This window comes from Aliivibrio sp. SR45-2 (assembly GCF_963890165.1).
GTDB classification, from domain to species: Bacteria; Pseudomonadota; Gammaproteobacteria; order Enterobacterales; family Vibrionaceae; genus Aliivibrio; species Aliivibrio salmonicida.
This window is the reverse complement of sequence record NZ_CAWPRC010000110.1, coordinates 1-57,671: the sequence shown is the minus strand read 5'-3', so window position 1 is coordinate 57,671 and position 57,671 is coordinate 1. Positions and strand designations below refer to the sequence as shown.

Here is a 57,671-nt window from a genome sequence, read left to right as displayed (position 1 = left end):
AGTTTTTAGCGATTGATACTAATACTCAAACTAATGGTGATAAGAAAGTATCTCAATCGACCACCCTTGATATTGAAGTCACGGACTTAATCGTCAACAGCCATGACGGAAAAACATTACTCGGACCTATCAGTTTTCATTTACACGAAAGCTCTCAAACCGCATTGGTTGGTCCAAGTGGCGCAGGGAAAACAAGTTTAATCAATGCACTTCTTGGATTTTTACCTTACCAAGGCAGTATCAAGATAAATGGTATTGAGCTATCTAAGTTAAACAAAAAAGAATGGTACCAAGAAATAAACTGGGTTGGACAGAATCCAACATTAGTACATGGAACCATTGAAGAGAATATTACGCTTGGTAAGCAAAGCATATCTAAAGAACAATTAGACTCGGTAAGTAAGCAGGCTTTTGCTAATGAGTTTATTGATGAATTAGGTTATCAACACCAAATATCTGATCGATCTGGTGGCTTATCTGTTGGTCAAGCTCAGCGTTTAGCATTAGCTCGAGCTTTGTTACAACAAGGACGCCTGTGGATCTTAGATGAACCAACAGCCAGTCTTGATGCAAAGAGTGAACAACTTGTAATGCAAAGCTTAAGTTTAGCAACTCAAGGCTTAACGACTTTAATGATCACCCATCGCTTAGATCAACTTTATGCAATGGACACGATTTTAGTCATGGATAAAGGCCAAGTTGTTCAATCAGGTTCATTTGATGAAATTAAAGACTCTGGTTTATTTGCAACCATGCTTGCAGCTAAACAACCGAAGCAAGGTGATCTTGATGCGTGATTTACTCCCTTACATAAAACTATATAAAAAACATTGGTTTGGACTAACGTTAGGCATGCTACTCAGCTTTGCTACGTTATTTGCTTCCATTGGCTTGTTAACCGTATCTGGTTGGTTTATTTCCGCATCAGCGGTTGCCGGATTAACCATTGCGCGTGAAACGTTTAACTATATGCTTCCTTCTGGAGCAGTACGTGGTTTCTCTATTGGTAGAACCGCTGGTCGTTGGGGAGAACGCGTCGTTAGCCATAATGCAACCTTCAAATTATTGACTGAACTTCGTATTTTCTTCTTTAAAAAGTTAATCCCATTGATCCCCGGTCGATTCTCTAAGCTACGTGACGCCGATTTATTGAATCGTCTTGTGGCTGATGTTGATGCAATGGATCATGTTTATCTACGCCTAATCAGTCCTATTATTGTTGGCACATTAGGCATTATTGGATTAACGGCTTTTCTTGCTTGGTTTGATGTCACTATTGGATTAACGCTTGGAGCTATCTTATTTTCATTATTATTAATTTGGCCTACGTTATTTTATAAGCTCGGAAAAAAGAACGGTGCCGAGCTAACTCATAACAAAGCCACATTAAGAATTAAAACATTAGACTGGCTACAAGGTAATGCAGAATTACGTATTTTTGGTGCTGAAGAGCAATATCAACAACGTATTCTCGATGCTCAAGTCGCTCTATTATCAAATCAACGCCACATGGCAACGCTTACTGGCTTAGCGAATGGATTACTATTACTTGCTAATGGTTGGACGCTACTGTTAATGCTTTGGATATCGGCGGATGGCATTGCGGGAATGACCCCTGACCCAATGGTGGCAATGGTCGCTTTTGCTACGATGGCCAGCTTTGAATTATTAATGCCTATTGCCGGAGCCTTTCAATATTTAGGCCAAACGTTAAGTTCTGCTCGTCGATTAAATGAAATCATCACAGCCACACCTGATACTATTTTTGATGAAAATGGCGTTAGCCAAGCAGTAAAAGGAAATCTAACGATTTCAGATGTTAGCTATCAATATATGGATGCAGAAACGGATGCAATTAAACATATTTCATTAGATTTACTTGCCGGGCAAAAAATGGCAATCGTAGGGCAGACAGGCTCAGGTAAATCGACATTATTACAACTGCTAACCCGTCAATGGGATCCTAAATCAGGAGTAATCTCTATTGATGGTGTTCAATTGCCGAAATGGAAGGAATCAAGTTTACGTAACGCCATGTCCGTGGTTAGTCAGCGAGTTGATATTCTAAATGGTTCATTACGTGACAATCTATTGCTTGCAAATGATACTGCCACTGACGATGAATTAACTCAGGTACTCAATAAAGTTGGTTTAGGCGATTTAGTATCAAATGAAGGACTGAGTGCTTGGTTAGGTGACGGAGGCCGTCAATTGTCAGGGGGTGAACGCCGTCGTATTGGTATTGCACGCGCGCTATTGCATGATGCCCCTATTGTGCTGCTTGATGAACCAACAGAAGGCCTTGACCAAAAAACAGAACAACAAATCATGACCGTGTTAAATGACCACATAAAACAAAAAACCGTTGTCTTCATTACTCACCGTCTAGTGAACTTAGAAAACATGGATCAAATTTGTTTAATGGACCATGGCGAAGTGATAGAACAAGGGACTCATGAAAGTTTACTTTCACTTAAGGGTGCTTATCATCAATTATGGCAACGTTTTTAATCGTCAGTTCTTCAGAATAGACAATTAAAAACACCAATAAAAAAGCCGATACTATAAATACAGTATCGGCTTTTTTATTTATCAGTAATTACGCGTATTTTGCTTCAAATGCTTTCATAAAATCAACAAGTGCCTGAACACCTTCTAATGGCATTGCATTATAAATAGAAGCGCGCATACCACCGACGACTCGATGGCCTTTTAATGCTTTTAACCCAGCGTCATCTGCTAATGTCAAAAACTGAGCATCCAAGTCTGAGTTTGCTAATTGAAAGGGCACATTCATTAACGAACGATTATTTGTATGTACGTCATTGCGATAAAAATCAGATTCGTCGATATACTCATACAATGCAGCGGCTTTCTTACGATTGTGCGCTTCCATCGCTTCAATGCCGCCATTCGCTTTTAACCATTTAAAAACTAAACCAGCTAAATACCAAGCGTATGTTGGTGGCGTATTAAACATTGATTCTTGGGTTGCTAAAACACCATAATTTAATACGCTTGGTAATGATTGCGCCGCTAAATCTAAAAGATCATCGCGAACAATCACAATCGTTAATCCGGCAGGACCAATATTTTTTTGAGCTCCCGCATAAATAACACCGTATTTAGAAATATCAATTTGACGAGATAAAATAGTCGAAGACATATCAGCAACAATTGGCTTATCTGTTATTGGTAAATCATTAATCTCAATGCCATCAATGGTTTCATTTGGGCAAAAATGAACATAAGCAGCATCATCACTTAACAGCCACTGCGATGCAGGGATGACAGCGCGTTTACCATCACAATCGGTAATTGCCTCAATCACATTAGGCTCACAATACTTATTGGCTTCCATGACAGCACTTTGTGCCCAATAGCCAGCATCGACATAATCCGCTTTTGTTTTGTCACCTAATAGATTAAGTGGTACTGCTGCAAATTGAGCACGCGCACCACCTTGGCAAAAAAGGACTTTATAATTATCAGGAATAGCCAACAAATCACGTAAGTCTTGCTCAGACTCTTGCGCAACTTTAATGAACTCTTTGCTACGGTGGCTGATCTCCATAACAGAAATGCCTAAACCGTTCCAATTCACCAATTCCTTTTGAGCTTGGGCTAGAACGTCTACTGGCAGCATTGCTGGACCAGCACAAAAGTTAAATACTTTTTCCATGTTTCTCAAAGGCTCCTGCTATTTAATATTAAATAAGATTTGTTAAATCACTCTATAGAAATTAATACCACCTTTTCTCTTACAAATAAATCAGAAAGTGATCTAATTCACTAAATAACCGCCATAATTAAATAGAGATAAAAAAATAGCCCACCGAAGTGAGCTATTGTGTCTTTCAATTAATGACGATTAACGTAAATAACTTAACAAACCAAGAAGCATAAACAATGGCATTTTTTGACCATTTAATAGCTCAATTTGACCATCTGCAATGGTTGCCGCCAGACGGTAATTATCACCCTCTTCAACTGCAAATTCGTTAATCAACAATTCATCCATTTGCATACGCAGTTCAGGTGTATCATCAACCAATTTCTTAGCGATAACTAACTCTGCATTGCCTTTTAGTGTTTGAACCAGTTGATCCGCATTTTGCGATGCTCTTGCTGTACCAGCAGGTAAATTTAGTAATACCTTACTTTCGACCTTACTGCCTAACACATCAGCACTAAATTCATTAATATTGATGCTGAAGCCTTTAGCAGCAAGTAAATCAAACGAAAGCATCAATTGTTGAATTTTTTCAGGTGTAAGTTCTTGATCTTGTAATAATGGAACTAATTTAATCAGTGCGTCGTAATTCAAGTCATCAAAACTGATATTAAATACGCCATTTTTTAGCGTTCCAGCATCAGTCGTTACTTCACCTAATTTTAGAATATTGGTAGAACTTAATGAATTATCAGCAGGAAGATCTTTTACTTCAGCTAATTCATTTGAACTACTATAAGTCACATTATTCACGACATTATGAATATTACTTTCAATATCATTGATCGTCATTTTATCGATAGCCACATTAGCATCACCAATAAAAATATCATCTAGATATTTACCTTCACTTTTACCAGAAACATTATCAATCAGCATATCTGATTGATTTTCTAAACGTAATTCAGTTTTAGGTAGACTATATTGCAGTGAAAATTCACCTTCAGGATGAATAGTCGCTGAAATTTTACTTGCCGCTAAATACAGTTTCTCAACGCCTTGAGCTTTTAAATCCGCATTAACAAAATTAGTATCTTGACTTGTCAATTCTAGATCTGTCTTCCCAGTCAACTGGCTGTTTGTTGTCAGCGTCAAACCTTTTATAAATTCAGAAGACGCCGCTTCTCCAGTCACCGTTGATGTTGATGAAATAGAGAATAACCCGTGGTCTATTTCATGATTAACAATAATTTCACTTGGATAACCCGCGTGTTCTAATTCAGCAATTAAGCCTTTATCGGTCACATACACTCGGCTTTGAGCTTGTGAACTTAAATAACCACGGTCATAAGAAATATTTTCTATTTTAATAACAGAATTGTCATAAGAGGCAATGCCATCTTTAAATATAGCTTCACCAATTTTTCCTGTCGCAAACGGCCAACAAGCAACAATCGCAATAGCACCACCAATGGCAGCATACTTTCTTAGTTCATTCATTTAATTATCCATTTTTTAACGATTTCAACCAGTTTACCTAACTCATCGAACGCAATACAGTCATATTTAATCCAATTTCTTACCGCATTAAAAATTATTATTCCCAACTAATCATAATTAACCAATTAATTTAAACGCCTTGGCTCAAATTTTGCTTGTATTTATCCCTATAAATATACGTAAATTTTTTGGCGCTGTGCTGTTATTCCAATTTTATACATTCTATCTGGCAAAAATACCTATTTCTGTTAGTATTTAAACCATATTTTTGTTAATAGCACTCAATTTGATAGGTTTCAAATATCATGATTCGTAAGACACTTTTAGCATCAAGCCTTATGTTTGTTTCTGCAACATCTATGGCTGCAGATAATGACCCAAACAATGCCATTATGAGCAACTTCAGTTATGACTATGTTGAAGCTCGCATTGGTTTTAGCCCATCAACATTTGGTGCAGGCTTTAGTAAATCAATTCACCCAAATGCTCACGCAATTGCAACTATCGATTCTGAATTAGATGGCGATTACGACTTAGCGGCAGGCCTTGGCTTTCATGCTCCAGTAAATAACTGGGCTGACATTACAGGTGAAATGCTTTTACGTGTTGTTGATGATAATCACAACTACAAAAACGATACAGGCATGGAACTAAACCTTGGCGTTCGTCAATGGTTAGGTCCACAGCTAGAAGTCGGCGGAAAAGTAGGTTACCTGTCAATTGATGATAAAGATGACACTTTATTCTCAGTTTACGGTCGTTTCCACTCTACCGAGCTATTCTCTATTGGTGCAGAAGGTCGATTCAATGGCTTATATGGCGATCAATTGATGCTTACAGCACGCTTTAAATACTAAATTTTAGTCTCTTGAATAAACTGGCCTAGCTCATTTATTCAAGCATAAAAAAACCTCGTTATTCTTTCTATTTAAAAATAAAGAATAGCGAGGTTTTTTTTATGTTGTTTTTATTAAACCTGTTGTAACAACGATTTTTTCATTGGCTCTTGCAATAATGTCCAATGAACACCTTTCTCTGCACCAGCAAACTTCCAAAGCAGCTTTACATCAACATCACCGCCATACGTCGTATTTACTTTCTTAAAGACATCTACAGCGCCAATTTCTAGAAAAGAATCAACATCAGGCACTCCTGATTTTTTAACCATTCTTTCTAGTGTTAATTGCATATTTGGTAAGTCACGTAATCGACGACTTTCTTTTGATTTTTTAAACTCTCTCTCTATACGAGAAGTTTCCATTGTCTCTTCAATAATAGAAAGAAGTAATGCCGGTTGGTTTTCAAACAATTCACTAACTTCAAAATAGTTAACCGTTGCGATGGTCGTTTTCTTCACATGTTTAAAGCGCTCACAGCCTAAAGCTGTAAACCGGGCATCAACATTCCCACCACCGCGAACATATAAATGCCCATCAGTAACAAGTGAAAACATTGCATCTTCTGTAAACAAGCCTACGCCGCCAAACATAGAACGTTTATTGAATTTACCCAGTTTTTTTACAAAGTTAAAAAAGCGCTCTTCCAAATGATTCATTTCAGATCTCCTTGATCTTGAATTACTAACCCCGTCCAGTCAAAAAGTTGACACCAAGCAAGTGCATAATAAACGTACAATCATTGTTGTTCTATAATATTTATAATAAGTTCTGAATTTATAACGTGTTTTCTAATAGTGATCACAAGACTTTCTGTTAGTTTATGAAACGAAACAAGTTATTTTTCAGATTAATGTCACAGTATACTCTCATAATTTTATAAGTTATTACGTTGATGAATATCACAAGTTACATAACTAGCGTCAATAAACCGTGTCTTATTTCTGATCTCATAATAACTTTTATAGCCTAAATGTGAGTAAATGCTCTTTTATTCTGTCATTTGTTAGGAAACGATCTCACTTTCTCCTCCTTCATCTTTAGATAACATCAAAATACTGTATGATTTATCTATTATTTAATTATATGAATTAAGAATGAACCATCTATCGTTTTTCTGGCTTTCTCACAATAAAGAAAAGGCGCTGGCCTCTCTAAGAACTGAGTTTAGTCAGTTAGCTGCTGATACTATAGCTTCGGGGAACATCCAACTTCCTCCTATCCCTGATGTCGTACTAAAAATACAAAAGCTATGTACGCTAGAAGGTACCGTAATAAAAGAAGTCTCTGACACACTATTAGAAGACCCAAGCCTTACCGCTATTGTCATTAGAATGGCCAATTCTGTTGTTTTTAATCGACGAAATATCACTTGCACCGATGTACTAACCGCCGTGTCTCGTTTAGGCATTTTCCGAGTACGTGATATTGTTACCGCTCAAGCGATAGAACAACTCAAACACTCCACCGATTTAAGCAAAGAATGTAATTCACTATTAAGAAAAAGTGCGGCCCAATCTCGTGAATTTGCGGCAGTAATGACGATGGTCTGCCAAGAAATCATTAATGAAAGCCAAGATGGCAATTTTTCTTATTTAGAACCAGAAAAAGCATTACTGACGGGATTACTTGCCGATATAGGCCTTTTTTGTTTAGTAAACGAATATTACGATTATCTTGAAAAAGGGAATTACCTTGATCTCGATATTGCCATGTACATTTTTGACAAAGAATGTAATGACACTAGCTACCATATTTTAAATCACTGGCAATTTGATGTGGATTTTTTATCGGTAGCAACGAATATAAAGAAAGGAACTAAAACAGATTACTCCATCAATTATTTGGACATTGCCCGTATTGCAAACCATCTATTATTGTTTAGAAATAACGATGACGCGATTGATGAACACGATGTGGAAATTACACTTGAAGGTGCAGAAGCCCTTTATACGTTAAGTAATCTTACAAATATGCAGTTCAAAGACAGAATCAAAGAGACATTAAGAAGCAGTGGCTTGTAATAAATTTACACAATCGATAACATTTGATTGCTCAACTATTTAAGCCTTGATATTCTCAAGGCCTCTTCATGGACTGAGTAAAATTTATTATGCTTTCTGGAATGTTATTTGTATTTTTGCCACTATTATTTGGGTATTTAATCCCTCTTCATAAAAAAAAGCCACTTGAGCATATAAATACGGCAACAAGTCACTTAGTTACCATTATTCTTGCTTTAATGGGGCTAAGCTTAGCCGCGTTGGATAATCTCGCTCAGAACCTTAATCAAATTATGATTATCGCCACCACCTTCTTCATTGCTATCAGTGCATGCAATTTGGCAATATTACCGGTAATGGATAAGCTTTTCCCACTAAATTCCGAAGGCAATAAAAACTCACTTCCTCTTTTCAAAATGATTTTAGAGTCGGCTAAGTTACTGCTTGCTGTCGCTGGCGGACTTATCGTAGGCCTACTTAGTGGTATCGACTTATCTTGGGTTGAAAATGCCAGTGAACTCATTTTGTTGCTCTTACTTTTTCTGATTGGTATCCAACTGCGTAATAGTGGTTTATCTCTACGCCAAATCTTATTAAATAAACACGGAATGATTATTGCGGCCGTCATTATGGCAACCTCATTAGTTGGCGGAATTATTGCGGCCTTGTTTCTAGATATTCCACTTCAGCATGGGTTAGCAATGGCATCAGGATTTGGTTGGTATTCTCTTGCTGGTATCCTAATGGGGGATGCACTTGGTCCTGTTTATGGTGGTGCTTCTTTTCTTAATGAATTGATGCGCGAACTCGTCGCTTTAATCATGATACCTATATTGATTCATCGTTACCCCGTTACCTCTATCGGCTATGCAGGGGCAACCGCAATGGACTTTACTCTACCCGTAATACAAAATTGCGGTGGTATTCGGTGCGTACCAATTGCCATTGTTAGTGGCTTTATTCTTAGCTTATCCGTTCCTTTTCTAATGCTATTTTTTGTTTCTTTATAAGAGTTCAGTGGGAAACATCACACTGTGAGTCGTTTACATTGCAATTCATTACGTGATGCCTACAATCGGCAAAGAATAACTAACCAATAACGATTCATTTTGAAGGATTTATAATGAAAATCGCAGCCCTGATTTTACCGTTAACGTTACTAGCCACCTCTGTACAAGCAGCTGATACGCAATGTTTAAGTGATAAATACAGCCAGTATGTTGATGCTTCATTATCTTGGTACAAAGAACTGATTACGATCACAGTAAAAAAAGATCCTAATTTAGAAAGCGTTGGTAATTGGTTTTTAGAAGGGCGTCAGCATCACTTTGAATTAAATAGAGCTGCGGTTGATTATTACTTGAAAAATGATCCTTCAAAAGTGAAAACAAATCAGTCGATAGAATCATGGCTGCAACTTAATCAAAATGACGTGAAAGTGCTTGCAAGTAGTGATGATGCATTAGGAAAAATAGCGAAAGTAACCTTCGATGATCGCCAAGCTCAGCCTCATAAACAAAATTATGAATTACGTTCTGCATTTGCGGATATTTTAAGTCATCCAAAAGCGATTCAAACACCGCTTAATGAATACAATCAAAAGATCACTAATATCGGTGCGATTACGTGCAAATAAAGTTGTTCAATTTATCAGCAACTATTGTTAATGAACTCATTTTTCGCACAACAATCTAGAAACTGGCACAATTTAAACAAGACATTTTTGTCATTTTGTTCTAAATTGTGCCTTTTAGTCTCTAGCAAAGAGTGTATTTTCTTTGCCTTTCAATCACCAACAGAATAGAACAGATACCATGGTAACAGACAACAAAACGGCAGATGCCAACCTAGAAAGTATGCTGCGAATTTTTACTGTTCCGGAAGCGCCCGATTCGACACTTGGTAAAATAGAACAAGAACTCTCTCAAAATCTAAATCAGTTTTTAAGAGAGCATATTGTTGCCGAAGAAAAGCCATTAACGGAAATTGAAAAAGACTTTACTGACTCGTCAATGCCAGAATATCCAACGTATGTTTCTGAGCATACCGAGCATTTATTAGAGACCGTTGTTTCACAGTCCGTTCATACTTCAGCGCCAAGCTTCATTGGTCACATGACATCCGCATTGCCTTATTTCTTAATGCCACTGTCAAAGATCATGATTGCGTTAAACCAAAACTTGGTGAAAATTGAAACCTCTAAAGCCTTCACTCCATTAGAACGTCAAGTTTTAGGTATGTTACATCGATTGATCTACGGTCAAGAAAGCGCATTTTATGAACGTTGGATGCACAGTGCTGACCACTCATTAGGCGCTTTTTGTTCTGGCGGGACAATTGCAAACATTACGGCGTTATGGGTAGCACGAAATCGCTTATTACAACCAGAAGGCCATTTTAAAGGAATTGCTCAAGAAGGGTTGTTTGCGGCTTTAACGCATTACAAATACAGTGGTTTAGCTATTTTTGTTTCAGAACGTGGTCATTACTCTGTAAAAAAAGCCGCTGATGTACTTGGTATCGGTCAGGATAGCGTTATTCCAGTCAAGACTGATAACAATAATCGCATTTGTCTGCATGATCTTAAGCTAAAGATGGATCAAGCCAAAGAGAAAAACATTAAGCCATTAGCCATCATAGGCGTTGCAGGTACAACAGAAACTGGCACTATCGATCCATTACGAGCTTTAGCTGAAGTAGCAAAACAAGTAAATTGCCATTTCCACGTTGATGCCGCTTGGGGCGGAGCGACCTTAATGTCGAACCAATACCGTTATTTACTTGATGGCATCGATTTAGCGGATTCAGTCACCATTGACGCACATAAGCAACTTTATGTTCCTATGGGTGCAGGCATGGTCATATTTAAAGACCCAGAATTGATGTCTTCTATTCAACATCATGCCGAGTATATTTTACGAAAAGGCTCAAAAGATTTAGGCAGACACACATTAGAAGGCTCTCGAAGTGGTATGGCAATGCTGCTTTATTCTTGTTTTAATGTAATCAGTCGACCTGGCTATGAATTATTGATCAATCAAAGCATTGAGAAAGCAAAATATTTTGCTGAAATTATTGATCAACAAGACGATTTTGAAGTTATTACTCAGCCTGAGCTTTGTTTATTAACCTATCGATATATTCCAAAGAATGTAACGCGAGCACTTACAAAGGCAAATTCTGAGCAAACTATTGAGATTTATGAGCACCTAGATGAACTGACTAAGTTTATTCAAAAAACTCAACGAGAAACCGGAAAATCATTTGTATCTCGAACTCGACTAACACCTGAAGCGTATCAAAATATGCCGACCATCGTATTTCGAGTCGTTTTAGCCAATCCGTTAACCACCAAAGAGATCCTTCACTCTGTATTAATTGAGCAGAGAGAAATCGCACAAAAAAGCGAAATATCACTCCCACAATTGACGAAATTGGCTGATTCTATTTTAAAATAAAGACATTATTGGGTTATATAAGTTGTTTTAATTTTGTAAAACAACTTATGTAACCTGTAATTCATTTCCTTAAACTCTGAAAATAAACCACATAATCAAACTTAATTCCTGCCCTTTCTCCACTTTTAAACAAAATCACTTCCCAAAATGAAAGTTTTTTTAGAGATCTGTCAAACTATTGTTATAAAAAAACAAACTAGCTGACCAATAATTAGAGGCTCTCTCTACAAACGTATATACTTAGGCTATAAAAATAATACTTATATTTTATAATCTTAACCAGAGCATATCGCTTGAGTCTATTCTTGTTAAGGTTATACCCTATTACGCACTGAACGTAGAAGAATACATATGAATACCATTGAAAAAATACAAAATAATCTAGATAACTTTAGTAAATCAGAACGTAAAGTTGCTGAAGTTATAATGGCATCACCACAAACTGCAATTCATTCAAGTATCGCAACCTTAGCTAAAATGGCCGATGTTAGTGAGCCTACGGTTAACCGTTTTTGTCGCCGTCTTGATACTAAAGGGTTTCCTGATTTTAAACTTCACCTTGCTCAAAGTTTGGCAAACGGCACACCTTATGTGAATCGCAATGTTGAAGAGCATGATGGACCAGATGCGTATACTCATAAGATTTTTGAATCGACAATGGCATGCCTTGATGTTGCTAAAAACAGTCTTGATCCAATGCAAATTAACCGTGCTGTAGATTTGTTAACTCAAGCAAAGAAAATTTCATTCTTTGGCTTAGGCGCTTCAGCATCCGTTGCTCATGATGCCATGAATAAATTCTTCCGTTTTAACATTCCAATCACTTGCTTTGATGACATTGTAATGCAACGCATGAGCTGTATTAATAGTACAGAAAATGATGTCGTTGTTCTTATTTCTCATACTGGTCGTACAAAGAGCTTGGTAGAAATCGCAGAGCTGGCAAGATCAAATGGTGCAACCGTTATCGCCATTACTGCGAAAGAATCGCCATTAGAAAAAATGTCTTCTCTAGCGATTTGTTTAGACGTTCCTGAAGACACTGACGTTTATATGCCAATGGCCAGCCGTGTAGTGCAAATGACGGTCATTGATGTTCTAGCTACTGGCTTTACACTCCGCCGCGGTGCAGGATTTAGAGATAATTTAAAACGCGTTAAAGAAGCACTTAAAGACTCACGCTTTGAAAAAGAAAACCACTATTAAGTCTTTTTGAATTTACTTCATCTCAATAAAACAAAGCTAATGTAATGATACATTAGCTTTATTATTTCTATAAAATCAATATCCTACTACTTCCCCTCTGCTTAAACCCTACTTTAACGAACCAAACAACTCAATAGGTTTTACCTATTAACCAAAGAGGTAAAACCATCTTTACTTTGTTCATATCAACAGGCATAGTATAGATATTGAGTGCAAGTATTACGCATCTTATTATTATTTTGGAGAAAGCTATGTTTGTTGTTATTTTTGGTCGCCCTGGTTGTCCATTCTGTGTTCGCGCTAAAGAACATGCAGAAACACTAAAAGCAAAACGCGAAGACTTTAACTACCGCTACGTTGATATTCACGCAGAAGGTATTTCAAAAGCAGACCTAGAAAAAACAGTGGGTAAGCCAGTTGATACTGTTCCACAAATTTTTATCGACCAAGATCACATTGGCGGTTGCACAGAATTTGAAGCGTATGCTAAAGAAAACTTAGGTCTTTTTGATTAATCTATAGCCTGTGCCGATGTATTTAAAATCACTGCTCTTTAGCAGTGATTTTTTTTCATTTTATTTATAAATATGGTTATACATTCGCCATTTTTAAGTTAGACTTGCATCACACTTTCCCCTTCCATATTTCAGGCAAAATACAGTGAACATTGATGTTGCGACCTTGTTATCGCAAAACGATATCTTACTTTTATTCGTTGTTCTCGCTCTAGGCTTATTTATAGCTAAAGTTAAAATCGGTAGCTTCCAGTTAGGCAGTTCTATCGGTGTTCTTATCACTGCCCTCTTTATGGGTAGTCTCGGATATACCTTCACCGCAGATTCACTCAATATTGGCTTTATGCTATTTATTTTTTGTGTTGGTATTGAGGCTGGTCCAAACTTCTTCGGTATCTTCCTTCGTGATGGTAAGCACTACTTATTACTTGTATTAGTCGTGTTAATTTCAGCAATTTCCCTTAGTTTCTTGACTGGTTATTACTTTAATCTCGATTATGGCCTATCGACAGGAATGATGGCTGGAGCATTAACAGCAACGCCGGTATTGGTTGGTGCAAAAGATGCCTTAAATTCTGGTTTAGCCGTACTCCCTGAAGGTGTTGATTTCAGTAAAGTAATGGATAATCTCAGTGTCGGTTATGCCTTCTCGTATTTGATTGGCTTAACCAGCTTAATTTTATTGGCTCGATTACTACCACAATTGCAGAAGCAAAACCTACAAGACAGTGCGATGCAAATAGCTCAAGAACGTGGGATAGGTAGCGCAGGACAAAGAAAAGTCTATTTACCAATCATTCGAGCATATCGTGTAGGCCAAGAGCTTATTGACTGGACTGATGGAAAAAACTTACGTGAACTTGGCATCCACCGTCAAACTGGTTGTCATATCGAGCGTATTCGTCGTAACGGTATTCTGGCGAATCCAGATGGTGATTATATCCTACAACAAGGAGATGAAATTGCGCTTGTGGGTTACCCTGATAGCCATGCTCGTCTGGATTCAAGCTTTAGAAACGGTAAAGAAGTATTTGACCGTAACTTGCTTGATTTACGTATTGCCGAGGAAGAGATTGTTGTAAAAAATGACAACATCGCAGGTAAGCGTTTATCCGAATTAAACTTATCTGAATATGGCTGCTTCTTGAACCGTGTAGTACGAGCTCAAATTGAAATGCCAATTGAACACGATATTGTCTTAGCGAAAGGAGACATCCTTCAAGTCAGTGGCGAGAAAAGCAAGGTTCACCATATTGCGGATAAAATTGGTTTCATCTCAATCCACAGTCAGGTATCCGATTTATTAGCTTTCTGTAGCTTCTTTATTCTTGGCATTATGTTTGGCATGATCACGATGAGCTTTGGCCAAGTAACCTTTGGACTAGGCAATGCAGTCGGCTTATTGATCTCAGGCATCACCCTAGGCTTTTTAAGAGCCAACCACCCAACCTTTGGTTACGTGCCTCAAGGCGCACTTAATATGACCAAAAACCTAGGGCTTTTAGTCTTTATGGTAGGGATTGGACTGAGTGCCGGTGGCAACATTATTGAATATTTCTCGGAAGATGGTCTTAAGGTATTAGCGGCTGCACTTATTGTGAGTGTGATTCCGGTGATCCTTGCTTATCTTGTTGGTGCTTATATTTTAAAAATGAACCGTGCACTATTAATCGGAGCGATTATTGGCGCTCGAACTTGTGGTCCTGCGATGGATGTAGTGAATGAACATGCCCGCAGTACGATTCCTGCACTTGGTTATGCTGGTACTTATGCCATTGCCAATATCTTAATGACCGTTGCTGGTACTATTATGATTTTGTTAGCCTAAATTAGCTTATCTTTCATTTGCTTCTGCTTTAGATGAGAAGTAATAAAAAACCCCAGAATGATAATTCACTCTGGGGTTTTATTTTGTCTTCTATTTACTAATGGTAACAAGCAAGAATGATAAAATGCTTATTGGCGTTAGTATTAGATATCAGCAACATCAAACTCAACAAGAGGGTTTACGTCAGCGTCGTAATCAACACCATCAACGCCAAAACCAAACAGTTTTAAGAACTCTTCTTTGTACTCAACATAATCGGTTAAGTCCTTTAGGTTCTCAGTTGTCACTTGAGGCCATAACTCACGGCAATGCTTCTGGATATCTTCACGAAGTTCCCAGTCATCTAAACGCAGACGGTTTTGATCATCCACTTCAGGTGCTGAACCATCTTCTCTGTATAAACGTTGGCTGAACATACGTAGGATTTGCTCTTGGCATCCTTCATGAACACCCTCTTCACGCATCTTCTTAAATACCATAGCGATATAAAGAGGCATAACAGGAATCGCAGAACTTGCTTGAGTTACTACCGACTTAAGGACTGCTACGTTTGCAGTACCGCCAGTTGCAGATAGTTTCTCGTTTAGCGCTGTCGCTGCACGATCTAAATCCATCTTAGCTTTACCTAACGCACCATCCCAGTAGATAGGCCATGTTAGCTCGGTACCGATGTAGCTATAAGCAACGGTCTTACAACCATCAGCCAGAACGCCCGCATCAGATAATGCGCTCATCCATAATTCCCAATCTTCACCACCCATTACGGTAATAGTGTCTTGGATCTCTTGCTCTGTTGCTGGTTCTACAGACGCTTCAATAATTGCATCTTTATTTGTATCAACCGCTGTTGCTGTATACGTATTACCAATTGGCTTTAGTGAAGAACGAATCACCTCACCTGTTTCTGGCATTTTACGTACAGGTGATGCAAGAGAGTAAACCACCATATCAATCTGACCTAAGTCTTCTTTGATTAGATCGATGGTTTTTTGTTTTGCTTCATTAGAGAAAGCATCACCATTCAGACTTTTAGAATAAAGGCCTTCTTCTTTTGCAAACTTATCGAACGCTGCTGAGTTATACCAGCCTGCAGTGCCTGTTTTTTTCTCTGTCGCTGCTTTTTCAAAGAAAACACCGATAGTTGACGCACCGCCACCAAATGCTGCAGTGATGCGAGAAGAAAGACCATAGCCACTTGAAGAACCAACAACCAATACACGTTTTGGTGCATTAGCAATTGGGCCTTGTGCTTTAGTCAGGGCAATTTGTTCTTTCACGTTGTGCTCACAACCAACAGGGTGAGTGGTTGTACAAATGAATCCACGAATTCTAGGTTTGATGATCATGTTCAACTTTCCTTTTAATAATTACCTTCTAGGATAAAAGGTTCTTATCCAGTTCGCATCCCATTTATGACAATTTTTGTCAAAATAGTGAGTGGTTGGATGTGTGAGATTACTTTTAAAGTAAAAAAATGGAATTATCTTCACTTTTTATGAACTATCTAAAAAAAGTGAAGTCTGATGTTATGTTCATAATTCCACTGCTTTTTCTTGATATATTCAAGTAACCCGTTATCTCGCTAATTCTTTAGCATGTAGGTAGCGGGTTTTTCTTTATATGCTAAAAAATATCGATAAAAAAATTATATTTAAATTAAATTGAACTAACAGGTTAATGCCCAGTCTGAATATATACCCGTTGATGATACGTTAAGAAATTTAGCAGGCCGCCAGATTTAATATCATCAGCTACATAGCTTTTTCATAATTCCTTATATTCCCTTTGCCCAATCTATTTGTTTGGGCTTTTTTTTGCCTATTATTTAGGAAAAGCGAATTTTCATTTAAAAAAATACCCCGCCTAAGCGAGGTATTTTATGCATTCATTTAAAATAAATTTCTTATGCTGCTTTTTTAGGTAGGCTAATGTGCAGTAAAATATAACCAACAACTGCCGCTAGGGTTGATCCCATTAAGATGCCTAATCGAGCTAATTTATCAAATTCAGGGTTCGCACCACCAAATGCCAGTGATGAGATAAAGATCGACATTGTAAAACCGATACCACAAAGAACTGAAACCGCGAATATGTGCTTCATGTTAACTCCAGCAGGCAACTTAGCAATACCTGATTTCACAGCAACATAACTAAAGCTAAAGATACCTAATGGCTTACCTAAGAACAGACCTAACGCGACACCCAGTGGCAGCGTTGTCGTCAAGCTATCTAATGACACACCATCTAATGAAATACCTGCGTTCGCGAATGCAAACAACGGTAAAATACCAAAAGCAACATATGGATGAAGTGCATGTTCCATGTGTTTTAGAGGTGAACGCTCGCCTTTTTTACCTTTTAAAGGAATAGCAAAGCCTAATACCACACCCGCTAACGTCGCATGAACTCCAGATTGTAAAACACTAACCCACAGAATAAAGCCAACTAATAAATACCAACGTATTTTAGATACATGCTTTGAATTTAGTAGGAATAAAATCCCCGTCATTACAAAGCCAATCACAAGTGCTAAGACTGATAAATCACTGGTATAGAAGAAAGCAATAATTACAACAACACCGAGGTCATCGATGATTGCAAGTGCCAGTAAAAAGACTTTTAAGCTTACAGGTACTCGGTTACCAAGTAATGCCATGATACCTAAAGCAAAAGCAATATCAGTGGCAGCAGGAATAGCCCAACCAGATAACGCTTCTGGATCACCCATATTAAACGCAACATAAACCAATGCAGGAGCAAGCATGCCACCAACAGCAGCAATTGCAGGGAAGATAGCCGTTTCTTTTGATTTAAGAGCGCCTTCAAGAAGTTCTCTTTTAACTTCAAGACCTATCAATAAGAAGAAAACGGCCATTAGACCATCATTGATCCAATGTGATACCGACATGCCACCAAGATAAGTATGTAAAAATGTATCGTACATTGGCGCAAAAGAAGAGTTTGCAATAATCATCGCAATTGCAGCTGCAATCACTAAAAGAATCCCACCGGCAGATTCTAATTTGAAAAAATTCTTAATAACATCACTCATGAGATGCCCTTTTTATAATTATAGTTTATTGAAAAACGAATAGTGAAAGTCTACCCGTTGCTTAATATCAATAATAATCGCTTGTTCAGAGCATAAACATCGGAAAAACCGAAGTATTCACGCTTATACAAAGTATTAGCCGTATTATTTATTCAATTAATAACCGGTTAATTGCATAAATCCGGTCACTTCGTGAGAACCGGATGTCGTAATCGGTCCTTGCCAATAAGGTATTAACGTATTTAACCATTGTTCATCCCTGACTACTTGAGTCGTTAAATTTATATCGTATTTAGGAATATTAATTATCCATTGTAAAGGTAACTTACGTCCATCCTTCAATTGTCTTGCTGGTAATGTTTGGAAGTTAATCTCATTAGACGTTAAAGGAACATGGCTACCATTTTTGTATAATAACGAACCATAACGGTAAGGTTCTTGGTCTTGATGACGGTATTGAATAACCAGTAACTTGCTGTCTTTATTTAAATTAATAATAAACCAATCCCAACCTTGTTGGTTTTCATCCAATAAACCACTTCCCCATTCATGCTCAAGTATGCCTTTTCCAACAAATGAATAGACTTTATTATCAAGCGTTACATTACCTCGCACCGCAAGAAATGGGGCCATATATTCATAAGACGCAATCGGCATTAAATCGTCTTTTTTAGAATACCCTTGTTCGCCAAGCGGAATCACAGGTCCTTCCTGATTAATCGATAATTTAATTGAAAAATCTTTAGCGCCTGCAGTGACAACTGCAGGAAATGGCGTTCGACCTAAGCTTCGCCACTGCCAATCATCAATCCACACTCGATAAGGCCGCTGACTGATGCCTGCTTGCCCTATTCCACCTCTTGCGACTCTCTCTCCTACCCATTTACCATCTTCAGTCGTCACTACGACTTTAGCAATATACAGTTTAGGATCTAACCAGCCTTTCGTCTCTCTATCATCGCTTGATATACGAAAAATCGTCCATTGAATTCCGATGGTATCACCCGTGCTGCTAATACCATTAACTGTCATCATCCATTGTTCATGCTGAAAATTAGGGTGCTCTCGGTAATCTTTTGGGAAAGCTAAAGGATACCCAGGCAAAACAGGGTTAAAATACGCATTATTTGACTCGGCAAAAATCGTATTAATTTCATTCTTACCTCCTTCATCCACTTCATGCCAATTTATGTAATAAGCAGCAGAAAAAGAAAATACAACGATAAGAATAAACAGTGACACCTTTAGGCTGGTTTTTTTCTCTTTATTCATCGCCATTATAAAGACTCTCTTAAAGACGTAATCGCTTGTCGTCTAGTCACTCGCCATACCGTTGCCGAACCTGCAACCGTTAGAGCAAGCAAAGCCCATCCAAAAGTAGCTAAATATTCCATAGGGAAATAATTAATTTCCATCGTCCAACCAAATGCATATTTCATTACGATATCAATAAGTAATTGAGATAAGAGAATGCCAAGAGGCAACGCAATTAAAATCGTCAACAATCCAATAGCCAATAATTGCAATCCACCGAGCATAATGAGTTCTTTGCCTGAAAGGCCCAAGCAACGTAACAGCGCCGTTTGCCGCTGACGAGAGGTTTCCCCGACTAAAGTCGCAAAAAACAGACCAAACACAGCAATAACTAACGTTAAATTACCTAAGGTTCCCGTTACAATAAAAGTCCGATCAAACACCTTCATCGCTTGTGTTTGAATATTGTTATTATCAACGACTTGTTCGACTGGTAATCTATATTTTTTAAGCACTCGTCCAATCAATTGAGTTCGTTTGCTTTCATCAGTAAGCACAACACCAATACCGGTGGTTCCTTGCCCACCAAAGGCCTTTAGCCAAGCATTGTGCGTAAGCATTAACTGGTTGTACTGATTTCCATAATCATAATAAACCCCAGATATTTGCCAATTGTCACCAACCGGAGCCGGTAGATCCAAGTAATCTCCCGGTTTTAAATCCCATTTCAGAGCCATTGATTCACTAATCAACAGACTGCGAGAGTGGTGTAATGAATCCCAATATTCAGGAATGGCCACTTTCATGGTTAATGCCTTTTTCTCACCAGGCGATGAACCTGTACTTAAAATCTCTAAATTGCCATATTCGGTTTGATAATCAATTTTCCATTGACGCCATACTTCTTCAACTTCTGGTTGTTTCTCTAGCCAATAAGTAATTCGACTCGCAGAAGCCTTACTCGGTTGTATATAAATATCGGCAGCTAAGCGTTGTTCAAGCCAATCGTTAGTCGTTGCCCTAAAGCTACCCACCATCGTTTCAACACCAATATTAGACGCAAGGGCTAACATAAATGCCATCGCAGCGACGCCTCGATAACTTAAACTTGCTGACGAATCGGCAAAAAACCATCGCGCTTTAGGCGACGGTAATTTGTAAGAAAGCCAATCAAATAATTTTAAAATAATAAATGGAGTAAATAATCCAACCCCCACCATTAAGAAACCAATAAGAATAAATCCATGCTCATGGCTATGAGGCAATAAATGAATTAAATACGCTGCAACACAAAATACGCAGGCAATAATGGCCTGAACTTCAAATTCTTTCCCTGCAAAACGAACCAATGATAAACGAGCAGTTAATCGAATAGGTTCAATACTAAGCAAGCGATATAACGGCCAACCACACGCTAAAATACAGCCCAGAATCGCCATCCATAAACTTTGATAACTCCAGCTCCAACTCCACGTAATTAGCAAATCAACATCCGCGTTGTAGAGTGAATATAAGCTATTAGAAACCGTAGGCATTAACTCATTAGCAAGCAATACCCCAAAGAAATTACCGCTTAACCAACCAATAAGTACCCACAACATCACCTCGGCACTCATCGCAAATATCAACTCTTTTGTTGATACGCCAATTTGTCTTAATGTTCCAACTAAAGGCTGACGTTGAATAAAAGAAAGCGACATCGCTTGGTAAAAAATAAATAAACCAACGACAAAAGAAAGCATACCCATCGCAAATAAGTTGGTATGAAATGCTTTTGTTAATGCGGTTAAACCAGATTCTTTATGTGTATCGAGCTGCAACCCTCTTGGTAGCATTCGTTCTAATCTATCGGCTTCTTTTTCGGACATTTCACCGCACAGTAAAACATCAAAACCTGCCTTATGACCCAGCATTCGAGTTAATGAAATATCAGAAAAAAGTCGAGAACCAGAGAGTCGATTAAATTTATCAACGATGACAGGACCAAGATTAGCTTGATTTTCAAGTTCAATATAATCGCCATCATTTAAGCGAAAATAAGACGCTAAAGGTTGGCTAATAAGAACAGGAAACGGCGGACGCATTAATGACAACAAATTCTCATTGCTTGCTACGCTATTTTTTGAAATCTGCATTAACGCGACAGGATCAATACCAACCAACGAGATATCAATATCATTGGTTGTTTCTAAATGCTGAGTTTGAACCGGCATACAGGAGGTGTAGCCCGCTCGACGTAAATTAATATAGAACGCTTGAGGAATCGTGATGTTTTCTTGAATAGAGCGAATACGATTAGGAAAAGGATTAGAAAAGAGTTTCTCGCCTTCGCTATAGCTTATCTTTGCATGGTGATTAATGGCTAATACACCCACAAGAAGTGATACGCCAAGTGTTAAACCAAGCCACACTAAAAATATTTGTAATGGGTGGCGACGGTAGTGCCCTAAAAGTGCCCTAACTACCGGAAATGACATCTAATTTTCCTCCTTGCAGTTTAATAAGCCCATCCATATGATTCGCTACTTTTTCACTGTGAGTAACCAATAATAAAGTGCAATGAAGATCGCGAGAAAGACGAGTAAGCAATCGCATTACTGCTTCGGCATTTTTTTCATCTAAACTGCCCGTAGGTTCATCGGCAAGTAATAACTTTGGTTCCATATACAATGCACGAGCGATCGCGGCTCGCTGTTGCTGTCCACCAGAGACTTCTTCAGGGTATCGACCTAAAAGCGGCATTAAATCTAACGCTGAGATAATTTGACGCCACAAAGCATCATCATCACGCAGCCCTTTTAATTGACGACAAAAACGAATATTATCCGCAACACTTAAGGTAGGAAGAAGATTAAATTGCTGAAAAATAAGCCCTATATTATTGCGTCGATAAGACGTTCTAGAACTTTGTTTTGGAGAGTGCATTGAAAAGCCAGCAATATCGATCTCGCCACTGTCAGCGCTATCAAGTCCGGCAATCAAATTTAGGAGGGTACTTTTACCTGAGCCACTTTCGCCCATTAAAGCAATTTGAGCGCCTTGCTCGATTGTTAACTCTGCTCCTTGAAGAATTGGATGAAACTCACCACCATCCACATACCCTTTATTCAGGTTTGTCAGCTTTAACATGTACCCTCTCAGAAGATTATTTGTGATATCCGTAACAGAATTTACAGCAAAACCCTTCTTTCATAAAGCCTTTTGTATATCTACTTCATATATAAAGAAAAAATCTATATTTCATTACGCATCCACCAAATTTCTAATCCATTTTTTCGATTTCATTCGATGGATGGATCCAAACCATTTTACAATTTCTTCAACCACAAATAACGCATAAACGTATTCAGGGGCTAATCCTAAGAATAATGCACCAATAGTCGCAACGGGGATCCCTATCAACCACTGAGAAACAATGTCTTGGTAAAGGCAAAACTTCACATCACCACCCGCACGTAAAATGCCAACAATCGCCGTTAATGGTACGCTGCGGATCACTATAATCACGGCTAAAATCGCCATGAACTTTTCAGCAATCATTCTTGTTTCGTCACTTAACGCAGGAAACATATCCAAAATCTGATGTTGAAATAGCATCACAAATAAAGCAATAACAACACTGGTGGCCACACTTAATGCAAGCACTCCCCACCCTTGGTAATACACGGCTTCATATTTCTTAGCACCCAGTTGATTACCAATAAGCACAGAGGCAGCACCTGCTGCACCAATAAGAAAACTCAACGCAATAGATTCAATTGGAGAAATCACAGACAATGCCGCTAAGCCCTGAACACCAGATTGCCCCATAATCGCGTGGTAAGTAAAAATACCCGCAGCCCAAACTAAAAAATTAAACGTAGTCGGTAAGGAAAGTGATAAAAACTTAGCTATCTTAGGCCAATTAATCACCGCTTTAATGTCATCAAAACCAAAACTTAATAAATGCGATTTACGGTAAAGGTAACCATACAAAAATACGATTTCAATAACACCACTGATCAATGTTGCCCAAGCCGCACCTTTAATGCCCATTGCTGGAGCACCTAAATGACCAAAAATAAGTACCCAGTTAAAAAAGACATTAGCAACAATACCAATACCACTAAAAAAAGTACTCACACCCGGTTGATGGATCGATCGTAAGCCTACCGCCATACTGCTGCCGCATGACACTACGTACATCGTCAGTGCCGTGATCAATAAGTAATCCGCACCTAAATCAATCACCTCTTGAGAATCGGTCGCTAATGACATGATTTGATGAGGCATAAATAAAAACAAAGCGACGGCAATAGTAGCCATTGCCATGCTCACCATCCAAGTCAGTGCCGTACTTTGTCGAACGCCTTCTCTATTTTGTGCCCCCCAATACTGAGCCGTTAATAACGCGCCCCCAGTGGTCACGCCAACCAACATTATCGTTGTTACAAACGTAGCACGGCTGGCTACGCCAACGGCAGCAATCTCAGCTTCACCTAATTGACCCAGCATCAATACGTCCACCAAGCCTCGACTAGAGAACATAATATTTTGCAGAGCAATAGGTATTGCAATAAGAATTAAACGCTTAAGGAAATCACCGCGAGTATGTGCGATAACATTAGAAAGGAAGACAGACATACAGAACCTCAGATAAACAACAAATTAACTATTTGCACTACATAAGATCCATTAGGTATATGCCTACAAATTGTACTAGAATCAGAAAGTAATTAATATTTATATTCATTAGGTTAAGGAGTAATCTTGAATAAAGAAAACACCATCATGATCGTCGGTGCTTCAGGCTATATAGGATCACAATTGATCCCATTATTATTGCAGCAAGGTCATACAGTCATAGCCTGTGCTCGTAATATTGATTACTTGACTGACAGAGTATCTGAGCACCCTAATTTGCATTGCCATTATCTTGATCTAGAAGACACTAACGCAATTCAACCACTCATCGATCAATGTGATATCGCTTACTTCTTAGTTCATGGCATGTCACACGGCCATGACTTTATTGATTACGAAGTGTCTCTTGCTGAAAACTTTAAAACGGCAGCCGAAAAATCAACACTCTCTCGTATTATTTATCTTAGTGCATTACAGCCAGAAGGTTATCAATCTCAGCATTTACTCGCTCGAAAAAAAACGGGGGAATTACTACGTTCAACAGGCATTCCTACCATCGAAATAAATTCAGGGATCATTATTGGTACAGGTTCTGCCGCCTTCGAAATAATGACGGATTTTGTTAACCACTTCCCGCTATTAATTTGCCCTATTTGGATTAACTCTCAAGCAAACCCTATCGCGATTGATAATCTCAATTACTACCTTATTCAGTGTATTGATTTTCCATTAACTCACTCAATTACCTTAGAAGCCGGTGGACCTGAAACCGTTAGCTATCACGATTTATTTCATCTCATAGCTAAACGCAATCGTCGTTCAATTAAAATAATTCCGACTCGCTTTATTAGCCCAGGCTTTGCTGGACTATGGCTAGGTATGGTGACCTCTGTGCCTTCGGATTTAGGAAGAGCATTGCTTGCTGGTATTGATCACGATCTCATTGCCGACAATACCGCGATACAGAAAATCTTCCCTCAACCTTTATTGTCTTTATCTGATGCCGTAAACAAGGCTCAAGAGACAAATGATGAAACCATTCAAACCGAAATATGGGGGTTTGATCCTAGTGCATTAAAACGCTGGAAGTCTGATTATGGTTTTTACCCAAAACAAGCCGGGGCAAGTTTTACGACCACCGCAACAGCAAAACAGCTTTGGCGTGTTATCGCTCGTCTTGGCAGTAAAGAAGGGTATTTCTTTGCTAATGCATTATGGCGAACCAGAGAATGGTTAGACCCATTACTTGGTGGCTCTTTCCCTGTGAGAAGAAGACCCGAATCAGGGAGCGTACAATTAGGTGATTATATTGATTCATGGAAAGTCATCCGCTGCGAAGAAAACAAGTTTCTTTCACTGCTTTTTGGTATGACGGCACCAGGACTTGGCCGCCTAGAGTTTTCAATAAAAGACATTGATGAACACCATCGTCAACTTGACGTCCGTGCATGGTGGCACCCAAAAGGGTTTTGGGGATTAATGTACTGGTTCGCTATGTTCCCAGCTCATTTATTTATTTTTAAAGGTATGGTAAAAGCCATTTGTAAAAAAGCAGAAAAAGAAGAGTAAACAAACAACCACAAAATAAAAAAGCGCAGAATATCTGCGCTTTTTATCGAACAATGAAAGTGCCGATTCTGTTATTTTTTCACATTAAATGAAAATGGCGTTTCACCTAATTGAATACCATGGTTATTTGGATAAATTAAATATTCACCATGGTATTTTACTTTTGATTTATAGTCAGAACGCTTATGTACTATCAAACCGTGCTCAAAAGCCGATTCAACAAACTCATGATGATTACCACGAACATAACACGTTAACGGCTTCACAAGCAGTTGATTTTCAGCATCATCCGCTTCAAAACACGATGCTAATTGCGTCGCACAGATAATCAACGAATGATCACCATCTGAAAACAAAGACGCTTTTTCTAAAATTTCAAAATCTGTCGTTACACACCATTCTTTTTCTTCTAATGATTCACACCACCCCATTACTACTGATTTAGTAATTGGAGTCACGGTGTCAATAGGCGCTAATGCTTGGTACAAGCGAGAATAATGTTCAAAACGAACAGGAAGCTCAGTTCCAGTCCCTTTCGTACGGCCTTCTTTTTGCCAAGTCTGCAAATCTTTGACGACACAACGAGAAAAACGCTGTGATTTAATCGCAGTGGTCACCCATCGGATCAAAAAGTGATTCGCACTTACCGGATTTTTCGGTAAACGTCCACTGTCCTTACTTTCTTGTAAGTCAGTAAGAGCTTCATTAATTACTTTTTGAATTTCTTGATAATAGTGCACTGTGTTTGTCTCATTACTCATTTACGCTTTACGTCCAAAAACAAAATAACAACCAAAAGATAAGATAGAACATGCTGCCATGGAACTCACCATAGGCCAAGCAGAATCAGCAGGAAACATTGCAATACAAGCACCAACAAGTGACCCCGTACCAAATCTCAATGTGCCCGCTAATGATGATGCGGTTCCCGCCATTTTAGGGTAGTGACTTAACAATAAGCCCATCGTATTACTGCCAATCGTCGAGATACAACCCACAAATAATACAACAGGAATAACCGTTCCCCATAGACCCCAGTTCAATAGTTGCCCGACCATCATCAGAATGCCAGCAAACAGTTGAATAGAAAGGCCAAACTTAATCATATTATGGGAACCCATTTTTTTAACCATACGACCGTTAATCGCGGTCATAACAATTAAGAAAACAACGTTTAAACCAAATAAATAACCAAAATTAGACACGCTCACACCATAGATATCGATGTAAACAAATGAGCCTGCCGTTAAAAATGAAAACATCCCAGCAAAAGAAAAAGCACCAGAGAAAATCAAACCAAGTGACACTGGGTTTTTAAATAATGAACGGTAATTTCTAAACGACGTCATTAATCTAAAAGGAGAGCGATTCTCTTCTGCCAACGTTTCAGGGATCCGCCAAAGAATCGCAAAAATAGTTAACACGGCAAAAATAGCCAGTAACCAAAAAATTGAACGCCAACCGAACCATACCGCCATGTGTCCACCAATCATCGGCGCGACCAGTGGGGCAATTGTCATGACCAACGTGATGAAAGACATCATGCGGGCAAAATCTTCTTTATTAAACATGTCACGAACAATGGCTTGAATAACCACCGCTGATGCAGCGCCTGCAATCCCTTGTAAAACACGGATATACATTAATGATTCAATACCATCAACCTGCGCACCAATCACCGCACAAATGGCAAAGAGCACCGTACCGATAATTAATACCGGACGGCGACCATAACTGTCAGCCAGTGGCCCATGAATCAGTTGTGCAATCGCAAAGCCGGCCGTATAAGCCGTTAATGTCATCTGAACTGAACCCGCAGATACACCAAGATCCGCCGCAATGCTCGGCATTGCAGGAACATACATATCAATAGCAAGTGGTGTTAGCGCTGAAATAGCACCCAAAATGATGACTAATAAAAGACTTAACTTAGGGGCTTCAGAAAGATCGCTAGCTGAGGATGACATAGGGTTTAGACCAACTAAAAAATAGGGAACAAGAAAGGATTTTTCATATTATCACGCCCGATTACAACATGCTTTTTATATTCGATCTCTTTGCAAGAATTTACAAAAAAAAGCGGCATGACATTTCTGCCACACCGCTTTTTGTACCCACAGATAACTGGGGTGAATTACTTACTCAAAACCGCTTTTACTTCTTCCGCGGTTAAGTAACGATATTCGCCAGGCTCTAATGAATAATCTAAACCTAAACCGCCAATTTGAGAACGGTGTAAGCCTTCAACTTTATTACCCAACGCAGCAAACATACGTTTAACTTGATGATACTTGCCTTCTTGGATCGTTAATAAAAGCTCGTGCTCTTCTTCATTAACCACTTCCATTGTTGCAGGCATTGTTAAACCAGTTTCACTCTTAAGCTGAATGCCTTCCGCTAATTGCTCAGCGTAATCAGCACCAATTGGCTCATCTAGCCATACTCGGTATGTTTTAGGACACTTACGCTTTGGTGATGTGATTTTATGTGACCATTGGCCATCATCAGTAATCAGTACCAACCCTGTAGTATCAACATCAAGACGACCAGCAAAGTGTAACTTCTCTAGATTCACTTCATCTAAAAGAGTTAATGCCGATGGGTGCGTACTGTCTTCATGTGAACACACGTAACCATCTGGCTTAAATAGCATAATATAACGAGGACCATGGAATTTAAGCTCACGACCATCCCACTCAACGGTCGAATCGTCAGTTACTTTTACTGAAGTCACTTTTGTTTTTACGCCATTAACAGTGACAGTACCACTTTTAACGATTCGAGTAGCTTCGCTACGGGTAGCACCTGTTGTTTCGCACAAAAATTTATCTAAACGCATGAGAACCTCATTTCAATATTCTGCCGCATTATACCCAAACCACTTAAAGATGCGAGCAACCATAAAAAATTAATGCCCTCCAGCCTCGATTGACCCTGGATTCGAATTCGATTTAACAAAAAACATCATAAATGCAGCAAAACCTAAGAAACATGTCATCATGAAAAACACATCGTTATACGCCATAATTGCCGCGTCTCTTTGCATTGTCAGACTCAATGACGCTTTAGCTTGCAGCATCGCCGTTGCCGGATCACTCCCCTTTGAGACAAACATCGCCGCACTCTGTTGTAAGTGATACCACCCATCCGTACTTACCGTAGTTAAGGTTTCTTTGATATGACCCAAATGTTCGCGGGTTTTGTTATCCAACAGCGTCGCAATAAACGCAATACTAAACGCACCACCCAAGTTACGCAGTACATTGGTAATCGTTGAGGCATCGGCTACTTGATGTTTTTGAATCTCTTCCATCGCAACTAAAGACAGCGGCACCATAATAAATGGGCTACCTATAGCACGCAGCAGCATAGAGAAAATCAATTGATCGCCACCAAAATCATAACTCATGTGTGTGTTTACAAAGCAGCTAATACCGAACATTGCAAAACCAAAAAACACGAGATATTTAGCTTTAATAATCTGAGTTAATTTAGGGACCAATGGGAAAATCAATAACTGAGGAAACCCCATCCACATTAATACTTCACCAATTTCTAACGAGTTATAACCCTGAATTTGGATCATATACATAGGCAACACGTAAATAGACCCCAATAACGCCATCCCTAAAATTAAATAGGCGACACACGACATCGCAAACTGACTTTGTTTAAGTAACCGCAAATTTACTAACGGGTTTTTATGCTGTAACTCGTTAATCACAAAATAAATTAAGCTAATGGCAGAGATAATCGACAACGTAATAATGAAACTAGAGCTAAACCACTCTTCTCTATTCCCTTCTTCTAAAACCACTTCTAAACAACCCAACCCGACCGCCATGGTCGCGATGCCAAACCAATCGGCTTTCAGCAAACTGTCTAATCGTAGTGGTTCATCATCAAGACCATAATTCACCATACAAATAAGTGCTATCGCAGGGGGAATATTAATATAGAAAATATAATGCCAAGAAAAGTTTTCCGTTAACCAGCCACCTAATGTTGGTCCGATTGATGGTGCAAACGTTGCTGTTACACCAAAGAGAGCCATACCAACCGCTCGTTTATTCAATGGTAATAATTGAACAACAAGAGAAAACGCCAAAGGAATTAATGCGCCACCACTGAAGCCTTGGATCGCACGAAAGACGATCATCGAACCCATGCTCCAAGAGAGTGAGCATAAGACTGACGCCACAGCAAAAATAATGGTGGTCCACGTTAAATAACGACGCTTACCAATCGCGACCGATAGCCAGCCACTTAATGGGATGGCGATCATTTCTGCCACAAGGTATGAGGTAGAGATCCATGAACTTTCATCCATGGTGGCCGATAACGCCCCTTGAATGTCTTTTAGTGAAGAGTTGGTGATCTGAATATCCAGAATCGCCATAAACGCACCAAGCAAGCCACCGAACAGAGCGATCCAATGACGTCTTGGGATTTCAGGCTCTATCGGTGTATCCGCTACGTCATTTTGATTTGTGGCTGTTAATTCTTGAGTCATGATTAACCTCGAGTATCAACCGTAGCAACAACAGAAAGCCCAGGAATTAACTGACCATCTAATAAATCAGCATTCAAAATAGTAATTTTCACCGGCACTCGTTGTACAATTTTAGTGAAGTTACCCGTTGCGTTTTCTGGTGGTAATAACGCGAACTTTGCGCCCGTTGCAGGAGAAAAACTGTCCACAATGCCTTTTAGGTGTAGATCCGGGTACGCATCAAGATCCACAAATACTTTCTGTCCTTTATGAATATCGCCTAACTGAGTTTCTTTAAAGTTGGCTTCAATCCATACATCAGAAGTAGGAACCAAACTTAGCAACGGCATACCCGCTTGAACAAGCAATCCAACACGTAAGCTACGCTTACCAACAACCCCATCAATCGGTGCGTAAATATTGGTATAAGACAAATTAAGTTCCGTTTGTTTTAACGCTGTTTTAGCTTGATTTAATGCGGCTTCTGCTTGAGCTATTTCACTCTCGATGACGTTGATTTGTTCTTTTGATGCTTGATAATTTGCTTTTGCTGCGTCCACATTCGCTAGCGCCACTTTAAGATGAGACACGTTATTGTCCAATTCATCTTGTGACGAGTAATTCTTTTTGATTAACGCCTTCGTGCGTTTTACTTGTTGTTGAGTACGTTCATATTCCGCTTTAGCCGATTCAATTTCACTGGCGGCTTGGCGAATACGAATGTCCTGTAATTTACGCTCTGCGACTAAGTTTTTAATCGATGCCGCATTAACTAATACATTTGCTTCTGCTTTTTCTTTTTCAGCAACAAAATCACGACTGTCTATTGTTGCCAATAAATCACCCGCTTTCACTACTTGGTTATCTTCAACAAATGTTTTTGCAATATAACCACCCACTTTAGGGCTGATTGTCGTGATATCACCTTGCAAGTACGCATTGTCTGTTGATTGGAAATACTGACCATAGCCATACCAATAGCCAGCCCCCGCAAAAACACATAAAATAATAACGATTGTCGCAATCAAAGGTGCTTTATTTTTTTTCTTTTGTTGTTCTACCACTGTGCGTACCCACTTGAAAATGAAGCCACCCCTGTTTGCCATAAACATGGATGTAATAAATAAGAGAGAAACAGTATAAAACGAAAATGATTAATTGATTAGATAGGAAAAAAAGGAAACACTGTTGCATAAATCTTACCAATAGAGCGAGTTTGAACAATGATGGACTTAAATAACATCACAATATTAAACCAAGTCATTGATTCTGGTAGTTTCACCCAAGCAGCAACAAACTTAGGAATGACAAAATCAACCGTAAGTAGAAAGCTTGCTGAGTTAGAAGAGCACTTAGGTGTGAAGTTGATCACTCGTTCAACTCGAAAATTAGGATTAACCCAAGAAGGTGAGATTTTCTATCAAGCCAGCGTCCGTGTATTGGATATAATGCAGCAAACCGAGTTAGAACTCACCGCAAACCAAAGTCTTATTCGCGGTCATCTGAATCTTGCGATGCCCGTAGAAATTGGGCATCACGTCATGTCGGAATACATTAATAGCTTTCTTAAACGCTACCCAGAAGTGTCGATTAACGTTGAAATGACCAATCGTGAAGTCGATATTATTGGCAGCGGTATCGATCTTTACGTTCAAATCGGAGAAATTAACGACTCTTCACTCGTTGCTCGCACCATTGATTACTCTGAACGTATTATTGTGGCTACCCCTGATTACTTAGCCACTTATGGAAATATTCATTCACCCGATGATCTTAAATCACCTCATCACCAAATTAAAATCGTCAATGCAGTTAAAGTCCCCTCTCTTTATTTGAATCAAGTGGATAAAACGATACGAGCCAATTTACCTTACCGATTAAAAGTGAATACCATCACCGCGTGTAAATCGGCTTGTTTGAGTGGTTTAGGCATCGCTACACTTCCTGAGTTTATTTGTCGCCAACACATTAAGAATGGCGAATTAGTTCAGATCTTACCCGAGTGGGAACTACCTAGAGCCGCGATCAGTTTGGTGTTTCCACAAAACAAACTGATCCCGAAGCGATTACGCGTTTTTATTGATCACGTTCTTGAGCGATTTGAGTTGATTCACCCAAGCACTCCCTCTAAATAAAACTCAATTTTCATTAATATTGCGTTATTTCTTGTCAGAAATCGTTCTCCATTATAGGATGCGATCTTCTGTACACATAAATGTGAGCTTCTAGTGATACGATTGTTTCGTATAGTAATGATGATTTGTTGTTTTGGGGTAGCCTCGCTAGCTCAGGCCGCATCACATCATGACATTATAAATACGATACAAACACCACTCACTATTGAACAGCATTCAACCATTCAGCCAACCCTAACGTTTGATGCGCCAGTATCTACATCGGCTGATTTTGCAGTGTGTCAGGTTACACATCCAACAGAAAATAACGTGTCTCAACACACCCAAAGTTCATCTCAAGAACATGGGGTAAACTTAGGCATTGGTTATTCTTCTCGTATGGCCAACCTTGCTCGACATGAACCAGAAGAAGTAACGCCGTATTATGAACTCGCTTCAGAAATACCCCTGCTTCCTGCTGAGCAACTTGCTATCGGCTATCAAGAAAAACCAAAACCGACCGTGAATTGGGCGCTTAACAGCTACTCTTCAACGTCTCGAGTTTCTGCTTGGAAAGAAAGTAACCTCCTCTACAGCCAGCGTTTGTACCCCCACTCTTAATTTCACTTTACCAACATAATTTATCTGCATCACTGCATCCATTAATAAATCATTAATAACCCAGTGATCGTCTGTGACTTTTTCGTGCCCCTTATTATCGGTGCGAGGTGAAATTAAAATGCAAAGAAAGCAACCATTAAAACGATTGAATCATTATTCATCTTGGAAATACATTGTCCTTATATTTACGATTCTCATTCTACTTCTGAGTGCGATACCAACATGGTATGGCGAAGATGCAGCAGTGCAAATTACGAATAAAGATGGTCAGATCCCGTCAATTCTTCAATTACAAAATACCTTAACGGACCAAGGCATTGTCGTAAAACGCATTGAACAAAAAGGGGATAAAACAACCGTTATCCTACAAGAAGAAGATCAACAAACCGCAGCAAAAACGGCGTTGGCTTCCGTAATTGATGAAGATAAAAAAGGCACCACGTTAGCCTTAGCTCTTGCCCCTGCGGCACCTGCATGGCTACAGAATATGGGTTTTGAGCCAATAAAACTGGGTCTAGACTTACGAGGTGGCGTTCAATTTTTACTTGATGTTGATGTAAACCAAGTTTACCAAGCTCAACGCACCGAATTAAGTGACTCTCTAAAACAAGAGTTTAGAGAAGAGCACATTCGCTCTGTACGCTTCCAAACAGAAAGTAGTGACCAATTACTTGTTCGTCTTCCTTCTGAAAAAGCAAACCTTGCCGCGAAGAAATTCCTTCATCAAAACTACCCTACATGGCAAATCGAAAATTCTGATGGCTTTGATATCAAGCTGACGTTAAAAGAATCAGAAAAAGTCGCGGTTCGTAACTTAACCGTACAACAAAACTTGCAAACCATGCGTAGTCGTATTGAAGAACTGGGCATTACCGAAGCGTTAGTTCAACGCCAAGGTGAAAACCGTATTCGTATCGAATTACCGGGTGTTCAAGACCCTGCTGCTGCTAAAAATGTTATTGGTGCAACCGCAAGCTTGGCTTTTTATGCCGTGAAAGAACAAGGCACTGGCAGCACAATGGAAGTTCCAGATGAAAATGGACGTCCTGTTCGTGTTGGTAGAAAACCAGTACTAAGTGGTGACCACATTGTTGATGCTCGTGCAAGCTTAGGCGAGATGGGCATGGCGGAAGTAAACATTGTTCTTGATAGCTCAGGCGGCAAAATCATGTCTGAATTCTCTCGTCACAATGTTGGAAAACCAATGGCAACCTCATACAACGAGTATGGTCGTAACAGCAAAGGTGAAACCACACAAAGTAACAAAATCATCAGTGTTGCTACTATCCAAAGTCAATTAGGCAGCCGCTTTAGAATCACTGGATCTGGTTCACTTCAAGAATCTCAAGAATTAGCATTGTTATTACGTGCAGGTTCACTTACTGCGCCCGTCACTATCGTTGAAGAACGCACAATTGGTCCAACTCTGGGTGCAGAAAACATTCAAAATGGTTTTGCGGCACTTGGCCTTGGTCTTGGTTTAACGTTGTTATTCATGGCGGTTTGGTATCGTCGTTTAGGCTGGGTTGCTAACATTGCATTGCTTGCCAACATGATCATGCTATTTGGTTTATTAGCATTAATCCCTGGTGCGGTATTAACACTGCCGGGTATTGCCGGATTAGTATTAACCGTCGGCATGGCCGTAGATACCAACGTACTTATTTTTGAACGAATAAAAGATAACCTAAAAGAAGGACGAACATTAGCTCAAGCCATTGATAGAGGCTTTAGTAGTGCATTTGGTACAATTTTCGATGCCAACTTCACCACCATGATTACTGCGGTTGTACTTTACACCGTCGGTAATGGTCCAATTCAAGGCTTCGCATTAACACTGGGCTTAGGTCTATTAACCAGTATGTTCACAGGCATCTTCGCGTCACGTGCCATTGTCAATTTAGTTTGGGGTCGTGATTCTCGTCATGATGTTAGGATTTAAGTTATGTTTATTACTATGAAAAATGCAACAAAATGGCGTCACATGACAAGTGTGGTTTCTGTTTGTCTTATGATTTTTGCTTTATCAATGATCGCGGCAAAAGGCTTAAACTGGGGCTTAGATTTCACAGGCGGTATCGTGAGTGAAATTCAAATAGACAACAAAATCACAAGCAGCGAAATCGCGCCATTATTGGATGCGGGCTTTAAACAAGACGTCGCCGTTATTGCTTCTGGTGAGCCGGGTCGTTGGGTTTTACGTTATGCTATCCCACCAAAGGGAACGGAACTGCCTGCGTTAACTGAGGTTCTTGCTCCGCTGCACAGTGATATACAAGTGCTAAATACAAGCATTGTTGGTCCTCAAGTGGGAGAAGAGTTAACAGAACAAGGTGGCATGGCGTTATTAGTGTCGGTTCTGGTTATCTTAGCGTACTTAAGCTACCGCTTTGAATGGCGCTTGGCTTCGGGCTCTTTGTTTGCCCTAACCCACGATATCGTGTTTGTTCTTGGTTTCTTTGCTGCAACCCAAATGGAATTTAACTTAACAACCCTAGCCGCTATCTTGGCAATCCTAGGTTATTCGTTAAATGACTCCATCATCATTGCTGATAGGATCCGTGAATTGTTAATTGCCAAGCCTAATTTATCTATCCAAGAGATAAACAACCAAGCCGTTGCTGCAACGTTCTCTCGTACGATGGTGACATCAGGAACCACATTGATCACGGTTGGGTCATTATGGTTATTGGGTGGCGGTCCACTAGAAGGCTTTGCGATTGCAATGTTCATCGGTATCGTGACGGGGACTTGGTCTTCTATCTCAGTAGGTACAACCCTACCTGAATACTTTGGTTTGAATTCGGATCACTACAAGCCAAAACCAATTTCTGAAGAGCCGTAAGATTGGGTTTAGATAGATAGTAAAAAGCCGCAAGGAATGCGGCAGATATTGGGGGATCTGGTTTAGGCTGGGTCCCTTTTTTATGGGTGGTAAACTTCACTTCGAGTTATACACCATAATTTACTAGGTATTATTTCTACTACTTTCTCACAAGGTCAAGCGAAAACAATCTCAGCGATTAACGCTGGATTAGTCATGACTTATTGGAAGATTGGACAACATATAGTTGAGTTTGAACAAGAAGAGCAAGTAACCGCGCAGTACGGAAAACAGTTTATCACCAACTTAAATCGAGATTTAAAATTAGCTCATGGTAAAGGTTTTAGTCTTTCTAATCTGAAGAGATTTCGTCAGTTTTATCTTGCGAATCGAAATCATGCGACACTGTCGCATGATTTGAGTTGGTCACATTATGTTAAGTTATTAAAAATTAATAACACGACAGAACGCGCGTTTTACATGAATCAAGCGATTAACGCTAATTGGAGTGTAAGAGAGCTGAACGCCAAAAAGAAACCGGCTTGTTTTTGCGTTTAGCAGCAAGCAAAGATAAAGATGAACTACTGGTAAAGTATGCGACCTATGGCATAGATAAAAACTTATTTGTGCAAAAGTATCAGCTGTATTTACCTAATGAAGAAGAGCTGCGCCGAGAAGTGGAAGCGACATTATCAGAGCAACGAGAGTCATTAAAAGATAGGCAGTGATTCGAGGTATTATTCACATCATTTTGTGATGCGATTAGGCCATCTATTCAAATCAAAACGTGATTAGATTAGCGATGCTATTCAACTCACTACAAGTCAAACCAATTTCCATTACGTAATCACTTGATAGTGATACAATCTCCGCATCAGAATTACCGAGAAACTCCATGTTTATTCATCATGTTAACGACATCGACTGGCTGGTGATTACAGCTTTTGAAGAACTGAAAACTTTATTTATCGAAGAAGCCGGTGCGATCCCCTCTTGCTTCTCTACCGCCAGCGAATTGAGCCTCATTGATCAAGCCAAGCGCAGTTATGGATATTTACCTACACTCAGCGGCGTAATCACCGATACTGGCACGTTTCAAAGCCAGAATAATGAAGAAGATTTAAACCCACAGCTTGCCTGCCTAGTTGAGGGACGTGGTCGAGTGTTTATCTATCACGGCGGCTTTGTCGCTTTTGTGGATGACGAGCAAACCTTTATTACCCGAATGGACTGAAAATAGCGGTATCCCTAGACTTTAGTAAGCAAGCTATTCGTCGCCCTGACTCAGAGGGCAGATAGTTGTCCTTAGGCTTTATATCAAAACTCGTCATATAAAGCCTTAGATCCCCACTACAAACTCAACTCGATTCACTTTCTTTGATGACCGCTACTCGCGATTTTTCTGCGTATCGTAACTGATGTGCTTATCTACGTTCTTTAGTTGAACCCCTACCTTACTAAACGCCTTTTGGATAGTTGTTGAAACATGGAGCTGGTCTTCTCCCATTAAAAAGTTTGCTCTATCTTGATTCGTTTCGAATACGCAGACAATTTTTAAGCTCTGTGGAAAAGAAGAGAATTTAACAGTATGAGTCACCCAAAGGAAACCCCTGTAGCCTTTTAACGTATCTTCACAAACTTCGGTTAACACGTCTCTGATTTGATTTTCGATCTTCTTATCTGATTTACGCATAAAGCAAACTTCCTATTTAGCACCTTTAAAAAAGTTGTCGGTCAACATTGTCTTAAACGACATTGAGCACTGTGGCTGTTTCAAATGCAAAGTATTTATAGTAACACTTGAAAATCTCACAGTGTAGGAATGTAGTGGATGAGTAAATATCGCCATATGGTTAGAGCTATAAATATTAGGAAGAGTAAGTCAAACAACAGGGTTTGAGATTGGAGTCGAGGGGTTAGATAGACAGTAAAAAGCCGCAGAGAATGCGGCTGATATTGAATAAGATTTTATTTTGCACGCAATGGCGTTAGTTTATTTTTGATATTGCGTGCTGCTCTGCAATGAAGGCTATCTCTTCATCATTTAAGCAAGATTTACTGACATATTGGCGCTGTTTACCCATGTGAAAGATAAACCCTAGATCGCTTTGTTCAAGTTGATCAATGTCACTCCATGCGATATTACGGGTGTTTTTAGCGCTTTTATAACTCACACCTTTTGAGTCAACCTGAAGTACCACTTTGCTGCCAGAAAGCGAGCTGATTTTTTGTCGCCATAACCACCACGTTCTCTTAAAATAAATACTAAGCCCCTCAATAATACTTAAAACAATAAAGAACCAACCAACATACCCATTAGGTAATAGTTCAAGTTTTAATAAAACCACACCAAAAAGAAGAAAAAGTATTCCTTTTAAATAGGCTTTTGGAAATTTAACAGGATGGCTAGTTTGATCATAACACTCAGCAAAGAAGGTCTTGTCGAGAGTGTATTCTGTGGTAAAACTAAAATCTTTAGACATATGTGGCTACTTTACGGTTTTATGTGAATGAGTATCCCATGCTGCGATCTCGCAACTCAGGTATTGTACCGCTTATTGGTGCTTTTCTTTAGCTATTTTGGTCCTCTTTTTTACATCAAGAACACCGATAAGATCGACGATCCCCATGGCCAATTTACTGCCAAAATGGGTATTAATGCCATCCTCAACATCCCCACCTAACATTCTATTTTGATCAGCCTTGCGCCAAAAGTTAGTTTTAAAAAACAACGTTAGCCAAGAGATAATATCTAACTCCCCCTTTTTTGGGGTTGTTCTAAAATTTCATATATTACGCGTCTAGATAGCTTATTCAAATCAAACGATTAAATATTGATCTAATTACATTAAAGTCGATGCTATAACCAAAAATATCTTCTGCTTACTCATTTCACTCTTAATTTAGAAAACTGAAAAATAGATCCCTTTTTATGCGTATCATATAAGTTACATATGCTTCATTAGTTGACTACAAAATCTAGCTTATCATTAAATGTAAATACACCAGAAACGTCACACAATTCACAAATATACCTTACTTTTAATATGACAAAACCGAACAAACCTAGGTACACTCAAAAGATTACTTAATTATTTTTTTGAGCTTATGTTTGGATTAAAACGAGTCAAAGCAGAAAATGAGGCTCTAAAAAAAGAGCTGTCAAACCTCCAACAAAAATACCAAGCTGATATTGTCGCATTAGAAAGTCAACTCCAAGACGCTAAACAGCAAGTTAGCTCGGCACAACAACGTTATCAAAGCAGCGATGGTTTGATTTCGAGCAGTTTAAAAGGCGGAGATATGCTGCAAACCATTCGAACTGCGATGGTCGAAAGCGCTCAGTCGATGGCTCAAGAAAATGAAAACCTACAACAACTCGGTGAGGTTTTTAAACAAACACATCAAGCACTTTCTCGCCTTGACGATAGAGCAATTAAGATAAGTACCCAAACCACTCAAAGCATTAAGTCTGTTCAAATATTAGATAAAACCGCCAATTCTATCTCCCACCTTGTATCTACTATTCAAGAGATTTCTGACCAAACAAATTTACTGGCCCTTAATGCTGCAATTGAAGCCGCTCGTGCAGGAGAAGCTGGCCGAGGGTTTGCTGTCGTTGCTGATGAAGTAAGAAAGCTCGCAAGTAAAGCCAGTGAAGCCAGCGAGCAAATTGATTCGTTAGTGAACCAAGTTATGACTCAAGTGGTTGCGATTAAAACCTCTATCGATGAGAACCAAATTTGTGCCGAAGAGGTCTCCGCTTCTTCTGCACAAATTGGGGTTATCGTAAATGAGGTTGTTGTGAAATCAGAGCACATGAAGGGGGTGATTTATATCGCTTCGACTCGAGCTTTTCTTGATACAGTAAAACTTGACCATGCGATTTGGAAGAACAATATCTATCGTTTATTACAAAATGGCTCGTTCGATGAAACTGTAAATACTCATTCTGAGTGTCGATTGGGTCAGTGGTACTACAAGGGAGACGGTAAAGCCTACGTTCACCTGAAAAGTTATACGCAACTTGAAGGGCCTCACAAGGGGGTACACGACAGTGGTCGCGAAGCGATGAGCAAAGCCAAAACGGGCAATATGCCGGGTATGATCACATCAATTAATGCGATGGAAAATGCCAGTGAACAAGTCGTGATTCAAATTGATCGTTTAATGGACGAAATTGTCGCAACCAAATAGAACGGTTTGTTTCGCTAACGAGTTTGAGTAAACTTCAAGCCTCTAAACAACCCTGAATGTTTGTAATATGTTCAGGGTATATTTGGTTGCTAAAATACCGATTAATTTAACGTCGTAAAAAACCATTCGAATCAAATGATGATTAGATTCGAACCATAATTCACATCACAAGTACTTTCCTATTGGCAACAACTGCAAAATCGGGATTTAAATCAACTCGGTACTAAAATTCGTTAGGCATAAATTGAAGTGAATAAAAAATTGGAACGCTCAGCGTCCCAGTTGATTATACTTGTTCAGAAGGATGACTCCATATTAGTGGCTCAGAATAAGGCCCCGTCATGCTTGATGTCGATTCACCTACATCGTTTAGTGCACCTTCAGTTAATGCTAGCGCGAACCAATTCTCTAATGGTGCTAACGATTCCACAGGAAGTCCTACCTTATGAGGTGTATTGTAACGTTTAGCGTAATGGTGAATTTCCCCCATGATAAACACTACATCTGGTGCTAACTGCTTTTCTGCTTCTTCCATTAATCTCGTTGCGTAGCCTTGGCGTTGGTATCCAGGCAATACGGCTAAAGGAGCCACTACATAACATTTTAAATGTGGTGCCGCATCTATAATAATCGGTGTATAACACGCATGTGCTACGCCTTCATAAACGATAGAGAAGCTGCCATCTGCAATTAGGTTATCTGCAAATTCAGCATACAGTTTTGCGTGTCTTTCATCATAAATACCGCCTGCTGCTGCGAAAGTTTCGTATTGAATTTGATAAGGTGTTTTCATTTTAATGTACTCTTTAATTATTATTTTTTATTGAACTAGTTATGAAAGTCCTAGCAATAACAAGTATTTTTGGATAAATCGATCTTTGATTTCTGTCAGTGGATAATCATCTTTAGCGAACAAATAATTCAAGGCAATGCCGTCTATTTCGGCAATTAACGCATGACTATCAACAAGAGGATTAGCTGCGGGTATATCGCATAAAACATCTTGAAAAGTGGACATCATTAATTTGTATCGCTCATCTAATAAGTCTTTTAAAATCAATCTCATTGATGGCTGACATTTCACCTGATAATCAAACTGATAAAATAATTTCTGTTCTGGGTTTGTCATTGATAAAAAGATATGTTCTAACAGATGAATAAACTTCTCTTTTACCGATACCTCCTCACTAACCGAATTCACATTTTCACCAACTTCGTTAATGATCTCTGCCATACGAACAAAAACGGCTCTCAGTAAATCGTCTTTATTTTTAAAGTGATGAAACACTAAACCTTTTGATACTTTTGCAGACTCACAAATTTGTGCGATAGAGGTTTTTTCATAGCCTTGCGCTGCAAACAACTCAATTGCAGCTTGTATTGTTTTTTGTTTTTTGTCCATGACAATGCCCTTTCAACTAACAAACCGACTATCCGGTCGGTAATTAATGGCGAGATATTATATTAGAAAAATAAAGTTGGCAAGTGTTTAAAAATAGAAGCCTCTAAGCGTTATAAAAAGGCGGTATTGTTTAATTGCTAAGTAAGCTATGAACTCTCTATTCAAATTATCTTGCAGTCGCTTAGGGTTATAAATAGAATCAAGCCGATCGAAATCATTGAACTCTATAGGGAAATCAAATGGCGCATAAAGTGCTAGATGTCAGCCAGTGGGCGCGAGCTCAACATTTAAAATTCTATCAAGGTTTTAGCCACCCTTGGTATAACATCTGCTCCAACATCGACGTAACGGCGCTGTATCAATATTGTAAGCAGCACAATCATCGTTTCTTCCACGCTTACCTTTACCTAACTCAGCTGGCACTAAATAAATGTGAACCGATGAGTTATCGCCTTGTGGGAGAAGAAGTACGAATTTACTCGCCGATGTGCGTCAGTGTGGCGCTGCTTGCCGATGATAATACAGTGCGTTTTTGCGATTTAGACCATGAGCCTACGTTTTCTGACTTCACACTAAGTGCAGCCAAAGCCGAGACTCGGATTAAGAGCACGCCTTTTATCGTAGAGCAATTCATTGGCCAAGAAATGAAGCAGAACACGATTCATTTAACCGTATTGCCATGGGTAGACTTCACCAGCATGAGTCATGCTAGAGACGTTAACTTTCCAGATAGCGTGCCGAAGATGGCCTTTGGAAAATTGGTTCAACACAGTCAGCAATGGCGTATGCCGTTATCGATTGAAGTACATCATGGTTTGATGGATGGCTTACACGTGGGGCAATTTATACAGGTATTACAAGCAATGTTTGATGACCCATCACAGCTTGATCAATCGAAATAGGATTCATACCCCCCACTGAGACGAGCGGCATTACGCTCGTCAAAATGCCTAGCCTCTGTTGGCTATTGGCTCTTTAACAAACCAACACTCTTATTTTTGACCATCTAATCGAGGAGACCAATCTTCTATACTTTGACTCTCTAAGCGTCTAGCCACTAATCTATGCCATGATTCTACAAGCGGTAAATCCAATAAAGGGGTTAGCTCTTGTTTATTTAAACATCCTTCAAAAATCAACTTCATTATTTTTGATAAAGGCCATTCAGGGTAAGGGCGATCACAAAGGAATATCTCATCACCACGACCAATATTGCCTTCATCTAATACTCTAAAGTACCACCCGGTTCTTAATGTATCCTGCAATCTTAACGCCATACCATCTTGTTCAAATTTAACGTTTAATTTCCAGCATGGCATTCGACCTTGCGAAACTTCAAGCAGTGTTGAACCAATTCGAATTTTATCATTCAAACAAATAGTGTCTTCATTCAATCCCGTTGAACTAATATTTTCACCAAAAGCCCCTATCATTTGTAATGCTGTATTACCTTGTAGCTCTTTTTGCCATTCAACGTAATGCTCACTTGGGTATATATGAATCGCTTTTTCAATACCTCCATGTACTCGTAAATCGCCTTGCTCATCATCAATAAAACCTAATCGTGATGTTACTTGTCGTTCAGATTTTGGTTTCTTATTGATTGCACTTTGTGCACCTTTCGCATAGGGAACACTCTTACCAACAAGTACAGAGTTTACAACACCAATTTTTTTCATATTCCTCCCCCCTAAACTACTATTCATTAATCAAAATAATAAACATGAATTAAATTAAGATTATCTATAACCAACTTCTTTGAATATTGGTTGAATCGAGATCACTTCCATACTTCTTTCTGTACTTTTTATTATTCTATTTTCAGTATCTGAATAAAAAACATGTCTTTTGAATCCATTTTCATTAGGAAACTGAGCTAATAATATGGTTAACTTCTCTTCTAAAGCATTTCGACCAATATCATCAATTAATACTTCAAATAATATCTTTTCTTCTTTTGATATCTCTATTTTGTATTTCATTTCACTTCTTAATTAGTTATAGAATTTATCTTCGAATTGCTTCATGAAGGTTACTAATGCTTTGACTCCCTCTATCGGCATCGCATTATAGATTGATGCTCGAATACCACCGACAGAGCTATGGCCTTTAAGGGAGGTAAGTCCCGCAGTATGAGCAAGAGATACAAACTTTTCTGTTAATGCTTCTGACTTTAAATAAAATGGAACATTCATGATTGAACGAGCGGCAGAATCTATATGATTAATATATAAACTTGAGTTATCAATTGCATCATACAATAACGCTGCTTTTTCTATATTTATCTTGTAAATAGCCGATACACCGCCAACCTTCTTAAGCCATTTAAAGACTTCATTAGCAACGTACCATGGATAGGTTGGCGGTGTATTTGGCATCGAATAATTTTCAGCCAATACCTTATAATCAAAAATAGTGGGTATTTCACGACTCACTTTTCCCAATAAATCATCACGAATGATAACTAACGTTAATCCTGCTGGACCAATATTTTTTTGAGCTCCCGCATAAATAATTCCATATTTAGAAACATCAATTGGGCGTGACAATATGAATGAAGACATATCTGCAATTATTGGTTTATCTGTAATAGGCAGTTCATTAATCTCTAACCCATCAACCGTTTCATTTGGACAGAAGAAAACATACTGAGCATCCTGTGATAATTGCCAATCAACGGGAGATAAGAGTGATTGCTTTTGATTATTTCTCTGAACAATATTGATGGTATTAACCTTACAAAATTTACTCGCCTCTATCGCTGCATACTTTGACCAATGACCGCTAACAACATAATCCGCTGTTTGTGATTTATCCACCAAATTCAATGGAACCGCTGAAAATTGACCACTTCCACCACCATGACAAAACAGGACATGATAATTATCAGGGACCTCCATTAGTTCTCGTAATATCATTTCAGACTCTTCTGCTAATTGCATAAACTCAGAACTACGATGGCTAAATCCCATGATTGATAATCCAGTTCCTTTCCAATCAAGAACATCATGTTGAACTTGTTGTAAAACACTCGTAGGAATAACAGCAGGCCCTGCAGAAAAATTATATTTAGTGTGCATAAGATTATCTCGCGATCTCTTTGCAATCATCGTATCGATATTTTGCAATTAAATTATCTAAAAAATCACCTAGTAATTGATTCATTCGACTTGTAGATGTATTTAATATCTCAAGCTCTGATTGAATAAAAATATGCTCATTTTGCACGGTAAAGTCACGAGTACTATGCTCGATCAAAGAAGGCAGCTCGGAGGCGATAAACTCAAGATGGCATTGAAATCCATAGACCAAATTTGAATATCTAATGATTTGTCTCGGACATCCTTTACTAGAAGCTAATACCTTTGCTGATTCGGTTAAACCCGGCATATCATCATGCCAATGCCCAACGAGCTCTGACAAATTAAAATGATCAAGTGATGAGTCGTGAATTCCATCTTTACTTAATTGGATGGGGAAGTAGCCTATTTCCTTCTCTGGGCTTCTCTCATATTTTGCCCCTAGTGCTTCACCAATAAGCTGAGCACCAAGGCAAACTCCCATAACCATTTTATTACCATTGATCCCGTGTAAAATAAGACTTTGCTCTTCTTTTGAATGAAAGTATGCGCACTCTTCTTTAGTTGTATCTGGACTTTGTGGGCCACCTAACACGATTAACCCATCAAAATCATTCATATTGAGAGGCAGCATATCCCCAAGATAAACTCGTGAATAAGAAACCTGATAACCACGATTATTAATCCAAGAATCAATAAAATTAGGCCCTTCAAATTCTTCATGAATAATTATATGTATATTCATAACGCCTCCTGACTTTGCGAAGACACTATAATATGGTAATTTCAACTCGGCAGGATAATGACACATTGACAACAAACCATCCCAAACCGCCAATTATTATAAGCGTTGAAATAGGAACAAGAACACAAGGATGAATAATAATGATAAGTAACCAGCAGCTACCTGCTAATGAAATGATGAAGAACGACCCACTATTTCCTGCGTTGGCTAAAGTAATAGAAATGCCTAAAGGCTACGTTGACTCGCTACATCATCACACATGGCATCAAGTAATATTTCCGATTAAAGGGTTACTCCAAACTCAAGTTGGATCTTATCAATATTTACTTCCTCATACCTCTGTGCTATTTGTTCCAGCAACGTTAGCACATGAATCAATCGCTTTAACAAACACCACTTTCATTGGTATATATATTAACCCTGCGTATTGTTTTAAGTCTGAAGAACAGGTTCGAACCATATCTTTAACTCCATTTATCAAGGAGTTAATACAAGAAATCAGAAGAAAATGTTTGCAAGTAGAAAGTCAAACGGCGTTATTAGGCTTATTACAGGTACTGCATGACCAAATGATGCATAACGACGTAATAACTTTTCAGCTACTACTCCCTAAAGATAGACGTTTAAAGCAAATATTTGACAAGTTAACTGAGACACCAGCCTTAGATTGGCCTTTAAAGATATGGGGAAACGAAGTGGGAGCATCAGAACGAACGCTATCTAGACTTTTTGTTAAAGAGTTTAAAACCTCATTTCCACTCTGGCGTCAGCAATTGCGCTTAATATATTCATTGTCACTATTGGATGAGGAAATAACAATACAAGCAATCGCTGACGAAATCGGATATCACAACGACTCATCATATATTAAAGCGTTTAAATCGTACTTCGACATGACACCACAACAATTTAGAGGCAATTCTAATCGAAAATACTATGAATTATAACTTATGGTAATACCGCATGAGAACTCAGCATGCAATTCATCTCAATAAGAAGCCTTCACTACAAGTACTTCTCTATTGGCAATAACTGCAAAAATCGGGATTCAAATCGCTCCCACCGGCCTGTTTCTGGTTCACTTTCCCACCTTTTATCGCCAGAATACCAACGAACGTCACCGTCTTGTAATTTCAAATGCCAACTGTTTTCTTCATCCATTGCTTGCTCTATGTCATCAGCCAGATGCTCTGCTATTTTTTGATTTTCAATGATTAGAATCGATTCAGTATTAAGGTAAGTGGATCGTAAATTGAAGTTAAAAGAGCCGATACTCGCGATTTTTCTATCAAAAACAGCAGACTTTGCATGAAGCCCATACGCTAATGTCGGGGCACACTTAGAAACATCTCGGGTTGAATCTTCACACAACCCTGTTTCTGGTTTTAATTCAAACAATTGTATACCGTGCTCAAGCATGTCTTGGCGTCGGCCTGCATAACCAGAGTGATTGGTTGTTAAATCATTCGATGCCATTGAATTAGTTAATGCTTTTATCTTTACACCGTTGTTACTTAATTCTTGCCATTCTTCTAGTTGGCTATCATCAAATATCAAATAAGCCGATTCCAATAAGATCTCTTGATCCGATTCACGAGCTAATTGAGCCAATACTTTAGCCGTTTCTTTTGGTTCACTCGTGTTATTTTTATCAACTGGAACTGGTCTATCAGAAACAAAGCGGGCTTGAACCCACGTCATGCTCCCCATTAACTTAGTTAAGAATTGATGGGCAGTTTTACTGCCTTCTGGCAAGGCTGGGTAGTTTGTGTAAATCGGTGCCGAAATTTCGTCTAACACTGGTTGATCTGGTGACGTTTTTCCACCGAAAAAATCAACAGGGTAAGACCACCGACTGTCCCAATATTCTGCAAAACTCGTTTGAATCTCCCCCACCACATCGCCTGTGACTAATACATCACGGTCACGAAAATTGATGTCATCAGACAGATCAAAATACTCATCGCCAATATTACGTCCACCAACAACAGAGAAAGCCCCATCAACGGTAAATGATTTATTGTGCATACGACGGTTTAGACGAGAAAAGTCTCCTAAGAAATTGACCCACTTGGTAACACCACGGCGAGTTGGGATTGGATTGAATATACGGATATCAACTTGAGGGTGTGAATTAAGCGCAATAAGTAGATCTTCTCGTTCATTAAGGTTGATATCGTCCAGCATTACACGCACTTTAACACCGCGATCAGCCGCCGCTAACAAACGACTCGCTAGGTAATGACCTGAAGCATCTGAATTCCAGATGTAATATTGAATATCAATCGTGTGTTCTGCGGTTTCAATTAATGCTAAACGTTGAGCGAGAGCATCCCAGCCTGCATCTTGCAGTAAAACCGCACTCGTCTCTTGAGTCGATGTCGACGGTTGATAAGCGTCTCTTAATTCCGATAATGGGCTGATGACTGAGTTTGCGACGGGTTCATTAGTGTGCTCAACCTCATCAGGAAGTGAACCACACCCAGAAAGAATAGCGACAAAAAATAGTGTTATATGAATACGTTGAAGCACAGACATTTATTAAACTTCCTTATTAAACCTAAATAACCAACCCTGATTCCGTCTATTATATATTATTTTTATATCTTAACGCTCTACTGCTCGGCTCTTATCCAAAAATTAGACAAATCATCAAACAGATCATCATTACTTAGAATACCTAAATGGTTTTCGTCATGGCCCCGAATTTGATAAATTTATAAAATCACTGCAACTGGTTAGCAATAATGCGCACACGAGAATAAAGAAACACCTACCCATTTGTTCTATTTTCCTTTTAATCAATCAGCCTTTAATCTTCACAAGAAAACAAAGAGGAATATTTTTTATTCTGATATGATGACACCTTGTCTTTTACCACTGTGTTTATATCCATGTATACGTTACGTCCTTATCAGCAAGATTCAGTCAAAGCCGTTATTCATTATTTCCGAAAACACACCAGCCCTGCAGTATTGGTGTTACCTACTGGTGCCGGTAAAAGTTTGGTGATTGCTGAGTTAGCACGCATTGCTAAAGGCCGTGTATTGGTCATGGCCCACGTAAAAGAATTGGTTGAACAAAACCATGAGAAATACGAAGGTTACGGCGAAGAAGCCTCTATATTTTCAGCTGGATTAGGCCGTAAAGAAACCGATAAAAAAGTGGTTTTTGCCTCGGTACAATCAGTGGTTCGTAATCTTGACTCGTTCAAAGATCAGTTTTCTCTGCTCGTCATTGATGAATGCCACCGAGTGCCAGACAATAAAGACACCAGTTACCGTAAAGTTATCGAACACCTGCAAACCCAAAATTCTGGCATTAAAGTGCTTGGCTTAACTGCCACCCCTTATCGTTTAGGCATTGGTTGGATTTATCAATATCACACTCGTGGACAAGTCAAAACCGACACGCCTCGTTTTTTCCGTGATTGTATTTTTGAGTTACCAATTCAATATCTATTGGATGAGGGCTTTTTAACCCCTGCAAAATTATTGGATGCCCCAATTTTAAGCTACGACTTTTCTCAGTTAAAACCCGCCTCAACGGGTCGTTATAAAGAATCAGAATTGGATCTGGTGATTGAAGAATCAAAACGTGCAACACCTCAAATTGTTCAACAAATCATTGAATATGCCAAAGACAGAAAAGGCGTGATGATTTTTGCGGCAACAGTTCGTCATGCTCAAGAAGTATTATCATTACTGCCACCAGAGCAATCCGAATTGGTGATTGGCGATACCAAAGTGATTGAACGTGATGCCATCATCCAACGCTTCAAACAACAACAAACCAAGTTTTTGGTTAATGTGTCGGTATTAACCACCGGATTTGATGCGCCTCATGTCGATCTCATTGCTATTTTACGTCCAACCGAATCCGTCAGTTTGTACCAACAAATTGTCGGGCGAGGGTTACGTTTAGCTGAAGGGAAAACAGAGTGTACTATTTTGGATTACGCGGGGAATTGCTACGATCTCTACCAACCTGAAGTGGGCGATCCTAAACCTGACAGTAACAGCGAAATAATCACGATTCCCTGCCCTGCTTGCGGTTTTAACAATAATTTCTGGGGTAAATTAGACAGTAATGGATTTTTACTGGAACATTTTGGTCGTCGTTGCCAAGGCTATTTTGAAGACGATGAAGGCACACGTGAAGAGTGTGGCTATCGCTTTAGAGCTAAATACTGTAACGAGTGCGGTGCCGATAACGACATTGCTGCACGTATCTGCCATGAATGTGATGCTATTTTAGTCGATCCAGATAAAAAACTAAAAGAAGCCCTTAAACTAAAAGACGCCCGTATCCTCAACTGTATTGATGTCACACTTACCGCAGGAAAAAATCAGTTTGATAAGCCACAAATTAAAGTCACGTATTCTGGTGATGATGACTCTGAATTGCATGAGGTGTGGCAACTTGGCACTAAGAAACAAAAGCAATTATTTTTAAACAATTTTGTCCGCCCTCATTTAGTCGACAGGCATCGCCCATTTGAAGAAACAACAGCAATAAAAATAGCGAATAGCCAACACCGATTCCGTCCACCAAGCTTTGTTATCGCTCGTAAGCAAGGCAAGTTTTGGTCTATTCGCGATAAGATTTTTGAAGAATAATCTTACGGTATTATGCCATTACCACAACGAACGGTAATTCATATGGCATGAACGGCATTGGGCGTACGCTTTATCAAGCGCGGCTCGTGCTGCCACTTCATCTTGATCTACAGCGGCTTCACTGATCAAAATAAATTGCTGAGATAAGGTATCAAACTTTTCTTCAAACTCGACTTTTTGAGTCCAAATTTTAGTTCGTGCTCTGCTATTATCCGCACTGCCTGCTGGAAATAATGTTTTTTGCTCTTCTACTGTTAAGTGCGCACTTTGCGCCAACGGCATAATTCGATCCCAATCTAGCGCCTCTTTATCAAACGCGTCATCGAGTAAATCGACCGTTGCATCGAGGTGTTGAAAGTTATCTTGTCGAGATTCAATCTCTGTAGAATAGTTCGTTGCCATCACTGAAAACGAGAATAACGCAACAATCCCTATTTTTTTCATACTTGCCTCCATTCGTTTCTTTATGCAGTTAAATCGCGGTGATTTCGATTTAACGAGAACTTATTAACATTAGCAAAATACTCTTAAAAACACACGAAAATAGGTTGTTAGATAAATAATGGGGTGGTACTATTCGCGCTCGTTTTTCGAAACGAAAAGTCTGTTAAGTTAGGTCGCTAAGCTTAATGGCATTTATTTATTTTACTATTTTTGAGAGTAAAGACTATGAAATTTGAAGCAGTAGTACGTACTGAACAAGGTAAGGGTGCGAGCCGCCGCCTTCGTCACGCTGGTAAATTCCCTGCAATCGTTTACGGTGGCACAGAAGCTCCAGTATCAATCGAACTAATCCACAGTGATATCATCAACCAAATGGATAAGCCTGAGTTTTACGAAGCAATTGAGCTAGTAATCGATGGCGCTACTGTTAAGGTTAAACCGCAAGACGTTCAACGTCACGCGTTTAAGCCTAAAGTTGAGCACATGGACTTCATCCGCATCTAATTCGAGTCTGTTTTACTTTTTTGCATTATTGCTATTTCTTTCTTACCAATTGAAATAACAAACCCTTTAAAGCCCTGATATTACCAGTATCAGGGCTTTAATCTATCTAGCGCTTCCCCATTCGAATAAATTCCACGCTCTATCCCATAAAATTCAGACTTACTTCCCATTTTTTGATTCTAATTCTTAAGACACTCATAATTGAACACTGTTTTTTACGTTTCACTGACAATAACCGTCCATTATCTTCTATACTCCGTTTAACAAAAATAAGGCTAAACTTCATAAATAAGCTAGGAGTTAAAATGAAAAAATTATTAGTGGCTATATCTCTACCTGTATTGATGGCTGCATGCTCAAGCAATGGCGATATGATGACTGACGCAACGGTTTCTGCTGATATGCTGCAACATCACAACTGGCAATTAACAGAAGTTGATGGCAACGCAGTCGCAACACCTGAAAAAATGGAAGCGCCTCGTCTAGAAATCGGCGAAAAAATGACAGCGAACGGTAATGCTGGCTGTAATAACTTTTTTGGCCAAGCTGAGCTAAACAAAGAAGGTCAATTCCGCATTGAAAAAATGGGCATGACAATGAAAATGTGCATGGGTGATGCCATGACAACAGAACAAGCAATGTCTAGCACTCTGTCTTCTTGGAGCGACATTACACTAACAAAAGAGAACTTGATCCTTAAAGGTCAAGATCACGAACTAACGTTCACATTGCGTGATTGGGTTAACTAAACCCGATTAGCAACAGACTATTTGTTATAAAACAGAAATGCTCTGAATAAATGTGTCGGCGACATTAAGGCACAAAAAAACCGGTGAATTCCCCCTCACCGGTTTTTTATCATTTATACGTTCAGAATAAGGTTATTCTTCATTCCAACGTTTAAATATTAATGACGTATTAATGCCACCAAAAGCAAAGTTATTACTCATGATGTACTGACAATCAATCTCTCGCCCGGTTCCGGTAATATAATCCAGCTTACCGCAACGCTCATCTATATTATGTAAATTTAACGTTGGGCTAAACCAATTGTTTCGCATCATCTCAATAGATAACCACGCTTCAATTGCCCCACAAGCCCCTAGTGTATGACCAAAATAAGACTTCAATGAACTAATCGGCATTGATGAGCCAAACACATTCTCTGTTGCCAGACTTTCCGCGATATCACCGCGTTCTGTGGCCGTACCGTGAGCTGACACATAGCCAATACTATCAGGAGATAGATTTGCGTCCTTTAAAGACATCTCCATACACAGCTGCATGGTTTCCATTTGAGGCTGTGTTACATGTGCCGCATCACAATTACTTGCAAAACCAACCAACTCAGCATAAATGGTCGCGCCACGTGCTTTTGCATGCTCATACTCTTCAAGCACTAATGACCCTGCACCTTCACCAATAACCAACCCATCACGATCTTTATCGTATGGACTTGGCGAAGTCTTAGGGGCATCATTTTTTAAACTGGTCGCAAATAAAGTATCAAACACTGCTGACTCTGTAGGACAAAGCTCTTCTGCACCACCAGCAACCATCGCCGTTTGATAACCGTGTTTTATTGATTCGTAAGCGTAACCAATCGCTTGGCTCCCAGAAGTACATGCACTACTGGTTGGAATAACACGACCACGTAATCCAAAAAATAACCCCACATTTACCGCTGCAGTATGTGACATCATTTTTACGTAAGTTGTCGCGGTAATTGCTTTGGTACTTTTCTCACTCAACATAATACCGAAAGCACCTACCGCATCCGTAGATCCCGTTGATGAACCAAACGCAATACCCGTTTGACCATTCGTTAATACATCATTACCAATCAATCCACTTTGTTCTAGTGCTTGCTCTGATGCCACCGTAGACAACAAAGACACTCGCCCCATTGAACGGATTTTTTTGCGAGTATAATGTGCTGGCAGTGTAAAGTTATCAATTGGGGCTGCAAGCTTTGTATTCAAACCATCATAGATTTCAAAACTCGGCATATATTGAGTCGCATTTTCACACTTACGAAGATTTTCGCCTACCGTATTCCAATCACTGCCAAGTGCAGTTACCCCTGACATTCCGGTTACAACAACACGACGACTCATACTAAACCACCATTAATTGAAATGACTTGGCGAGTAACATAACCCGCGACATCCGACATCAAATAACTCACTAGACCGGCAACCTCTTCAGGCTCCCCCATACGACGCAATGGAACTTGTGGTAAGGCGTGTTCTTTTACATGTTCATCGACCATTCCTGTATCGATAAGCCCTGGAGCCACACAATTTACCGTGATTTTTCGTTTTGCTAACTCAAGTGCTAATGATTTGGTTGCACCAATCACACCCGCTTTAGCCGCACTGTAATTGGTTTGCCCACGATTACCAACAATGCCTGAGACTGATGCCAACGTAACGATACGACCGCCTTTACGTGTTCTCACCATTGGCATAACACAAGGGTGAAGTACATTATAAAAGCTGTCTAAGTTCGTGTGAATAACGCTGTCCCACTCTCCCTCTGTCATTGCAGGAAAAGCCGTATCGCGAGTAATGCCCGCATTACTTACGACACCGTAATACGCACCATTCACTTCGATATCATGTTCAAGCATAAGTCGACACTGAACACGATCACTAATATCAAACTGAATTAAACGGCCTGAACCGCCATTCGCTTCAATCGTCTCGATTGTTTTCTCTGCGCCTGCTTTGTCACTCATATAGTGAACCACCACATGAAAACCATCTTTTGCTAACTGCTCTGAAATTGCGCGACCAATACCTTTACTTGCTCCGGTCACTAATACTTGTCTTATCATGATTTCCTCTACTACTGCTTTGGCGCTAAGAGCTCTTCTAATTTATCTTCTGTCGGTACAAATACATTTAATTGACTCGATGCCAATTGCTGACCGTTATGTTTAATATAACAACTGAACACGGCCATGCCATTATTCTCTAATATTTGTTCCGCAAAAATGTCGAGTGTGTCGCCTTGCTTAAATTCACTGCATTCGGCTTGATACTTACGGCTACCAAGTAAAAATCCTATCGGGGACTTATTGCCTTTTTTCCAAGCGTGATATCCAGACCAACCAGCAACACTTTGGGCCATAAACTCAATCCCAACCCAAGCTGGAATCGTGAGAGTCTCATGGTTAAAAAAGACATTATTTTCATTAATGGTGACTTGGCAATGAATCGATAACTCACTGACTTCGATCAATTCATCCACTAACGCTAACGGCGTTTCATGAGGAAGAAGATCGATTAACGCTGGAATATGGCTCATGACTGGTACCCAAAAATTAAGCTGATGTTGTTGCCACCAAATGCAAATGAATTACTGATAATCGCTGGTTTTTCTAATCGTTGGTCAGTCACTAACTTTATATCCGCTAACGTTTCATCTTTTTGATTATCATTGATTTGTCTTGGTAACGGTAAGTCGTATTTTAAGATGTGCCAACAAATTGCAGCCTCTATAATACCTGCCGCCCCTAATGTATGCCCAGTAAATGGTTTGGTTGAGCTTATCGGCGTATGAGAGCCAAACACCGCATTTACGGCTTTCGATTCCATGGCATCATTCAATGGTGTTGCCGTACCATGCGCGTTGATATACCCAATATCTGATGCGTGAAGACCGGCATCATGTAATGCTTTTTGCATCGATTCAATCGCCCCTTTCCCTTCAGGGTGCGGCGCTGAAATATGATGTGCATCTGAGCTGTCTCCTGCGCCAAGTAAGGCAATAGGATCATTGGAGTCTTTTTGCTCTGCGCTTAACAACATGTAAGCACTCGCTTCGCCAATATTAATGCCTTTTCGATTAGGGCTAAATGGCAAGCAGTGTTCATTAGATAAAGCTTCTAGGCTATTAAAACCATTCAATGTTAATTTACACAGAGAATCCGTTCCGCCCACAATAACCGCATCAACAAACCCTGATTTCAATAATCGCTTTGCCGATAAGAAAACTCGACCACTTGAAGAGCATGCCGTTGAAATAGCATACGTAGGTCCTGACAACTCTAAATACGTCGCCACAAATTCAGCCGGGTTTCCTAACTCTTGTTTACGGTAATGGTAATCATCAGGAAAAATACCGGAATTTAGCTTTTCACTTAATGCAGCTTCGCCATCAGAAATACCCGATGTACTTGTCCCAACAATAACGGCAATTCGATCCGATCCGTACTTGGCTTTCGCTTCTTTAATTTGAGGTTCTATTTGCTGCAATGCGGATAAAACTAACTGGTTATTTCGAGTATCAAATAAGGACAAATGAGCGGGAATGCTAGGGAGTTCACCTTCAGCCTTCCCCACCACGGTTTTCTTGCCATCATTAAGCCATCCATCTTCAAGCATCATCGAAGACCCTTGATTACCATTGAGAGCCTGATGAATATCATTGCTCTCTTTGCCTAATGCTGAATGCGAACCACAAGCATGAATATATACAGGAAAATCACTCATCTTACTTTTACCCATTCTTCTTTTTAGTCATGACAGCCTGAGCGTTTGCAAACGTTTTGATTGTAATAACATACCCCAGATGCGGGCTCGTTAAAATAATATCGCCACTTAATTTATCTTCAATAGAAGAGTAATCAATAATAAGAATCGTCTTACCAAAATCGTTTGATAATACGCGTTGGTTTCCGATGTCTTGCAGACTCCAACCAATAGAATCTAACGATGCTTTCCAAGCCTCTGCCGGCCACAATGTGATCATGACATTAAATAAAACTTGCTCTGGCGGTGGCAGAGTCTCTGACAACCCGGCCATAACGTAAGTATTCAATGTCTGTCCATCGTAATCCAAACTAAGGATACGAGAGCCCCACGAGGCAAATCCAGCCAACACAAGTTTATTACCTGTTAATTGTAGCTGCACAGGCAATTGTTGCTTACCACCATGCCAATTTACTGAAATTAACTGGCTTAACGATATATCCGACCCATATTGATTTGGTTGAGGTAAAGTCACAAATTGATCTGGAGATACTTCAACTTGATTGGCTTTTTTGATCGGTGCAGAGGCACAACCCAGTAAGCTTAATGACACTATAAAAATAATAGAGTGTATTAATCGTAGCGATATTCTTTTCATTCACTCTGTCCTATCGAATTTTATTGTGTGGGTTCATATTTTGGCTCAAGGGTGCCAATAACCAAGCCACGATGATACCCGTCAGTACCGTAATACCAAAACTGTGTATCGCTTGAGTTTCACTTAACGCCAACAACCCAAAAGAAAGGATGGTGGTTAACGCCGATAACGAAATTGCCAACAGAGTACTTTCGGTATGTGAGTCGTCTTCTTGTTTATTCTGCTCAGCAAAAAATAAGGTGTAGTCTATACCTATTCCTAAGATCAACATTAACGCGAGTAAGTTAAATAAATTCAATGGCACTCCCGTAAATACCGTCACAGCGAGCCCTGCACACCCAGCGATAAAGGGGGGTAACACAATTAAGAACCCTTGCTTTAAACCATATCGAGGCAACAGTAATAAAAAAATGGCTCCGTAGGCTATTAATAACAATTCAGTAATGCGTTCACGATATTGCCCAAACAACGTCGAAATTTCTTCCGCTTTATTCAAGTACGTTATATTTTGCTTCTCAGCAAACGCGTGTAACTCTTGGCTATCGACCGCTTTATTAAACGTGATCACCGAGGCCACCACATCGTCTATCTTACCAAGCCATAAAAAACCCACCGTATCAGAAATAGGCGATGCGAGAAAACCGTCAATCGTTAATGGTGTAAATGGTTGAGAAAATAACAATGGCACTTTTTGCTGTATCACAGTGTGATAGTTATCCGCTTGCTGTGCATATAATGCTTTTACTCGCTGATAATTCTCACGCTGTGTTTTTTCTGATGGAACATAACGGCTTATCGTTTGAAAACCACCAAAATTTGCTTTCTGTTCAAGTTGGTTAGAAACCGATTCTAACTTCTGTAATAACTCTTCTTCTGTATCCGCTCGAACCAAGAGTAATTGTTGAGATCCACCAACACCCGTGATGGCTTTTATCTCTCTTTCTTGCTGCTGAAGCACTTGAGGCAATGCTTGCAGTTGTCGAATATCATCGTCGTATTGTGCTTTATATACACCAAAGCCAGAAGCCACCAACAAACTCAAAGGAAGAACGATTCTGATTAACGGCTGACGCCATACCAATAACCATTGACCCAATGCGCGTTGAGCAGGAATAACTTGGTATTTATTTGGCTTCGTGGCCAATAACGGATACCAACACACGACGGTGAAATACGCCGCAGTTAATCCAATCGCAGAAAATAGTGATAACTGTTGTAAGCCGGGGAATGGTGCAACAAGCATCCCTAAATAACCCACTAAGCTCGTAATCAAGCCAAGCGTTATTGCAGGAAAAAGTTGTTGTATTCCTTTCGTTGAATTCCATTTATTACCCGCATTTAAGCGATCCGTTAAAAAATGAAAAGCATAATCAATGGATACCCCAATCAGACTTGCACCAAACACTAAACTGAATAAATGAATGGAACCAAAGAGCCAAATCGTCAAAACATACGCACAAAACAGACCTGTCGAGATAGACAATAAAGCCAAAGTGAGTGGTAACGTACTGCGATAAACCAATAGAATTAAAACAAGAATACCAATTAAAGAGCCAAGACCAATGGTACTTATTTCGCTTTTAGCACTTTCAGTGCCATGAGCAGCATAAAAAATAACACCAGTATGTTGTATCTCTACTGAAAAAGCCTGTTGAATAGTTTGCTCTAACTCGACAAGCTGCGGCAATTGTTGTTGTAATGACAACTGGTAAGAAGATCCAGCAAGATCAGCGGTGATCACCACGTACTTTGCTTGATCGGATTTAACCGTCAAATACCCATTTTCGATTTGAAAATGACCCGAACTCTGAGTTAACCCTGATAAGAAATCTCGAAATAATAAAAAAGGATCATTTTCTAACTCAGCACCCGTGACTCCAGAAAATGGATTGTACAGTGCTTGTAATACCTTTTGG

Annotated in this window: 55 protein-coding genes (1 of these 55 running past the window's edge); 24 read left to right on the top strand and 31 right to left on the bottom strand. The window is 39.3% G+C overall.

Translation table 11 applies throughout. The features are described from left to right. Both cydD and cydC read left to right on the top strand, forming a co-directional pair. Positions 1 to 797, top strand: the 3' portion of a protein-coding gene (gene cydD / locus AACV33_RS05015; RefSeq protein WP_017022027.1) for a heme ABC transporter permease/ATP-binding protein CydD. 976 nt of this gene lie to the left of the window's left edge; only the last 797 of its 1,773 coding nucleotides appear in the window; the start codon falls outside the window, past its left edge; it ends in the stop codon at positions 795 to 797. Then, a complete protein-coding gene (cydC, locus tag AACV33_RS05010) occupies positions 790 to 2,511 on the top strand; it encodes a heme ABC transporter ATP-binding protein/permease CydC (RefSeq protein WP_182699954.1) in 1,722 nt (573 codons plus the stop codon). The genes cydD and cydC overlap by 8 nt, the downstream gene beginning before the upstream one ends. Positions 2,512 to 2,599: 88 nt before the next feature. Here cydC and serC (AACV33_RS05005) read toward each other — a convergent pair whose 3' ends face one another. Together serC (AACV33_RS05005) and AACV33_RS05000 are read right to left on the bottom strand one after the other, a co-directional pair. Beyond that, positions 2,600 to 3,682: a 3-phosphoserine/phosphohydroxythreonine transaminase gene (gene serC / locus AACV33_RS05005; RefSeq protein WP_182699953.1), complete on the bottom strand. Its 1,083-nt coding sequence runs from the start codon at positions 3,680 to 3,682 to the stop codon at positions 2,600 to 2,602. A 189-nt stretch (positions 3,683 to 3,871) separates the two neighbouring features. After that, positions 3,872 to 5,173, bottom strand: a complete 1,302-nt coding sequence (locus AACV33_RS05000) for a DUF945 family protein (RefSeq protein ID WP_017022030.1) — start codon at positions 5,171 to 5,173, stop codon at positions 3,872 to 3,874. A 305-nt stretch (positions 5,174 to 5,478) separates the two neighbouring features. Between AACV33_RS05000 and AACV33_RS04995 the strand changes: the two genes are divergently transcribed. After that, the gene (locus tag AACV33_RS04995) at positions 5,479 to 6,030 is read left to right on the top strand and encodes a hypothetical protein (protein WP_035470517.1); all 552 of its coding nucleotides are present in this window, start codon (positions 5,479 to 5,481) and stop codon (positions 6,028 to 6,030) included. Between the two features lie 113 nt (positions 6,031 to 6,143). Here AACV33_RS04995 and AACV33_RS04990 read toward each other — a convergent pair whose 3' ends face one another. Then, positions 6,144 to 6,728 carry a TfoX/Sxy family DNA transformation protein gene (locus tag AACV33_RS04990; protein WP_017022032.1) on the bottom strand — a complete coding sequence of 195 codons (585 nt, stop codon included), beginning with the start codon at positions 6,726 to 6,728 and terminating at the stop codon, positions 6,144 to 6,146. Positions 6,729 to 7,166: 438 nt separating this feature from the next. Between AACV33_RS04990 and AACV33_RS04985 the strand changes: the two genes are divergently transcribed. The 7 genes from AACV33_RS04985 (at position 7,167) to AACV33_RS04955 (ending at position 15,079) form a co-directional block, all read left to right on the top strand. Next, the gene (locus AACV33_RS04985; RefSeq protein ID WP_017022033.1) at positions 7,167 to 8,093 is read left to right on the top strand and encodes an HDOD domain-containing protein; all 927 of its coding nucleotides are present in this window, start codon (positions 7,167 to 7,169) and stop codon (positions 8,091 to 8,093) included. A gap of 89 nt (positions 8,094 to 8,182) precedes the next feature. Continuing rightward, positions 8,183 to 9,082, top strand: a complete 900-nt coding sequence (locus AACV33_RS04980) for a lysine exporter LysO family protein (RefSeq protein WP_023603793.1) — start codon at positions 8,183 to 8,185, stop codon at positions 9,080 to 9,082. Positions 9,083 to 9,195: 113 nt separating this feature from the next. Further along, entirely contained in the window at positions 9,196 to 9,708 is a 513-nt protein-coding gene (locus AACV33_RS04975) for a hypothetical protein (RefSeq protein WP_017022034.1), read from the top strand. Between the two features lie 178 nt (positions 9,709 to 9,886). Then, positions 9,887 to 11,530: a pyridoxal-dependent aspartate 1-decarboxylase PanP gene (gene panP, locus AACV33_RS04970; protein ID WP_182699952.1), complete on the top strand. Its 1,644-nt coding sequence runs from the start codon at positions 9,887 to 9,889 to the stop codon at positions 11,528 to 11,530. Between the two features lie 351 nt (positions 11,531 to 11,881). After that, positions 11,882 to 12,736 carry a MurR/RpiR family transcriptional regulator gene (locus tag AACV33_RS04965; RefSeq protein WP_012550577.1) on the top strand — a complete coding sequence of 285 codons (855 nt, stop codon included), beginning with the start codon at positions 11,882 to 11,884 and terminating at the stop codon, positions 12,734 to 12,736. Positions 12,737 to 12,987: 251 nt separating this feature from the next. Continuing rightward, positions 12,988 to 13,251, top strand: coding sequence for a GrxA family glutaredoxin (locus AACV33_RS04960; RefSeq protein WP_012550576.1), 264 nt, complete (start codon positions 12,988 to 12,990; stop codon positions 13,249 to 13,251). Between the two features lie 145 nt (positions 13,252 to 13,396). Continuing rightward, on the top strand, positions 13,397 to 15,079 hold the full coding sequence (locus AACV33_RS04955) for an aspartate:alanine antiporter (protein ID WP_012550575.1): 1,683 nt from the start codon (positions 13,397 to 13,399) through the stop codon (positions 15,077 to 15,079). Between the two features lie 143 nt (positions 15,080 to 15,222). Here the strand turns inward: AACV33_RS04955 and fabV are convergent, their stop codons facing one another. The 6 genes from fabV to AACV33_RS04925 form a co-directional block, all read right to left on the bottom strand. Beyond that, positions 15,223 to 16,425 (bottom strand): enoyl-ACP reductase FabV, encoded by a 1,203-nt coding sequence (fabV, locus tag AACV33_RS04950; protein WP_017022036.1) that lies wholly within the window; start codon positions 16,423 to 16,425, stop codon positions 15,223 to 15,225. Between the two features lie 557 nt (positions 16,426 to 16,982). Continuing rightward, positions 16,983 to 18,131 (bottom strand): Na+/H+ antiporter NhaA, encoded by a 1,149-nt coding sequence (nhaA, locus tag AACV33_RS04945; RefSeq protein ID WP_012550573.1) that lies wholly within the window; start codon positions 18,129 to 18,131, stop codon positions 16,983 to 16,985. A 156-nt stretch (positions 18,132 to 18,287) separates the two neighbouring features. After that, entirely contained in the window at positions 18,288 to 19,409 is a 1,122-nt protein-coding gene (locus AACV33_RS04940) for a lipocalin-like domain-containing protein (RefSeq protein WP_182699951.1), read from the bottom strand. Continuing rightward, positions 19,409 to 21,862, bottom strand: coding sequence for an ABC transporter permease (locus AACV33_RS04935; protein WP_017022038.1), 2,454 nt, complete (start codon positions 21,860 to 21,862; stop codon positions 19,409 to 19,411). The genes AACV33_RS04940 and AACV33_RS04935 overlap by 1 nt, the downstream gene beginning before the upstream one ends. Continuing rightward, a complete protein-coding gene (locus AACV33_RS04930; protein WP_017022039.1) occupies positions 21,843 to 22,514 on the bottom strand; it encodes an ABC transporter ATP-binding protein in 672 nt (223 codons plus the stop codon). Before AACV33_RS04930 ends, AACV33_RS04935 begins: the two co-directional genes overlap by 20 nt. A gap of 114 nt (positions 22,515 to 22,628) precedes the next feature. After that, on the bottom strand, positions 22,629 to 24,008 hold the full coding sequence (locus AACV33_RS04925) for an MATE family efflux transporter (RefSeq protein WP_017022040.1): 1,380 nt from the start codon (positions 24,006 to 24,008) through the stop codon (positions 22,629 to 22,631). Positions 24,009 to 24,155: 147 nt separating this feature from the next. Here AACV33_RS04925 and AACV33_RS04920 point away from each other — a divergent pair, with 147 nt between their 5' ends. Next, positions 24,156 to 25,577, top strand: coding sequence for a DUF2867 domain-containing protein (locus tag AACV33_RS04920; RefSeq protein WP_182699963.1), 1,422 nt, complete (start codon positions 24,156 to 24,158; stop codon positions 25,575 to 25,577). A 71-nt stretch (positions 25,578 to 25,648) separates the two neighbouring features. Here AACV33_RS04920 and AACV33_RS04915 read toward each other — a convergent pair whose 3' ends face one another. From AACV33_RS04915 to AACV33_RS04895, 5 genes are all read right to left on the bottom strand, one after another. Next, on the bottom strand, positions 25,649 to 26,338 hold the full coding sequence (locus AACV33_RS04915) for a DUF2913 family protein (protein WP_023603797.1): 690 nt from the start codon (positions 26,336 to 26,338) through the stop codon (positions 25,649 to 25,651). Further along, positions 26,339 to 27,544, bottom strand: coding sequence for a Bcr/CflA family multidrug efflux MFS transporter (locus AACV33_RS04910; RefSeq protein ID WP_012550567.1), 1,206 nt, complete (start codon positions 27,542 to 27,544; stop codon positions 26,339 to 26,341). 167 nt (positions 27,545 to 27,711) lie between these two features. Beyond that, positions 27,712 to 28,416: a 16S rRNA pseudouridine(516) synthase RsuA gene (gene rsuA, locus AACV33_RS04905; protein WP_017022042.1), complete on the bottom strand. Its 705-nt coding sequence runs from the start codon at positions 28,414 to 28,416 to the stop codon at positions 27,712 to 27,714. A gap of 69 nt (positions 28,417 to 28,485) precedes the next feature. Beyond that, positions 28,486 to 30,090, bottom strand: a complete 1,605-nt coding sequence (locus tag AACV33_RS04900; RefSeq protein ID WP_017022043.1) for a DHA2 family efflux MFS transporter permease subunit — start codon at positions 30,088 to 30,090, stop codon at positions 28,486 to 28,488. Between the two features lie 2 nt (positions 30,091 to 30,092). After that, positions 30,093 to 31,133: an efflux RND transporter periplasmic adaptor subunit gene (locus AACV33_RS04895; protein WP_182699950.1), complete on the bottom strand. Its 1,041-nt coding sequence runs from the start codon at positions 31,131 to 31,133 to the stop codon at positions 30,093 to 30,095. 162 nt (positions 31,134 to 31,295) lie between these two features. On the opposite strand from AACV33_RS04895, the gene AACV33_RS04890 reads away from it, so the two are divergent. From AACV33_RS04890 to AACV33_RS04860, 7 genes are all read left to right on the top strand, one after another. After that, a complete protein-coding gene (locus tag AACV33_RS04890) occupies positions 31,296 to 32,204 on the top strand; it encodes a LysR family transcriptional regulator (RefSeq protein WP_023603801.1) in 909 nt (302 codons plus the stop codon). Between the two features lie 93 nt (positions 32,205 to 32,297). Beyond that, on the top strand, positions 32,298 to 32,804 hold the full coding sequence (locus AACV33_RS04885; protein ID WP_026025467.1) for a hypothetical protein: 507 nt from the start codon (positions 32,298 to 32,300) through the stop codon (positions 32,802 to 32,804). 118 nt (positions 32,805 to 32,922) lie between these two features. After that, entirely contained in the window at positions 32,923 to 34,746 is a 1,824-nt protein-coding gene (gene secD / locus AACV33_RS04880; RefSeq protein ID WP_023603802.1) for a protein translocase subunit SecD, read from the top strand. 3 nt (positions 34,747 to 34,749) lie between these two features. Next, positions 34,750 to 35,649, top strand: coding sequence for a protein translocase subunit SecF (secF, locus tag AACV33_RS04875; protein ID WP_017022048.1), 900 nt, complete (start codon positions 34,750 to 34,752; stop codon positions 35,647 to 35,649). A 108-nt stretch (positions 35,650 to 35,757) separates the two neighbouring features. Beyond that, positions 35,758 to 36,186, top strand: coding sequence for a DUF1016 N-terminal domain-containing protein (locus AACV33_RS04870; RefSeq protein WP_339379716.1), 429 nt, complete (start codon positions 35,758 to 35,760; stop codon positions 36,184 to 36,186). After that, positions 36,171 to 36,356, top strand: a complete 186-nt coding sequence (locus tag AACV33_RS04865; protein ID WP_220488610.1) for a hypothetical protein — start codon at positions 36,171 to 36,173, stop codon at positions 36,354 to 36,356. Before AACV33_RS04870 ends, AACV33_RS04865 begins: the two co-directional genes overlap by 16 nt. A 167-nt stretch (positions 36,357 to 36,523) precedes the next feature. Next, a complete protein-coding gene (locus tag AACV33_RS04860; protein ID WP_182699949.1) occupies positions 36,524 to 36,862 on the top strand; it encodes a cytosolic protein in 339 nt (112 codons plus the stop codon). Between the two features lie 153 nt (positions 36,863 to 37,015). On the opposite strand, the gene AACV33_RS04855 is transcribed toward AACV33_RS04860, so the two are convergent. The 3 genes from AACV33_RS04855 to AACV33_RS04845 all read right to left on the bottom strand — a co-directional run bounded on the left by AACV33_RS04855 (position 37,016) and on the right by AACV33_RS04845 (position 38,315). Continuing rightward, complete coding sequence (locus tag AACV33_RS04855; protein WP_182699948.1) at positions 37,016 to 37,321, bottom strand: Fis family transcriptional regulator; 306 nt, start codon at positions 37,319 to 37,321, stop codon at positions 37,016 to 37,018. A gap of 295 nt (positions 37,322 to 37,616) precedes the next feature. Continuing rightward, complete coding sequence (locus AACV33_RS04850) at positions 37,617 to 38,111, bottom strand: YcxB family protein (protein ID WP_182699947.1); 495 nt, start codon at positions 38,109 to 38,111, stop codon at positions 37,617 to 37,619. A gap of 72 nt (positions 38,112 to 38,183) precedes the next feature. Beyond that, a complete protein-coding gene (locus tag AACV33_RS04845) occupies positions 38,184 to 38,315 on the bottom strand; it encodes a hypothetical protein (protein ID WP_255458541.1) in 132 nt (43 codons plus the stop codon). A gap of 421 nt (positions 38,316 to 38,736) precedes the next feature. Here AACV33_RS04845 and AACV33_RS04840 point away from each other — a divergent pair, with 421 nt between their 5' ends. Continuing rightward, entirely contained in the window at positions 38,737 to 39,825 is a 1,089-nt protein-coding gene (locus AACV33_RS04840; protein ID WP_023603810.1) for a methyl-accepting chemotaxis protein, read from the top strand. A 286-nt stretch (positions 39,826 to 40,111) separates the two neighbouring features. Here the strand turns inward: AACV33_RS04840 and AACV33_RS04835 are convergent, their stop codons facing one another. Together AACV33_RS04835 and AACV33_RS04830 are read right to left on the bottom strand one after the other, a co-directional pair. Continuing rightward, entirely contained in the window at positions 40,112 to 40,618 is a 507-nt protein-coding gene (locus AACV33_RS04835) for a GNAT family N-acetyltransferase (RefSeq protein ID WP_065610822.1), read from the bottom strand. Between the two features lie 39 nt (positions 40,619 to 40,657). Continuing rightward, entirely contained in the window at positions 40,658 to 41,227 is a 570-nt protein-coding gene (locus AACV33_RS04830) for a TetR/AcrR family transcriptional regulator (protein WP_182699946.1), read from the bottom strand. A 239-nt stretch (positions 41,228 to 41,466) separates the two neighbouring features. Between AACV33_RS04830 and AACV33_RS04825 the strand changes: the two genes are divergently transcribed. Beyond that, a complete protein-coding gene (locus AACV33_RS04825; RefSeq protein WP_182699945.1) occupies positions 41,467 to 42,129 on the top strand; it encodes a CatA-like O-acetyltransferase in 663 nt (220 codons plus the stop codon). A gap of 90 nt (positions 42,130 to 42,219) precedes the next feature. Here AACV33_RS04825 and AACV33_RS04820 read toward each other — a convergent pair whose 3' ends face one another. From AACV33_RS04820 to AACV33_RS04805, 4 genes are read right to left on the bottom strand one after another with little or no spacing between them, the layout of a single operon-like run. Continuing rightward, positions 42,220 to 42,906, bottom strand: a complete 687-nt coding sequence (locus AACV33_RS04820) for an MOSC domain-containing protein (RefSeq protein WP_023603814.1) — start codon at positions 42,904 to 42,906, stop codon at positions 42,220 to 42,222. Positions 42,907 to 42,966: 60 nt separating this feature from the next. Then, on the bottom strand, positions 42,967 to 43,209 hold the full coding sequence (locus AACV33_RS04815) for a hypothetical protein (protein WP_023603815.1): 243 nt from the start codon (positions 43,207 to 43,209) through the stop codon (positions 42,967 to 42,969). A gap of 12 nt (positions 43,210 to 43,221) precedes the next feature. Beyond that, entirely contained in the window at positions 43,222 to 44,307 is a 1,086-nt protein-coding gene (serC, locus tag AACV33_RS04810; protein ID WP_023603816.1) for a 3-phosphoserine/phosphohydroxythreonine transaminase, read from the bottom strand. Between the two features lie 4 nt (positions 44,308 to 44,311). Then, positions 44,312 to 45,052 (bottom strand): type 1 glutamine amidotransferase, encoded by a 741-nt coding sequence (locus AACV33_RS04805; protein WP_023603817.1) that lies wholly within the window; start codon positions 45,050 to 45,052, stop codon positions 44,312 to 44,314. Positions 45,053 to 45,192: 140 nt separating this feature from the next. On the opposite strand from AACV33_RS04805, the gene AACV33_RS04800 reads away from it, so the two are divergent. After that, complete coding sequence (locus AACV33_RS04800) at positions 45,193 to 45,999, top strand: AraC family transcriptional regulator (RefSeq protein ID WP_182699944.1); 807 nt, start codon at positions 45,193 to 45,195, stop codon at positions 45,997 to 45,999. Positions 46,000 to 46,057: 58 nt separating this feature from the next. Here AACV33_RS04800 and AACV33_RS04795 read toward each other — a convergent pair whose 3' ends face one another. Beyond that, positions 46,058 to 47,590, bottom strand: a complete 1,533-nt coding sequence (locus AACV33_RS04795; RefSeq protein WP_182699943.1) for a phospholipase D family protein — start codon at positions 47,588 to 47,590, stop codon at positions 46,058 to 46,060. A 356-nt stretch (positions 47,591 to 47,946) separates the two neighbouring features. Between AACV33_RS04795 and AACV33_RS04785 the strand changes: the two genes are divergently transcribed. Further along, positions 47,947 to 49,671 (top strand): DEAD/DEAH box helicase, encoded by a 1,725-nt coding sequence (locus AACV33_RS04785; protein ID WP_065610832.1) that lies wholly within the window; start codon positions 47,947 to 47,949, stop codon positions 49,669 to 49,671. Positions 49,672 to 49,689: 18 nt separating this feature from the next. On the opposite strand, the gene AACV33_RS04780 is transcribed toward AACV33_RS04785, so the two are convergent. Continuing rightward, positions 49,690 to 50,115: a cytochrome c gene (locus AACV33_RS04780; RefSeq protein WP_255458540.1), complete on the bottom strand. Its 426-nt coding sequence runs from the start codon at positions 50,113 to 50,115 to the stop codon at positions 49,690 to 49,692. 225 nt (positions 50,116 to 50,340) lie between these two features. Here AACV33_RS04780 and rplY point away from each other — a divergent pair, with 225 nt between their 5' ends. Together rplY and AACV33_RS04770 are read left to right on the top strand one after the other, a co-directional pair. Beyond that, positions 50,341 to 50,619, top strand: coding sequence for a 50S ribosomal protein L25 (rplY, locus tag AACV33_RS04775; protein WP_060990479.1), 279 nt, complete (start codon positions 50,341 to 50,343; stop codon positions 50,617 to 50,619). Between the two features lie 305 nt (positions 50,620 to 50,924). After that, positions 50,925 to 51,368, top strand: coding sequence for an META domain-containing protein (locus AACV33_RS04770; RefSeq protein ID WP_017022067.1), 444 nt, complete (start codon positions 50,925 to 50,927; stop codon positions 51,366 to 51,368). Positions 51,369 to 51,500: 132 nt separating this feature from the next. Here the strand turns inward: AACV33_RS04770 and AACV33_RS04765 are convergent, their stop codons facing one another. The 6 genes from AACV33_RS04765 to AACV33_RS04740 all read right to left on the bottom strand — a co-directional run. After that, complete coding sequence (locus AACV33_RS04765) at positions 51,501 to 52,736, bottom strand: beta-ketoacyl-ACP synthase (protein ID WP_017022068.1); 1,236 nt, start codon at positions 52,734 to 52,736, stop codon at positions 51,501 to 51,503. Beyond that, a complete protein-coding gene (locus tag AACV33_RS04760) occupies positions 52,733 to 53,458 on the bottom strand; it encodes a 3-ketoacyl-ACP reductase FabG2 (RefSeq protein ID WP_012550621.1) in 726 nt (241 codons plus the stop codon). The genes AACV33_RS04765 and AACV33_RS04760 overlap by 4 nt, the downstream gene beginning before the upstream one ends. A gap of 11 nt (positions 53,459 to 53,469) precedes the next feature. Further along, entirely contained in the window at positions 53,470 to 53,931 is a 462-nt protein-coding gene (locus tag AACV33_RS04755) for a hotdog family protein (RefSeq protein WP_182699941.1), read from the bottom strand. Beyond that, on the bottom strand, positions 53,928 to 55,118 hold the full coding sequence (locus AACV33_RS04750) for a beta-ketoacyl-[acyl-carrier-protein] synthase family protein (RefSeq protein WP_085941858.1): 1,191 nt from the start codon (positions 55,116 to 55,118) through the stop codon (positions 53,928 to 53,930). The genes AACV33_RS04755 and AACV33_RS04750 overlap by 4 nt, the downstream gene beginning before the upstream one ends. A 7-nt stretch (positions 55,119 to 55,125) precedes the next feature. Further along, entirely contained in the window at positions 55,126 to 55,755 is a 630-nt protein-coding gene (locus AACV33_RS04745; RefSeq protein WP_017022071.1) for a DUF3261 domain-containing protein, read from the bottom strand. Positions 55,756 to 55,765: 10 nt separating this feature from the next. Next, positions 55,766 to 57,671 (bottom strand): MMPL family transporter (locus AACV33_RS04740; protein ID WP_182699940.1); only part of this gene is annotated, 1,906 nt, incomplete at its 5' end.

Excerpts from the sequence above, each read along its gene's own strand:
- cydC (WP_182699954.1), top strand. The coding sequence starts at position 790 with ATGCGTGATTTACTCCCTTACATAAAACTATATAAAAAACATTGGTTT.
- serC (WP_182699953.1), bottom strand. The coding sequence starts at position 3,682 with ATGGAAAAAGTATTTAACTTTTGTGCTGGTCCAGCAATGCTGCCAGTA.
- AACV33_RS05000 (WP_017022030.1), bottom strand. The coding sequence starts at position 5,173 with ATGAATGAACTAAGAAAGTATGCTGCCATTGGTGGTGCTATTGCGATT.
- AACV33_RS04995 (WP_035470517.1), top strand. The coding sequence starts at position 5,479 with ATGATTCGTAAGACACTTTTAGCATCAAGCCTTATGTTTGTTTCTGCA.
- AACV33_RS04990 (WP_017022032.1), bottom strand. The coding sequence starts at position 6,728 with ATGAATCATTTGGAAGAGCGCTTTTTTAACTTTGTAAAAAAACTGGGT.
- AACV33_RS04985 (WP_017022033.1), top strand. The coding sequence starts at position 7,167 with ATGAACCATCTATCGTTTTTCTGGCTTTCTCACAATAAAGAAAAGGCG.
- AACV33_RS04980 (WP_023603793.1), top strand. The coding sequence starts at position 8,183 with ATGCTTTCTGGAATGTTATTTGTATTTTTGCCACTATTATTTGGGTAT.
- AACV33_RS04975 (WP_017022034.1), top strand. The coding sequence starts at position 9,196 with ATGAAAATCGCAGCCCTGATTTTACCGTTAACGTTACTAGCCACCTCT.
- panP (WP_182699952.1), top strand. The coding sequence starts at position 9,887 with ATGGTAACAGACAACAAAACGGCAGATGCCAACCTAGAAAGTATGCTG.
- AACV33_RS04965 (WP_012550577.1), top strand. The coding sequence starts at position 11,882 with ATGAATACCATTGAAAAAATACAAAATAATCTAGATAACTTTAGTAAA.
- AACV33_RS04960 (WP_012550576.1), top strand. The coding sequence starts at position 12,988 with ATGTTTGTTGTTATTTTTGGTCGCCCTGGTTGTCCATTCTGTGTTCGC.
- fabV (WP_017022036.1), bottom strand. The coding sequence starts at position 16,425 with ATGATCATCAAACCTAGAATTCGTGGATTCATTTGTACAACCACTCAC.
- nhaA (WP_012550573.1), bottom strand. The coding sequence starts at position 18,131 with ATGAGTGATGTTATTAAGAATTTTTTCAAATTAGAATCTGCCGGTGGG.
- AACV33_RS04940 (WP_182699951.1), bottom strand. The coding sequence starts at position 19,409 with ATGGCGATGAATAAAGAGAAAAAAACCAGCCTAAAGGTGTCACTGTTT.
- AACV33_RS04935 (WP_017022038.1), bottom strand. The coding sequence starts at position 21,862 with ATGTCATTTCCGGTAGTTAGGGCACTTTTAGGGCACTACCGTCGCCAC.
- AACV33_RS04930 (WP_017022039.1), bottom strand. The coding sequence starts at position 22,514 with ATGTTAAAGCTGACAAACCTGAATAAAGGGTATGTGGATGGTGGTGAG.
- AACV33_RS04925 (WP_017022040.1), bottom strand. The coding sequence starts at position 24,008 with ATGTCTGTCTTCCTTTCTAATGTTATCGCACATACTCGCGGTGATTTC.
- AACV33_RS04920 (WP_182699963.1), top strand. The coding sequence starts at position 24,156 with ATGATCGTCGGTGCTTCAGGCTATATAGGATCACAATTGATCCCATTA.
- AACV33_RS04915 (WP_023603797.1), bottom strand. The coding sequence starts at position 26,338 with ATGAGTAATGAGACAAACACAGTGCACTATTATCAAGAAATTCAAAAA.
- AACV33_RS04910 (WP_012550567.1), bottom strand. The coding sequence starts at position 27,544 with ATGTCATCCTCAGCTAGCGATCTTTCTGAAGCCCCTAAGTTAAGTCTT.
- rsuA (WP_017022042.1), bottom strand. The coding sequence starts at position 28,416 with ATGCGTTTAGATAAATTTTTGTGCGAAACAACAGGTGCTACCCGTAGC.
- AACV33_RS04900 (WP_017022043.1), bottom strand. The coding sequence starts at position 30,090 with ATGACTCAAGAATTAACAGCCACAAATCAAAATGACGTAGCGGATACA.
- AACV33_RS04890 (WP_023603801.1), top strand. The coding sequence starts at position 31,296 with ATGGACTTAAATAACATCACAATATTAAACCAAGTCATTGATTCTGGT.
- secD (WP_023603802.1), top strand. The coding sequence starts at position 32,923 with ATGCAAAGAAAGCAACCATTAAAACGATTGAATCATTATTCATCTTGG.
- secF (WP_017022048.1), top strand. The coding sequence starts at position 34,750 with ATGTTTATTACTATGAAAAATGCAACAAAATGGCGTCACATGACAAGT.
- AACV33_RS04860 (WP_182699949.1), top strand. The coding sequence starts at position 36,524 with ATGTTTATTCATCATGTTAACGACATCGACTGGCTGGTGATTACAGCT.
- AACV33_RS04855 (WP_182699948.1), bottom strand. The coding sequence starts at position 37,321 with ATGCGTAAATCAGATAAGAAGATCGAAAATCAAATCAGAGACGTGTTA.
- AACV33_RS04850 (WP_182699947.1), bottom strand. The coding sequence starts at position 38,111 with ATGTCTAAAGATTTTAGTTTTACCACAGAATACACTCTCGACAAGACC.
- AACV33_RS04845 (WP_255458541.1), bottom strand. The coding sequence starts at position 38,315 with ATGTTAGGTGGGGATGTTGAGGATGGCATTAATACCCATTTTGGCAGT.
- AACV33_RS04840 (WP_023603810.1), top strand. The coding sequence starts at position 38,737 with ATGTTTGGATTAAAACGAGTCAAAGCAGAAAATGAGGCTCTAAAAAAA.
- AACV33_RS04835 (WP_065610822.1), bottom strand. The coding sequence starts at position 40,618 with ATGAAAACACCTTATCAAATTCAATACGAAACTTTCGCAGCAGCAGGC.
- AACV33_RS04830 (WP_182699946.1), bottom strand. The coding sequence starts at position 41,227 with ATGGACAAAAAACAAAAAACAATACAAGCTGCAATTGAGTTGTTTGCA.
- AACV33_RS04825 (WP_182699945.1), top strand. The coding sequence starts at position 41,467 with ATGGCGCATAAAGTGCTAGATGTCAGCCAGTGGGCGCGAGCTCAACAT.
- AACV33_RS04820 (WP_023603814.1), bottom strand. The coding sequence starts at position 42,906 with ATGAAAAAAATTGGTGTTGTAAACTCTGTACTTGTTGGTAAGAGTGTT.
- AACV33_RS04815 (WP_023603815.1), bottom strand. The coding sequence starts at position 43,209 with ATGAAATACAAAATAGAGATATCAAAAGAAGAAAAGATATTATTTGAA.
- serC (WP_023603816.1), bottom strand. The coding sequence starts at position 44,307 with ATGCACACTAAATATAATTTTTCTGCAGGGCCTGCTGTTATTCCTACG.
- AACV33_RS04805 (WP_023603817.1), bottom strand. The coding sequence starts at position 45,052 with ATGAATATACATATAATTATTCATGAAGAATTTGAAGGGCCTAATTTT.
- AACV33_RS04800 (WP_182699944.1), top strand. The coding sequence starts at position 45,193 with ATGATAAGTAACCAGCAGCTACCTGCTAATGAAATGATGAAGAACGAC.
- AACV33_RS04795 (WP_182699943.1), bottom strand. The coding sequence starts at position 47,590 with ATGTCTGTGCTTCAACGTATTCATATAACACTATTTTTTGTCGCTATT.
- AACV33_RS04785 (WP_065610832.1), top strand. The coding sequence starts at position 47,947 with ATGTATACGTTACGTCCTTATCAGCAAGATTCAGTCAAAGCCGTTATT.
- AACV33_RS04780 (WP_255458540.1), bottom strand. The coding sequence starts at position 50,115 with ATGAAAAAAATAGGGATTGTTGCGTTATTCTCGTTTTCAGTGATGGCA.
- rplY (WP_060990479.1), top strand. The coding sequence starts at position 50,341 with ATGAAATTTGAAGCAGTAGTACGTACTGAACAAGGTAAGGGTGCGAGC.
- AACV33_RS04770 (WP_017022067.1), top strand. The coding sequence starts at position 50,925 with ATGAAAAAATTATTAGTGGCTATATCTCTACCTGTATTGATGGCTGCA.
- AACV33_RS04765 (WP_017022068.1), bottom strand. The coding sequence starts at position 52,736 with ATGAGTCGTCGTGTTGTTGTAACCGGAATGTCAGGGGTAACTGCACTT.
- AACV33_RS04760 (WP_012550621.1), bottom strand. The coding sequence starts at position 53,458 with ATGATAAGACAAGTATTAGTGACCGGAGCAAGTAAAGGTATTGGTCGC.
- AACV33_RS04755 (WP_182699941.1), bottom strand. The coding sequence starts at position 53,931 with ATGAGCCATATTCCAGCGTTAATCGATCTTCTTCCTCATGAAACGCCG.
- AACV33_RS04750 (WP_085941858.1), bottom strand. The coding sequence starts at position 55,118 with ATGAGTGATTTTCCTGTATATATTCATGCTTGTGGTTCGCATTCAGCA.
- AACV33_RS04745 (WP_017022071.1), bottom strand. The coding sequence starts at position 55,755 with ATGAAAAGAATATCGCTACGATTAATACACTCTATTATTTTTATAGTG.